The 56,483-nt window shown below is 73.2% G+C and carries 54 protein-coding genes and 1 tRNA gene (1 of these 55 cut by a window edge); 37 read left to right on the forward strand and 18 right to left on the reverse strand.

The genetic code is table 11. The annotated features are described in order from the left end of the window. Nucleotides 1-139 precede the first annotated feature (139 nt). A complete protein-coding gene (locus ACFV8H_RS04725; RefSeq protein WP_380396521.1) occupies nt 140-997 on the reverse strand; it encodes a hypothetical protein in 858 nt (285 codons plus the stop codon). Nucleotides 998-1,660: 663 nt separating this feature from the next. On the opposite strand from ACFV8H_RS04725, the gene ACFV8H_RS04730 reads away from it, so the two are divergent. The 7 genes from ACFV8H_RS04730 (at nt 1,661) to ACFV8H_RS04760 (ending at nt 7,491) form a co-directional block, all read left to right on the forward strand. Then, nucleotides 1,661-2,446 (forward strand): transglycosylase family protein, encoded by a 786-nt coding sequence (locus ACFV8H_RS04730; protein WP_380396522.1) that lies wholly within the window; start codon nt 1,661-1,663, stop codon nt 2,444-2,446. Between the two features lie 269 nt (nt 2,447-2,715). Next, on the forward strand, nt 2,716-3,105 hold the full coding sequence (locus ACFV8H_RS04735; RefSeq protein ID WP_380396523.1) for a transglycosylase family protein: 390 nt from the start codon (nt 2,716-2,718) through the stop codon (nt 3,103-3,105). A gap of 65 nt (nt 3,106-3,170) precedes the next feature. Next, on the forward strand, nt 3,171-3,866 hold the full coding sequence (locus ACFV8H_RS04740) for an alpha-ketoglutarate-dependent dioxygenase AlkB family protein (RefSeq protein WP_380396681.1): 696 nt from the start codon (nt 3,171-3,173) through the stop codon (nt 3,864-3,866). Nucleotides 3,867-3,994: 128 nt separating this feature from the next. Then, nucleotides 3,995-4,855, forward strand: coding sequence for an acyl-CoA thioesterase (locus tag ACFV8H_RS04745; RefSeq protein ID WP_375887124.1), 861 nt, complete (start codon nt 3,995-3,997; stop codon nt 4,853-4,855). Nucleotides 4,856-5,067: 212 nt separating this feature from the next. After that, nucleotides 5,068-5,856 carry a DUF1684 domain-containing protein gene (locus ACFV8H_RS04750; protein ID WP_380396524.1) on the forward strand — a complete coding sequence of 263 codons (789 nt, stop codon included), beginning with the start codon at nt 5,068-5,070 and terminating at the stop codon, nt 5,854-5,856. Between the two features lie 65 nt (nt 5,857-5,921). Then, nucleotides 5,922-7,268 (forward strand): MFS transporter, encoded by a 1,347-nt coding sequence (locus ACFV8H_RS04755; protein WP_380396525.1) that lies wholly within the window; start codon nt 5,922-5,924, stop codon nt 7,266-7,268. Nucleotides 7,269-7,417: 149 nt separating this feature from the next. Then, nucleotides 7,418-7,491, forward strand: a tRNA-Pro gene (locus ACFV8H_RS04760). 64 nt (nt 7,492-7,555) lie between these two features. Here the strand turns inward: ACFV8H_RS04760 and ACFV8H_RS04765 are convergent. Then, nucleotides 7,556-7,828 carry a hypothetical protein gene (locus tag ACFV8H_RS04765; protein ID WP_380396526.1) on the reverse strand — a complete coding sequence of 91 codons (273 nt, stop codon included), beginning with the start codon at nt 7,826-7,828 and terminating at the stop codon, nt 7,556-7,558. Between the two features lie 1,496 nt (nt 7,829-9,324). Between ACFV8H_RS04765 and ACFV8H_RS04770 the strand changes: the two genes are divergently transcribed. Then, on the forward strand, nt 9,325-9,606 hold the full coding sequence (locus tag ACFV8H_RS04770) for a MerR family transcriptional regulator (protein ID WP_380396683.1): 282 nt from the start codon (nt 9,325-9,327) through the stop codon (nt 9,604-9,606). Nucleotides 9,607-9,918: 312 nt separating this feature from the next. Here ACFV8H_RS04770 and ACFV8H_RS04775 read toward each other — a convergent pair whose 3' ends face one another. The 3 genes from ACFV8H_RS04775 to ACFV8H_RS04785 all read right to left on the reverse strand — a co-directional run bounded on the left by ACFV8H_RS04775 (nt 9,919) and on the right by ACFV8H_RS04785 (nt 12,525). Further along, nucleotides 9,919-10,299: a CBS domain-containing protein gene (locus tag ACFV8H_RS04775; RefSeq protein WP_380396527.1), complete on the reverse strand. Its 381-nt coding sequence runs from the start codon at nt 10,297-10,299 to the stop codon at nt 9,919-9,921. A 110-nt stretch (nt 10,300-10,409) separates the two neighbouring features. Next, a complete protein-coding gene (locus ACFV8H_RS04780; protein WP_380396528.1) occupies nt 10,410-11,951 on the reverse strand; it encodes a DEAD/DEAH box helicase in 1,542 nt (513 codons plus the stop codon). Nucleotides 11,952-12,321: 370 nt separating this feature from the next. Then, complete coding sequence (locus ACFV8H_RS04785) at nt 12,322-12,525, reverse strand: cold-shock protein (RefSeq protein WP_099897249.1); 204 nt, start codon at nt 12,523-12,525, stop codon at nt 12,322-12,324. 518 nt (nt 12,526-13,043) lie between these two features. Between ACFV8H_RS04785 and ACFV8H_RS04790 the strand changes: the two genes are divergently transcribed. The 3 genes from ACFV8H_RS04790 (at nt 13,044) to ACFV8H_RS04800 (ending at nt 14,248) form a co-directional block, all read left to right on the forward strand. Then, on the forward strand, nt 13,044-13,271 hold the full coding sequence (locus tag ACFV8H_RS04790) for a hypothetical protein (RefSeq protein ID WP_380396529.1): 228 nt from the start codon (nt 13,044-13,046) through the stop codon (nt 13,269-13,271). A gap of 262 nt (nt 13,272-13,533) precedes the next feature. Then, entirely contained in the window at nt 13,534-13,791 is a 258-nt protein-coding gene (locus ACFV8H_RS04795; RefSeq protein WP_380396530.1) for a hypothetical protein, read from the forward strand. A 94-nt stretch (nt 13,792-13,885) separates the two neighbouring features. Next, on the forward strand, nt 13,886-14,248 hold the full coding sequence (locus ACFV8H_RS04800) for a hypothetical protein (RefSeq protein ID WP_380396531.1): 363 nt from the start codon (nt 13,886-13,888) through the stop codon (nt 14,246-14,248). A 390-nt stretch (nt 14,249-14,638) separates the two neighbouring features. On the opposite strand, the gene ACFV8H_RS04805 is transcribed toward ACFV8H_RS04800, so the two are convergent. The 5 genes from ACFV8H_RS04805 to ACFV8H_RS04825 form a co-directional block, all read right to left on the reverse strand. After that, entirely contained in the window at nt 14,639-14,920 is a 282-nt protein-coding gene (locus tag ACFV8H_RS04805; protein WP_380396685.1) for a MerR family transcriptional regulator, read from the reverse strand. A 639-nt stretch (nt 14,921-15,559) separates the two neighbouring features. After that, nucleotides 15,560-15,958: a DUF2267 domain-containing protein gene (locus ACFV8H_RS04810; RefSeq protein WP_359913418.1), complete on the reverse strand. Its 399-nt coding sequence runs from the start codon at nt 15,956-15,958 to the stop codon at nt 15,560-15,562. 62 nt (nt 15,959-16,020) lie between these two features. Continuing rightward, nucleotides 16,021-16,425 (reverse strand): DUF2267 domain-containing protein, encoded by a 405-nt coding sequence (locus ACFV8H_RS04815; RefSeq protein WP_380396532.1) that lies wholly within the window; start codon nt 16,423-16,425, stop codon nt 16,021-16,023. 50 nt (nt 16,426-16,475) lie between these two features. Then, a complete protein-coding gene (locus ACFV8H_RS04820) occupies nt 16,476-16,772 on the reverse strand; it encodes an STAS domain-containing protein (protein WP_380396533.1) in 297 nt (98 codons plus the stop codon). Nucleotides 16,773-16,908: 136 nt separating this feature from the next. Next, nucleotides 16,909-17,343 (reverse strand): Hsp20/alpha crystallin family protein, encoded by a 435-nt coding sequence (locus ACFV8H_RS04825; protein WP_380396534.1) that lies wholly within the window; start codon nt 17,341-17,343, stop codon nt 16,909-16,911. Nucleotides 17,344-17,452: 109 nt separating this feature from the next. On the opposite strand from ACFV8H_RS04825, the gene ACFV8H_RS04830 reads away from it, so the two are divergent. Continuing rightward, a complete protein-coding gene (locus ACFV8H_RS04830) occupies nt 17,453-18,148 on the forward strand; it encodes a type III effector protein (protein ID WP_380396535.1) in 696 nt (231 codons plus the stop codon). Then, nucleotides 18,123-18,482: a hypothetical protein gene (locus ACFV8H_RS04835; RefSeq protein WP_380396536.1), complete on the forward strand. Its 360-nt coding sequence runs from the start codon at nt 18,123-18,125 to the stop codon at nt 18,480-18,482. Before ACFV8H_RS04830 ends, ACFV8H_RS04835 begins: the two co-directional genes overlap by 26 nt. A 324-nt stretch (nt 18,483-18,806) precedes the next feature. On the opposite strand, the gene ACFV8H_RS04840 is transcribed toward ACFV8H_RS04835, so the two are convergent. The 3 genes from ACFV8H_RS04840 to ACFV8H_RS04850 all read right to left on the reverse strand — a co-directional run bounded on the left by ACFV8H_RS04840 (nt 18,807) and on the right by ACFV8H_RS04850 (nt 22,092). Next, on the reverse strand, nt 18,807-19,919 hold the full coding sequence (locus ACFV8H_RS04840; RefSeq protein ID WP_380396687.1) for a serine hydrolase domain-containing protein: 1,113 nt from the start codon (nt 19,917-19,919) through the stop codon (nt 18,807-18,809). 123 nt (nt 19,920-20,042) lie between these two features. Beyond that, nucleotides 20,043-21,146: a serine hydrolase domain-containing protein gene (locus ACFV8H_RS04845; protein WP_380396689.1), complete on the reverse strand. Its 1,104-nt coding sequence runs from the start codon at nt 21,144-21,146 to the stop codon at nt 20,043-20,045. A 319-nt stretch (nt 21,147-21,465) separates the two neighbouring features. Next, a complete protein-coding gene (locus tag ACFV8H_RS04850) occupies nt 21,466-22,092 on the reverse strand; it encodes a TetR/AcrR family transcriptional regulator (protein ID WP_380396537.1) in 627 nt (208 codons plus the stop codon). Nucleotides 22,093-22,389: 297 nt separating this feature from the next. Here ACFV8H_RS04850 and ACFV8H_RS04855 point away from each other — a divergent pair, with 297 nt between their 5' ends. Then, complete coding sequence (locus ACFV8H_RS04855; RefSeq protein ID WP_380396538.1) at nt 22,390-22,890, forward strand: PaaI family thioesterase; 501 nt, start codon at nt 22,390-22,392, stop codon at nt 22,888-22,890. Between the two features lie 168 nt (nt 22,891-23,058). Here ACFV8H_RS04855 and ACFV8H_RS04860 read toward each other — a convergent pair whose 3' ends face one another. Next, nucleotides 23,059-23,640 (reverse strand): TetR/AcrR family transcriptional regulator, encoded by a 582-nt coding sequence (locus ACFV8H_RS04860; protein ID WP_380396539.1) that lies wholly within the window; start codon nt 23,638-23,640, stop codon nt 23,059-23,061. 185 nt (nt 23,641-23,825) lie between these two features. Next, a complete protein-coding gene (locus tag ACFV8H_RS04865) occupies nt 23,826-27,653 on the reverse strand; it encodes a type I polyketide synthase (RefSeq protein WP_380396540.1) in 3,828 nt (1,275 codons plus the stop codon). 290 nt (nt 27,654-27,943) lie between these two features. Here ACFV8H_RS04865 and ACFV8H_RS04870 point away from each other — a divergent pair, with 290 nt between their 5' ends. The 23 genes from ACFV8H_RS04870 (at nt 27,944) to ACFV8H_RS04980 (ending at nt 52,951) form a co-directional block, all read left to right on the forward strand. After that, entirely contained in the window at nt 27,944-28,759 is an 816-nt protein-coding gene (locus tag ACFV8H_RS04870) for an alpha/beta fold hydrolase (protein ID WP_380396541.1), read from the forward strand. 64 nt (nt 28,760-28,823) lie between these two features. Next, nucleotides 28,824-29,648, forward strand: a complete 825-nt coding sequence (locus ACFV8H_RS04875; RefSeq protein ID WP_380396542.1) for an oxidoreductase — start codon at nt 28,824-28,826, stop codon at nt 29,646-29,648. Nucleotides 29,649-29,677: 29 nt separating this feature from the next. Next, entirely contained in the window at nt 29,678-30,916 is a 1,239-nt protein-coding gene (locus tag ACFV8H_RS04880) for an MFS transporter (protein WP_380396543.1), read from the forward strand. Nucleotides 30,917-31,084: 168 nt separating this feature from the next. Next, on the forward strand, nt 31,085-31,561 hold the full coding sequence (locus tag ACFV8H_RS04885) for a PPOX class F420-dependent oxidoreductase (protein WP_380396544.1): 477 nt from the start codon (nt 31,085-31,087) through the stop codon (nt 31,559-31,561). A gap of 34 nt (nt 31,562-31,595) precedes the next feature. Continuing rightward, complete coding sequence (locus tag ACFV8H_RS04890; protein WP_380396545.1) at nt 31,596-32,741, forward strand: FAD-dependent monooxygenase; 1,146 nt, start codon at nt 31,596-31,598, stop codon at nt 32,739-32,741. 28 nt (nt 32,742-32,769) lie between these two features. Continuing rightward, nucleotides 32,770-33,867, forward strand: a complete 1,098-nt coding sequence (locus tag ACFV8H_RS04895) for a phenazine biosynthesis protein (protein WP_380396546.1) — start codon at nt 32,770-32,772, stop codon at nt 33,865-33,867. After that, nucleotides 33,868-35,220 carry an aldehyde dehydrogenase family protein gene (locus tag ACFV8H_RS04900; protein ID WP_380396547.1) on the forward strand — a complete coding sequence of 451 codons (1,353 nt, stop codon included), beginning with the start codon at nt 33,868-33,870 and terminating at the stop codon, nt 35,218-35,220. A 41-nt stretch (nt 35,221-35,261) separates the two neighbouring features. Then, a complete protein-coding gene (locus ACFV8H_RS04905) occupies nt 35,262-36,473 on the forward strand; it encodes an acyltransferase family protein (protein ID WP_380396548.1) in 1,212 nt (403 codons plus the stop codon). Nucleotides 36,474-36,625: 152 nt separating this feature from the next. Continuing rightward, complete coding sequence (locus ACFV8H_RS04910) at nt 36,626-37,141, forward strand: hypothetical protein (RefSeq protein WP_375887183.1); 516 nt, start codon at nt 36,626-36,628, stop codon at nt 37,139-37,141. A gap of 50 nt (nt 37,142-37,191) precedes the next feature. After that, the gene (locus ACFV8H_RS04915; RefSeq protein ID WP_380396549.1) at nt 37,192-38,424 is read left to right on the forward strand and encodes a 3-deoxy-7-phosphoheptulonate synthase; all 1,233 of its coding nucleotides are present in this window, start codon (nt 37,192-37,194) and stop codon (nt 38,422-38,424) included. A gap of 131 nt (nt 38,425-38,555) precedes the next feature. Further along, nucleotides 38,556-39,086: a hypothetical protein gene (locus tag ACFV8H_RS04920; protein ID WP_380396550.1), complete on the forward strand. Its 531-nt coding sequence runs from the start codon at nt 38,556-38,558 to the stop codon at nt 39,084-39,086. Next, nucleotides 39,073-40,776, forward strand: coding sequence for a GH3 auxin-responsive promoter family protein (locus ACFV8H_RS04925; RefSeq protein ID WP_380396551.1), 1,704 nt, complete (start codon nt 39,073-39,075; stop codon nt 40,774-40,776). The genes ACFV8H_RS04920 and ACFV8H_RS04925 overlap by 14 nt, the downstream gene beginning before the upstream one ends. 51 nt (nt 40,777-40,827) lie before the next feature. After that, nucleotides 40,828-41,685 (forward strand): class I SAM-dependent methyltransferase, encoded by an 858-nt coding sequence (locus tag ACFV8H_RS04930; protein WP_380396552.1) that lies wholly within the window; start codon nt 40,828-40,830, stop codon nt 41,683-41,685. A gap of 1 nt (nt 41,686) precedes the next feature. Beyond that, nucleotides 41,687-43,132, forward strand: a complete 1,446-nt coding sequence (locus tag ACFV8H_RS04935) for an FAD-dependent oxidoreductase (RefSeq protein ID WP_380396553.1) — start codon at nt 41,687-41,689, stop codon at nt 43,130-43,132. Continuing rightward, nucleotides 43,129-44,286, forward strand: a complete 1,158-nt coding sequence (locus ACFV8H_RS04940) for a hypothetical protein (protein ID WP_380396554.1) — start codon at nt 43,129-43,131, stop codon at nt 44,284-44,286. The genes ACFV8H_RS04935 and ACFV8H_RS04940 overlap by 4 nt, the downstream gene beginning before the upstream one ends. Nucleotides 44,287-44,318: 32 nt before the next feature. Then, nucleotides 44,319-45,038 carry a DUF6182 family protein gene (locus ACFV8H_RS04945; RefSeq protein ID WP_380396555.1) on the forward strand — a complete coding sequence of 240 codons (720 nt, stop codon included), beginning with the start codon at nt 44,319-44,321 and terminating at the stop codon, nt 45,036-45,038. Then, nucleotides 45,031-45,687, forward strand: a complete 657-nt coding sequence (locus ACFV8H_RS04950; protein ID WP_380396556.1) for a LysR substrate-binding domain-containing protein — start codon at nt 45,031-45,033, stop codon at nt 45,685-45,687. Before ACFV8H_RS04945 ends, ACFV8H_RS04950 begins: the two co-directional genes overlap by 8 nt. After that, nucleotides 45,684-46,514, forward strand: coding sequence for an alpha/beta fold hydrolase (locus tag ACFV8H_RS04955; RefSeq protein WP_380396557.1), 831 nt, complete (start codon nt 45,684-45,686; stop codon nt 46,512-46,514). Before ACFV8H_RS04950 ends, ACFV8H_RS04955 begins: the two co-directional genes overlap by 4 nt. Next, nucleotides 46,508-47,362, forward strand: coding sequence for a class I SAM-dependent methyltransferase (locus ACFV8H_RS04960; protein WP_380396558.1), 855 nt, complete (start codon nt 46,508-46,510; stop codon nt 47,360-47,362). The genes ACFV8H_RS04955 and ACFV8H_RS04960 overlap by 7 nt, the downstream gene beginning before the upstream one ends. Before the next feature lie 44 nt (nt 47,363-47,406). After that, the gene (locus ACFV8H_RS04965) at nt 47,407-48,759 is read left to right on the forward strand and encodes a cytochrome P450 (RefSeq protein WP_380396559.1); all 1,353 of its coding nucleotides are present in this window, start codon (nt 47,407-47,409) and stop codon (nt 48,757-48,759) included. Nucleotides 48,760-48,794: 35 nt separating this feature from the next. Beyond that, nucleotides 48,795-50,621: an AMP-dependent synthetase/ligase gene (locus ACFV8H_RS04970; RefSeq protein WP_380396560.1), complete on the forward strand. Its 1,827-nt coding sequence runs from the start codon at nt 48,795-48,797 to the stop codon at nt 50,619-50,621. Between the two features lie 128 nt (nt 50,622-50,749). Next, nucleotides 50,750-52,204, forward strand: coding sequence for an MFS transporter (locus tag ACFV8H_RS04975; RefSeq protein WP_380396561.1), 1,455 nt, complete (start codon nt 50,750-50,752; stop codon nt 52,202-52,204). 87 nt (nt 52,205-52,291) lie between these two features. Continuing rightward, nucleotides 52,292-52,951, forward strand: a complete 660-nt coding sequence (locus tag ACFV8H_RS04980; protein ID WP_375887218.1) for a LuxR C-terminal-related transcriptional regulator — start codon at nt 52,292-52,294, stop codon at nt 52,949-52,951. On the opposite strand, the gene ACFV8H_RS04985 is transcribed toward ACFV8H_RS04980, so the two are convergent. The 3 genes from ACFV8H_RS04985 to ACFV8H_RS04995 all read right to left on the reverse strand — a co-directional run. Further along, nucleotides 52,905-54,461 (reverse strand): long-chain fatty acid--CoA ligase, encoded by a 1,557-nt coding sequence (locus ACFV8H_RS04985; protein WP_380396562.1) that lies wholly within the window; start codon nt 54,459-54,461, stop codon nt 52,905-52,907. The two genes, ACFV8H_RS04980 and ACFV8H_RS04985, sit on opposite strands and share 47 nt — an antisense overlap. Next, the gene (gene hemA, locus ACFV8H_RS04990; protein ID WP_375887223.1) at nt 54,458-55,705 is read right to left on the reverse strand and encodes a 5-aminolevulinate synthase; all 1,248 of its coding nucleotides are present in this window, start codon (nt 55,703-55,705) and stop codon (nt 54,458-54,460) included. Before hemA ends, ACFV8H_RS04985 begins: the two co-directional genes overlap by 4 nt. A 134-nt stretch (nt 55,706-55,839) precedes the next feature. Continuing rightward, on the reverse strand, nt 55,840-56,483 hold the 3' end of the coding sequence (locus ACFV8H_RS04995) for a class I adenylate-forming enzyme family protein (protein WP_380396563.1). It continues 940 nt past the right edge of the window; only the last 644 of its 1,584 coding nucleotides appear in the window; the start codon falls outside the window, past its right edge; it ends in the stop codon at nt 55,840-55,842.

Genomic DNA, 56,483 nt, shown 5'->3' on the forward strand with positions numbered 1-56,483 from the left:
GCGGGGGGGGGGGGGGCCGGGGGGGGGGGGGGGGGGGCCGGGGGGGGTGGGCCGCCGGGGCCGCGGGGGGGGGGGGGGGCGCGGGGGGCGGGCGGCCCCGCCGCCCTTCCGCCGCACCCGGTGGGCCGGAGCGGCGGGATCAGGTGCCGGCGAGCGGGAGGGAGGCGGCGACCACCTGGCCCAGCGCGACCGCCCGCTCCAGCGCCTGGCGCAGCAGGTCCTCGCGGGGCTGGCGGCCGACCATCCCGGCCGGGACGGCGTACATGGTCACCTCGGAGAGCTGGCTGGCGGCCATCCGCCAGGCGTCGGTGACCTGGAGCGGCTGGTGGGCCTGCCACCAGCCGGTGCTGCCGCCGGCCGCGGCGGGCTGGAGGATCGCGTGCAGCTTGCCCATGGCGACCAGGACCGACCAGCCGGGCAGCTGCTCCGGGGTCTCGTCGAGGTCGGTGACCGGCTGGAAGCCCGCGTCCTGGAGCAGGTCGAGGAACTCGTCCTCGCCGGTGGTGCTGCCGGGTCGGCCGACCGGGCCGGTGGGCTCGACCACGAGGGAGGCGTGGCCGACCTTGCCGTGCAGGACGAGCCCGCAGGTGATGCCGAGGATGGCGGCCTGGCCGGGGGCGGGCGGCTGGGGGGCGGGGGCGGCCGGCGCGGGGAGGGTGAGGTCCGGGGAGGGCAGGGCGAGGTCCGGGGCCGGGACGGTGAGGCCGGGTGCGGCGGGCTGCGACTGGTTGATGCTGCGGACGGCGCCGACCAGCTGCTCCTCGGCGACCGGCACCACCTGGGAGGGGATGCACCGGGCGTGGGCGAAGGCCAGGACCGCCGTCTCGTCGCCGACGAACAGCACGGTGCTGGTGGGCTCCACGTGGGTGTCGCCGGGGGTGCGGCAGGAGGTGCATTCGTAGCTGTCGGGGGCGCGGTCGCCGCCGAGCAGGCGGTCGGCCTCGTCGTCGCCGATCTCGGACCGGACCTCGTCGCTGACGTCGAGCATGCGCGGCACGGGTTCTCCTCGGATGGGTGCGGGTGGGGTCAGGGGCGGGCACGGGGGGCGGGCCCGGGGCGGGGCAGGGGGCGGTCATGGGGCGGGCACGGGAGCGGGCATGGGGGCGGGCATGGGGAGGTCGCCATGCCCAACGGGCCCTTGTGTCAGGCGTCACGGGTGCCCGGCGAGGCTGACGGGAATTGCCCCGGATCCGACCGCGCCGCGTGTTCTCGTGGTCGCAATCTGTCGATGTCGGTGCCAGGACTGCCGGAATGAAACGGTGAGGTGAGTCACGCCGACTTGATGTTTGATCTAGGAATCGATGGCCAAAGCGGACATTTCGGGCAAGAATGTGTGGCCATTACCGCCGGTAACCCTTTGCTGAGCTGGGAAGACCGGTGGTGTTTTGGTTTCCCCGCCGACCGACCCCTAGCTTTCTTGGCGGCGCAACGAGCGCCACCCGGGTTCACCCCCGACGCACCGCTCCCCGGCTCCGGCCGGGCGCGGCAGGTGCCCGCCGACGCGATCGCTCGAACAGGTCGCCGGCGAGCGGCTGGGTGGCCAGGGCGGCAGAGGCACGTCCGACACGTGCACGGCCGTCCGACGGACGCGGCAAGCGAAACGCGACCCTCCCCAGGGTCTGGTTCCGCATGCCCGCCCGGGGCTGTCGAGAGGAACCCCATGACCTTCCGTAACGAGAACGCCGCTGCCACCACCACCGCCGCCACCAAGCGCAACCGCGTTCGGATGGCCGTCGTGGCGGGCGCCGCTGTCGCGGCCCTGCCGGTGGCCGGCCTCGTCACGGCCACCTCGGCCTCCGCCGCCCCCGTCTCCACTTGGGACTCCGTCGCCCAGTGCGAGAGCGGCGGCAACTGGGCCATCAACACCGGCAACGGCTTCTACGGCGGTCTGCAGTTCACCTCCAGCACCTGGGCCGCCTTCGGCGGCACCGCCTACGCCGCGCAGGCCAACCAGGCCAGCAAGGCGCAGCAGATCTCCGTCGCCGAGAAGGTCCTCGCCTCGCAGGGCCCCGGCGCCTGGCCGGTGTGCTCCGTCAAGGCGGGCCTCACCAAGGGCGGCGCCCCGGCCGCCGTCGACACCTCGGCCGGCACCTCCGCCGCCAAGCCGGCGCAGACCCCCGCGCCGAAGACGGCCACCCCGAAGGCCGCGGCCGCGCCGAAGGCCGACGTGGCCCCGAAGGCCGCCGCGCCGAAGGCTGACGCCGCGCCGAAGGCCGACGCCGCGCCGAAGAAGGACGCCGCGAAGTCCTCGAACGGTGCCAAGTCCTGGAACACCTCCAACGACGCCAAGCCGGCCAAGGGCAACTACACCGTCAAGTCCGGTGACACCCTGAGCTCCATCGCCGCCGCGCAGGGCCTGGACTGGCACGACCTGTACAAGAACAACGCCAAGGTCGTCGGTGGCAACCCCGACCTGATCTTCCCGGGTCAGACCCTGAGCATCTGAGGTTCTGAGGCATGCTGAGCTGACCTCTGGTCGCCTCTGGGTGCTCGGTTGTTCGTCACGGCCGCTCCTCCGCCACGCGGGGGAGCGGCCGTCGGCGTTCCCGGCGTGGCGGGGTGGGGTGAGGTCCGGGCTCCCTAGGGTCGGCTGCTGTGCCGCATTCGTCTGACGTGTCGTGCGGGGGTGCCGTGTCGTGCGGGTGCGGGTGCGGGTGCGGGGGTGGACGGGGGCAGGGGTGGTCGGGGCGGTGTGATGGTCGGACAGCCCGGGTCGTGATCCGGGCGGGCGCCGCCGTGGCGGTGGTGCTGGCCGTGGTCGCGGGCGACGTACGGGCCGGTGCGGCGACGCGGGTCGCGGACCTCGTCTGGGACGAGCTCGCCGACTGCGAGAGCGGCGGCGACTGGCACGCGGACACCGGCAACGGCTTCTACGGCGGTCTGCAGATCCGGCCGACCACCTGGGCGGAGGCGGGCGGGCTGCGCCTCGCCGACCGGCCCGACCACGGGAGCCGGCGGGAACAGACCACCGTCGGGGAGGAGATCCTGCGGCAGCAGGGGTGGGAGGCGTGGCCGACCTGTGCGCGGGAGCTGGGGATGATCGGGCCGGGAGAGGGGGCGGGTCCGACATCGGGGCCGGGGTCGACATCGGAGCCGGAGCCGTAGTCGGAGTCCGGTGGCCGGGGGAGCGGCTCGTGCCGGGGTGGGGGCTGCGGGAGGATGGTGCGGTGATCCAGGGTGAGCTGTTCGGGGAGCCGTCCGGCGAGCAGGCCGTCCGGGAGCGGTCCGAACCGGCTCCCGGCGCCGTGCTGCTGCCCGGTTGGCTGGACCGTGCCGCGCAGCAGCGGCTGGTCGCCGCCTGTCGGGAGTGGGCCCGCCCGCCGGCCGGCCTGCACAGCGTGCGGATGCCCACCGGCGGGCTCATGTCGGTGCGGATGGTGAGCCTCGGCTGGCACTGGTACCCCTACGGGTACGCGCGGACCGCCGAGGACGGCACCCCCGTCAAGCCGTTCCCGCCCCTGCTGGGGGACCTCGCCCGGCGGGCGGTGGCGGACGCGTACGGCGGAGCGGTCGGCGGGATCACGGGCGCGGCGGACTACGAGCCCGACACCGCGATCGTCAACCACTACCCCCACGGCGCGAAGATGGGCCTCCACCAGGACCGCGACGAGCGCGCGGACGCGCCGGTGGTCTCGCTCTCGCTCGGCGACACCTGCGTCTTCCGGCTCGGCAACACGGAGACCCGGACCAGGCCCTGGACGGACCTGGAGCTACGCAGCGGGGACCTGCTGGTGTTCGGCGGGCCGGCCCGGTTCGCGTACCACGGGGTGGTGCGGACGCTGCCCGGGACGGCGGATCCGGGCTCGGGGCTGGAGCTGGCCGGGCGGCTGAACATCACGGTGCGGCAGTCGGGGCTGGCGACGTAGCCCGGGCGGTTCGCTTACTCGTTCGAGTGAATCGGTGGGTGGGGGTCGGTGAGCGGGAATGCCCCGGGTCGCCGGAGAATTCGAGTGAGCTGGAGAACCGGAACACCATCACGAGAGGGAGCGCGCGCATGGGTACCCCCGTCGACGACCTCGTCGATCTGCTCGACCTGGAGCAGATCGAACTGAACATCTTCCGCGGGCGCAGCCCCGAGGAGGCCCTGCAGCGCACCTTCGGCGGCCAGGTCGCCGGGCAGGCGCTGGTCGCAGCGGGGCGCACGATCGACGACGCGCGCCCCGTCCACTCGCTGCACGCGTACTTCCTGCGCCCCGGGGTGCCCGGCGTGCCGATCGTGTACCAGGTCGACCGGATCCGCGACGGCCGCTCGTTCAGCACCCGCCGGGTGCTCGCCATCCAGGGTGGCCGGTCGATCTTCTCGCTCACCGCCGACTTCCACAGACCGGAGGAGGGCAGCATCGAGCACCAGTACCCGATGCCGGAGGTCCCGGCCCCCGAGGGCCTGCCCAGCGCCCTGGACGAGGTCGGCTCCCGGCTCGGCGAGCTCCCCCCGTTCATCAGCCGCCGCCAGCCCTTCGACATCCGCTACGTCGAGCGGCTGCGCTGGAACAAGGAGGACCTGGTCGACGTCGAGGCGCGCAGCGGTGTGTGGCTGCGCACCAACGGTCCGCTGCCGGACGATCCGCTGATCCACGTCTGCGCCCTCACCTACGCCAGCGACATGACGCTGCTGGACGCCGTCCGCGCCCCCGTCGAGCCGCTCTGGGGCACCCGGCACTTCGACATGGCCTCGCTCGACCACGCGATGTGGTTCCACCGGCCGTTCCGGACCGACGACTGGCTGCTCTACCAGCAGGAGTCCCCGATCGCCCACGGCGCGCGCGGCCTGGCCCGCGGGCAGATCTACGACCGGAGCGGGCAGCTGGTGGTGTCGGTGGTGCAGGAGGGGCTGTTCCGGCCGTTGAAGGGCTGACCGCGGGTGCCGACGGTGGTGGTGGTGACGGTCGTTGGAGGATCGGGCTCCCGACCGCCCTCTGTTGCCGCGGTATTGCAGTCTCCTTACGGGTCCGGCGGCTTGCCGGGAGCCGGGAATGATCCGCACCGGCGAGCGGTGTTGTGCAGGATGACCGATACGGACGGCCCGAACAGCGGGCCGTCCGCGGACCGGACCGGGAGGGTTGACCGATGACGGCGACGGCCGCGGAGGACTGGAAGCACTGGAGTGACGGGCGGGCGGCGTCGGTGAGCGCGCTGCACGGCCAGCTCGCACTCACCGGCACGCACTGGCTGGAGCCCGAGCCGGTCGAGGTCCCGGGCCTGCCCGGCCTCTGGTGGGCCGACACCGAGGGCGTCCGGGTGCGGGCCGCCGCCGGCGACGGCATCACCGTCGACGGTGCCGACGGGCCGATCGACGGCGAGGTACTGCTCCGCCCGGACACCGACCCGGCCGCCGCCACCGCCACCCTGGGCGACCTGCTGCTCGTCCCGATCGAGCGGGAGGGCGAGCTCGCCCTGCGGGTCTTCGACCCGGCCGCGCCGACCCGCACCGGCTTCGCGGGCATCGCCGCCTACCCGTACGCGCCCGAGTGGGCCGTCCCCGCCGTCTACACCCCGTTCGAGGAGGAGGGGCAGACGGTGCTCGTCCCGAACGCGGACGGCAAGGACCGGCCGCTGGCGGTCACAGGGCGGATCGAGTTCACCGTCGCCGGCGAGCACAGCACCCTGACCGTCGGCCGCTCGGGCCGCAACCTCACCGGCGTCATCGCCGACGCCACCAGCGGCATCGACACCTACCGCTTCCGCTTCATCACCCTGCCGGCGCCGGACGACGAGGGCCGGACGGTCCTCGACCTCAACCGGGCCTACCTGCCGCCCTGCGCCTTCGCCGACCACTTCATCTGCCCGTTCCCGCCGCCGGGCAACCGGCTGGACTTCGCGGTGGAGGCGGGGGAGAAGCAGGTGCTCACCAGGTAGCGCGGGCGGGCGTACAGGGGCCCCGGTGTCGGCTGCGGCGGAGGCCGGGGCAACCATGGACTGTTGTGACCGCCAACCAACCCCCTGATACCCCGACCGCCGACGCCCCCGCCGACGCCGTTCCTGCCACCGCCGCTGCTCCGGCCACCACCGCTGTTCCGGCCGTACCGGTGCAGGTGCCCTGGTACCGGCGGGCCTTCGCCGACCTCAGCCCCCTGCGGGAGAACGCCGACTACCGCCGGGTCTGGTCCGGGCAGGCCGTGTCCTCCATAGGCCAGCAGATGACCGCGGTGGCCGTCTCCGTCCAGGTCTACGACCTGACCGGCTCCGCCTTCGCCACCGGCCTGGTGGGCCTGTTCTCGCTCGTCCCGCTGGTCGCCTTCGGCCTGTACGGCGGCGCGATCGCCGACACCGTCGACCGCCGCAAGCTGGGCCTGATCGGCTCGGCCGGCCTGGCCACCGTCTCCGCCCTGCTCGCCGCCCAGGCCCTGGCGGGCTTCAACCTGGTGGCCGTCCTCTACGCCGCCGTCGCCCTCCAGGCCGGGTTCTTCGCGATCAGCTCGCCCGCCCGCTCGGCGATGATCCCCCGGCTCGTCCCCGCCCACCAGCTCCCGGCCGCGAACGCGCTGAACACCGTCAGCATGAACCTCGGCCTCACCGTCGGCCCGATGCTCGGCGGCGTCCTGATCGGCGCCTTCGGCGCCCAGGGCGCCTACCTCGTCGACACCGTCGCCTTCGCCGGCACCCTGTACGCCGTGTGGCGCCTGCCCGCCATGCGGCCGGAGGGCGAACGCAAGGGCCGCGCCTCCGTCCTCGACGGCCTGCGCTTCCTGCGCGACCAGCCCAACCTGCGCACCAGCTTCCTCGCCGACCTCGCCGCGATGATCTTCGGCATGCCCCGCGCCCTCTTCCCGGCGATCGCCGTCACCTTCTACGCCGGCGACGCCCGCACCGTCGGCCTGCTCGTCTCCGCCCCGGCCGTCGGCGCCCTGATCGGCGCCCTCTTCTCCGGCTGGGTCGGCCGGGTCCACCGCCAGGGCGTCGCGATCCTCGCCGCCGTCTCCGCCTGGGGCCTCGCCATCGCCGCCTTCGGCGCCCTCCACAACCTCTGGCTCGGCCTCCTCCTGCTCGCCGTGGCCGGCTGCGCGGACACCGTCAGCATGATCTTCCGCAACACGATGATGCAGGTCGCCGCCCCCGACGAGATGCGCGGCCGCCTCCAGGGCATCTTCATCGTCGTCGTGGCCGGCGGCCCCCGCCTCGGCGACTTCGAATCCGGCGCCGTCTCCGCCCTCAGCAACCCCGCCACCTCCGTCATCACCGGCGGCCTCGCCTGCGTCGCCTGCGTCCTCCTCCTCGCCGCCCGCCGCCCCGCCTTCCTCACCTACGACGCCCGCCACCCCACCCCCTGACCCCCTCCCCGCCCCACCCCCGAAACCTGGCAGCGAGCACCCCCCGACGTGCTGTATTGTTTTCCACGTCGCCGGGACAACAACCGGAGACAAGGTCGAGAAGCCAACCGGCAAGGCCCCCCAGGCCCCACCGCAAGGCACCGAGACCACGGGACGTGGCGCAGCTTGGTAGCGCACTTGACTGGGGGTCAAGGGGTCGCAGGTTCAAATCCTGTCGTCCCGACTGTGAAGTCGGTTGTGAGAACCGGTACTTGGGAAACCGAGTGCCGGTTCTTTTTGCTTGTGTGTCAGTTGGTGGTCGCACGGTGGTCACCGGGCCACATCGGCCAGGGCGCGGTTGGTTCCTCTTTCCGCGCCTGATGGTAGGCGGGCAGTTGCCGGTGCAGGCGCGGGCGCTGGCGCCAGGGGCGCTGGGCGGGGCAGACGGGGTGTCCGAGTTCGGCGTGGTCGGCGTAGATGTTCGCGGTCGTCGACAGGGTGCGGTGGCGCAGGGTCTTGGAGATGACGGGCAGGGGGACGCCTGCGGCCGTGGCGGTTGCGTAGGTGCGGTAGCGGGCCATGGTGGTGGGCTTGAGCCGCAGCTCCTTCTCCTCCAGCCAGTCCCGCAGGTATTCGGCGGTGCGCTGGCGGGGGTCGGGTGCGCCGGGTCCACGCCGCTCTCTCGGACCCGGATGCCCCCGGTGGCCCGGGGCCTTCGACCGAGTGCGGAATGGACACCGGTGCGATGGTGGTCGAGCGATGGAGCCCGGAACGGCCGGGGCAGGGGTGGCATCCGCCGCGTTGGGCCGGATGCGTCTGCCTGACCTGTGATGCCGCTGTCCGCGCCTTCTGATTCAGGAGTGCGGCGGGCCGGCTGGGCCTATCGGGCCCGCGGCGGACTGTCATCGTCGTGGGGGGTGTCGATGGCGTCGCGCAGGGCGGGCAGGTCCGTGATGGCGGCCTGTTCGGCGAAGCGGGCCAGAAGCCTACGGAGGCCCCGCTCGTCCCGGTCTCGGACTGCTTCGCCTATGGCCGCCGCCAGCGACGCCTGGGTATGGGGGTCGGGGGTGCGCACCTGCCGCGCGGCCTGCGGCCCTTCCACCGCTCGCCTCCCGTTCACTTGTGGTCCTGGCCGCTGGGCGCGGCGTCTTCCGTCCTTGCGCGGCTGCGGCGACCGGCCGCCCCACCCGTGCGGGGCGAAGACTACCTCCCTAACCGGCACCGAAAAATCTATGCCCGCTGGAGTAGACATTGCCGCGCGCCGTGGTTAATGTTTCTCTCGTAGACGAGGTCAGCGGTACCCGCCAGACACGAACTGGCGGGCAGCAGTACAGAAGTTCGCAGGTAGGAACGGTTGCAGGGTCCTGAAGCCAGGGATGGTGCAGTAAGGCGACATGACCGGTGACCGGGCCGGGCGCCCGCAGGTATCAGGGGTCGCCACCGAGCGGTACCGCAGTTCGGTAAGCGCAGTACCAGCAGTGTGAAGTCGAGTTGGGCAGTACCAGCAGTCGAAGTACGCGGTATCCCGGTGAAGGCGCCCAGACTGCGGGCGCGCGTGCTGGGAGTCCGGCAGTGGGGTTCCAAGCCGAGTGGTCAGCAGGACGGGCGACGGGGCTGGCTGCCGGACCCGGTGGACCGCAAGGACCGCCACAGCAGTACCGAGTGGTTGGCACTACCACGCAGTTCGAAGTACGAGCAGTTCCGCAGTACCAAGCAGTTCGCAGTACCAGGCCAGTACAGAGGATGAATGGAGGGGACAGAGCGCCATCAGGATCGCCCGGCCCGTGAGGAAGTCGCCCGGGCGGAATCCGAGGACCCCAAGGCAAGGACGGTGGTTTCCGGTCACGCATACGCGATCCCCGCACACCCCCTCCCCCGGGGCAGTGCGGATACAAGGAAGCCGGCCACAAGGCCGGCAGATGGTGTAAAACCCTTCGGGGCCCCGGGAGCCGAAATGGCCCCGGGGCCCCTCGACGCGTCCCCGGACACAACAACAAGAAGAGGTGCAGTGACCACGGCAACCATTCGACCGCATACCCCCGACTCCCTCGACGACGACGACTACCCCGCCTACACCATGGGCCGCGCCGCCGAGATGACCGGCACCACCCCCGGCTTCCTGCGGGCCCTCGGCGAACAGGGCCTCATCACCCCCCTGCGTTCCGACGGCGGCCACCGCCGCTACTCCCGCTACCAACTACGCATCGCCATGCGCGCCCGCGACCTCGTCGACCAGGGCACCGCCATCGAGGCCGCCTGCCGCATCGTCATCCTCGAAGACCAACTCGAAGAAGCCCTGCGCATCAACGAAGAGCTCCGCCGTTCCCCGCGCGGCCAGGAGTCCGCCGCCGACACCTGACCCGCCTGCCAGGCTGACGAGACCGGTCCGCGGTGAGCGACGGGCGCTCATCGCAGGCCGCCCCGGGGCGCGACTACCCCTCAGTCCCCGATCGCCGGCCGACCGTTCTCCAACGGCCAGGCTGCCGGGCCCCCTGTCTCACTGGCGCGGACCGGTTCCAGGCCGCCCGGTATGACGGCACGCCGCCCGTTGAAGTGCACGCCAGGGGTTCATCCACCACCGTTCTGCCCGGGTCATGACGCGTGCCCCGCAGCGTGGGCCCCGGCCCGCCCGAGGCCGGGGCCGCGAGGAGTAGGCGCCGGCAGAGCCGGCCTAGAAGCTGAGCAGGCCGATGGCGTGGCCGTCGGGGTCGACCACCGGCCACGTGTCCAGGCCGCGGGCGCGCATGGCGGCGGCTGCGGTGTCGGCGGGCATGTCGGCGGTGGCGAACGGGGCCTGGTCGAGGACGATGTCGCGCACGGGGGTGCGCTCGGTGGCCCGGGTGCGGGTCTGGAACGGGGCGAGGTGCATGCGGGTCAGCAGACCCGCGCAGCGGCCGTCGTCGTCGCGGACCAGGAGGTGGTCGGCGCCGGAGCTCTGCAGGATGTCGATCGCCATGTCGACCATGACGTCGTCGCTGATCTGCAGCTCGGGGTGTCTCATGAGGTCGCCGACCGTGGCGGTGGTCGCGGGGTGTTCGAGGGTGAGGGTCATGGGCGGACTCCTTGGTGTCGGTTCCGCCGGAGCGGGCCGGGACTCGTGTTTCGCGCTGGTGAGTCGTGTGGGCCTGGACCGCGGCGGCGGTCCAGGCCCACACCTGCCGACTAGGCGGCGAGGGCGACGCGCCTCGGTGCCCGGCGGCGGCCGGAGGAGCCCTGGTTGTCGCGGCCCGCGACGGTCGCGCGGGTGTCACCGGTCGCGCGGGCGGGGCGTCCTCGACGGTTGCGGCTGGTGGAGGTGCTGCGGCGGGGGCGTTCGACGACGGGGGCGGCGATCACGGTGGGGATGCCGGTGGGTACGCGGGCGCCGGTGATGCGGGCGAGGTCCTCGTCTCCGGCGCTGACCCTGGTGGTGACGGGGGTGATGGCGGCCGTCGTCATCATGCGGGCCATCTCGCGGCGCTGGTTGGGCAGGACGAGGGTGACGACGGTGCCGGACTCGCCGGCCCGGGCGGTGCGGCCGCCGCGGTGGAGGTAGTCCTTGTGGTCGCTCGGCGGGTCGAGGTTGACGACGAGGTCGAGGCCGTCGACGTGGATGCCGCGGGCGGCGACGTTGGTGGCGATCAGGGCCGTGACCTGGCCGGTGCGGAACTGCTCCAGGGTGCGGGTGCGTTGCGGCTGGGACTTGCCGCCGTGCAGGGCGGCGGCCTTCACGCCGTTGGCGAGCAGGTCGTCCACCAGGCGGTCGGCGCCGTGCTTGGTGTCGATGAACATGATCACCCGGCCGTCGCGGGAGGCGATGTGGGCGATCGTGGCGTTCTTGTCGTAGTTCTGCACGTGCAGCACGTGGTGTTCCATGGTGCTGACCGCTCCCGCGGACGGGTCCACCGAGTGGGTGACCGGGTCCTTGAGGAAGCGCCGCACCAGGCGGTCGACATTGCGGTCCAGGGTGGCGGAGAACAGCATGGTCTGGCCGCCTTCGGCGACCTGCTCCAGGAGCTCGGTGACCTGCGGCAGGAAGCCCATGTCGGCCATCTGGTCGGCCTCGTCGAGCACCGTGATGCCGACTCCGTCCAGCTGGCAGTCGCCGCGCTGGATGAGGTCCTTGAGTCGGCCGGGGGTGGCCACCACGACCTCCGCCCCCTGGTTCAGGGCGTGGGCCTGGCGGCCGATCGACATCCCGCCCACCACGGCCGCCATCCGCAGCCGCACCGCGTGGGCGAACGGGGTGAGGGCCTCGGTGACCTGCTGCGCGAGCTCGCGGGTGGGGACCAGCACCAGGGCCAGCGGGCGGCGCGGCTCGGCGCGCCGGCCGGCGGTGCGGGCCAGCACGGCGAGGCCGAACGCGATGGTCTTGCCGGAGCCGGTCCGGCCCCGTCCGAGGACGTCGCGTCCGGCCAGCGAGTTCGGCAGCGTCGCGGCCTGGATCGGGAACGGCTCGGTGACGCCCTGACGGGTCAGGGTGGAGAGCAGGGCCTTGGGCATGTCCAGTGCGTCGAACGTCTCGACGGCCGGCAGCGCCGGGGTGGTGCTCACCGGCATCGCGAACTCGCCCTGCGGAGAAGAACCCTGGCGGCCGCTACGGCCGCGGGCGGGCCGGTCGCCGTAGAAGGAGCTGCCGCCGGAGCGGGAGGAGGACGAGGAGCGGGAGGAGGACGAGGAGCGGGAGTTGGCGTTCTGGTACGGGGAGCGGCTGGAGCGGTTCATGTGAGACCTTCCTGGGGCGGCACGTCGCGAGGAAGCTCCGCAGCGCGGGGCGCCGGCAGGAGGCCGCAAGGAACGGGCCGAAGTGTGGAGTGCGGGGCGTGGACGGTGGAACCGTGCGGCACGTCACCTTGAGGTCGGCGCTCGCCGCGGAGGGCGGGAGCGGAGAACCTCGAACCGCGGGGTGTCACGGCAGGGCGGCGATCCGGACGCGGCGCTGTGCGTCTCGCGTGGGGACGGCCGCCGGTGGCGGAGCCAGGGGGCCGGAATCAGCCGGGGAAGCGCGTCGTGGCGCAATGCCGAGGGGCCCGCACCGGGCATCATGTACGCGGTGCGGGCCCCTCGCTACCAGGCGGGTGCCGTGGCAGAAAAACTACAGCGGACGAATGTTCTCGGCCTGCGGGCCCTTCTGGCCCTGCGTGACGTCGAACTCGACCTTCTGGCCCTCGAGCAGCTCACGGAAGCCGTTGGCGTTGATGTTCGAGTAGTGGGCGAAGACGTCAGCGCCGCCACCGTCCTGCTCGATGAAGCCGAAGCCCTTTTCCGCGTTGAACCACTTCACAGTGCCATTAGCCATAAAGAAATCTCCTTCAAGGGGCTGTCCGAAGCCCGCACGGCGCGCGCTTCGAGTCGCCGCGATGAGCACCCACCCGGGGAAGAGCCGGGAAACAAAAAGGCGCCTGCGAAACATCAGCAGGCGCACACAAAGTTCATGGGAACCACTACTGCAACTAAGGCGACTCTAGCAGGCCCGGGCCCGTCGCGGGTGGATATTTCACCCCCACTTCTCCGGGAGCCTTCCCCGGGGCCGTCGGCCGTGAGGCGACAGGGCCATCAACACACATGGAGGGCGGCCTGGTTGAGCGATCACCCGTACTCCTTCGGCGCCGACCACTCGCCTTCCCCGGGGAAGGCGAGTCGCGCGGGTGCGGAGCGCCTGCCCTGGCCGCGCCAGACCCGTGAGAGCGACGCACCACGCCCACCGGCGCCATCCGGGGGCGCGCTGGACGGCTTGCGCGAAATTCCTGTCGTAGCTCCGAAATCGAGTGCGTCGAGAAGTCCCGCTCCCGCGACTTTCGGCGCATACTGCAGGGAATGACGAAATCTGCAGCAGTCCGCCGTGTCCTGCCCACCAGTCCCTTCAAGGCCCGGATCGAAGCGCCGCGCAAGCACTTCGCCGTCGGCGACCGCGTCACCCACGACACGTACGGCCTCGGCCGGGCCATCGGCGTCGAGGGCGACAGCGACATCGCGGTACTCGTCGACTTCGGATCGCGGCGGGTACGCATCACCCAGCCCTACGCCGCGATGTTCAAACTCTGACCCAGGGTGCACTCGGCTCTCCGCCGAGTGCGCCGTGTGTGTGGACCCCTGCGGTACGCCCCTGGCTCGCCGTGTCGGCACGCCGTCCAGGGGACGCGCACCCCGATCGGGTCGAGCGGGAATCCGCTGCTCCGACCCCGTGGTCTCACTGGCCATAGCTGGAACTGCATGTGACGAACCGTCAGGGCCGGCCGGCTGCGGGCTGGGCAGGCGATGAACTCTGCGTGTGGATGACAAACATCTGTTTGAGTCCGTCTGTGCAGTGCTCTCCCTCCGAGGGTTCGAGCCGGCGCCGCCCCAGGCGACCGGGCGCACCGAGTTCCGCGGCATCCGCGGCGCGCTGATGCTGGCCCTGGCGGAGGTCCTCGGCTCCGAGGGCTTCACCGTCACCGCCCGCGGAGCCGACCTGCTCGTCACCGCCGGCCCGTACGATCCGGGCGATGCCCCGACCCTCACGGCTGCTTTCAACTGCCCCGCACCACGGCGCAACCGACCGGCGTGTCAGGTCGCCGCCATGTAGCGCCGTGCCGTGCAGTGGGCGCAAGGCCTGTGGTCGCCATGGCCGCTGCCCCGGCCCGTGGGCGCCGCGGCGGCCGTGTCCTATTCTGGTGGGCATGTCGAACCCTGACGGGCTGCTCGTCGACATCGCCGCGATGGTCGAGTCCGAGCACAGCAATCAAATGTCCCTGACCGTTGTGGTCCCAGGCGCGGTGATCACCGGCAGGCTCGCGCCGGTGACCCTGTGGTTGGATCGGGTGGCGGAGGTCCTCCAGGCCTCGGAGCACCTGAAGCCGTTCGCCGCTCTCTTCGCCCCGCCCGCCGACGGCCCGGCCGCACGGCCCACCCATCTGCATCTCCACCGGGCGAAGATCCTGCAGGGCGACTTCGGGCTGCCCCACACGGGCGGCATGTACCGCATCGCCATCGAGGACGTCAGCAGCTGGACGGTCGGGGACCTCAGCTACTCGGATTCCTGAGGACCGCGGCAGGCCGAGCGGCCGCCCGGCTCGACGCCCCACGTCCCCGCTGCGAGGAGTCGCTGAGCCTCGCGTGGGGTGCCGTGACCGCTGGCCCGGGTGTCGGGGTGGAGCCGCTGGCGGCCCCGGCCGGAGACACGAAGGGCACAGCGGGCAGGCGGAGGGCGCCGGCGCCCCGGGCGGTGCCGTCCATCTCCGAGCGGACCATCCCGAGGAGGCGCCCGGCGGCGTCCAGCCCGGCCGCGCCCTCCAGCCGCCACGTCTTGTGCCGCGCTGCGGTGTTGCCGTCCGGGGCGACGGCCAGAGCGTGCAGCGCGAGGCCGTCCCCGATCTGGCCCCTGCGGCGTGGCCGTGCGGCTGGAGGGAGCTGTGGCCGGGTTGCCGGTCCGGTCAGGTGTCGGTGGTGGGTTCCTGGTGGTGTTGGGTGCGGCGGAGTTGTTCGTTGATGCGGAGGGCTTCTTCGAGTTGGTCTTCGAGGATGACGATGCGGCAGGCGGCTTCGATGGGGGTGCCCTGGTCGACGAGGTCGCGGGCGCGCATGGCGATGCGTAGTTGGTAGCGGGAGTAGCGGCGGTGGCCGCCGTCGGAGCGTAGGGGGGTGATGAGGCGGTGTTCGCCGAGGGCCCGCAGGAAGCCGGGGGTGGTGCCGGTCATCTCGGCGGCGCGGCCCATGGTGTAGGCGGGGTAGTCGTCGTCGTCGAGTTTGTCGGGTGTGTCGGGGGTGGCCGTTGTCGTCACTGCACCTCTCTGGTTCTCGGGGAGAGCGCGTCGAGGGGCCCCGGGGCCGTGTCGGCTCCGGGGCCCCGAAGGGGAACAACACCATCTACCGGCCTGGGCCGGTCCTTCTACTTCCGCACTGCCCCTGGGAGGGGGTGCGGGGATCGCGAATGCGTGACCGGAAACCACCGTCCTTGCGTTGGGGTCTGCGGTGTCCGCCCGGGCGAGTGTTCACGGGCCGGGCGATCCTGATGGCGCTTGCGCCCTCCGTTCATCCTCTGTACTGAACTGTCACTTTCGTACTGCCGGTACTGCCGGTACTGCCGGTACTGCGCCTGCTCAACTGCGTCCTGCTGGTCGGTGGCCGTGACGGCCCACCCGGTCCGGCAGCCAGTCCCGTCGCCGTCCTGCACCTGCCCGAGGTCGATGTCGCGGCGCACCGCCGTGGCGCCGGACTCGAACCGGGCGCCCGGCGGGGGCGGTCGGTCTCTCGTCGCCGGTCAGCGATTGAAGGCCGACGCCGACCGGATTGAACGGCCCGGCGCCGGCCACCCGGCCACGTTGTGTGGCCGGCGCCGGTAGTGCCGCCCCGGGTCAAGCCGCGATCGTGAGGTCGGCGCGGCCGAACAGGAGCGCGTAGCCGCGGGGAAGGCCGGCGAGGAGGCGGTCGGTGAGGTGGTCGCCGGCGAGGTCGTTGAGGGCGGCCAGGACGGAGGACGCGTCCCAGCGGGCGCTGGTGAGGCTGGTGTTCAGGGCGCGGGCGACGGCTTCGACGAAGGCGGGCGCTGCGACCGGCTGGGGCAGGGGGATCTGGGCGGCGAAGACGGCGCGGGCCCGGTCGGGGAGGCTGGCGGCGACGTCGCAGCGCTCCTCGCCGGTGAGCTGGGAGCCGAGGACGGCCAGGACAGCGTGCAGGACGCGTTCGGCCTCCTCGTCGGAGGTGTAGCGGCCGAGGGTGCGGACCTGCTGGAGAAGGAGACGGTACCGGGTCATGGCGGTGGTGGCCTTCCAGGGGTGGGCCGCCGCCGTCGGTGCGGGCGGCGCGAAGGTAGTGGTCAGGGCCGGTGGCCGGGCTGGGGGCGGCCGAACAGGAGGTCGTAGCCGGGCGGCAGCTGGAGCAGGACACGCTCGACGAGGTCGTCGTCGGCCGCGTCGGCCGCGGTGCTGAGGACGGCGCCGATGTCCCACAGGGCGGTGGTCTCGGTGGCGCCCTCGATCCAGGCCGCCGTCGCGCGCACGAACCTCTCCGGGCTGAGCGGCTCGACCGCCCGCAGCGGGTTGAGCAGGATCAGGGCCATGGTCTCCGGCAGGCGGGCGGCCAGTTCGGCGCGCACACCGCCCGCCAGGTGGGCGCCGAGCAGGGCCAGAACGACACGCGCCGCCCGCTCGGCCTCCTGGGGTGTGTCGTACTCACCGCGTTCCCGGATCTCCTCCAGGAACGCCTCCCATCGAAGAGTCACCACAGTTCTCCCTCCGTCCCAAGGCGGGCGCGAACGCCGTCGGCGCCCGGTCAGGGTTCGATGATCAGGCGCCCGTTCAGACCGGTGAGCTCGAGCAGCCGGACCACGCAGCCTCCGGCGCCGCTCAGGGCCAGGCGCCCGCCGCACCGGTCGGCCTGGTTGTGGGCCTGGACCAGGACGCCCAGGCCCGCGCAATCCATGAACGTCACCGCCGACAGGTCGAGGACCACCTCCCGATGTGACTTGAGCGCGGCGGTCAGGGCACGGCGCAGCGAGGGGGCGGTGTCGAGGTCGATCTCGCCGTCCGCCCGGACCACGAAGGGTTCGTGTTCCTGCTCGTCGCGCATGGTGGTCTCCCGCTGCCGGCCTGGCCCGGAGACCGTGGTGTGCCCGGGGTCACTGGGCCAGGGCGGGGCGTCCGGCCCGGGGCCGTCCCGCAGGGCCCGGGGGATCGGCGGTGCGGGACGGCGGTCCGGGGGCCGGTCAGGCCTGGATCTGCTTGCGGCTTCCGCTGTGGCTGATCTCGATCTTGCGGGGCTTGGCCTTCTCGGCGACAGGGATCTTCAAGGTCAGTACGCCGGCGTCGTAGTCGGCGCTGATCCCCGCGGGGTCGAGGGTGTCGGAGAGCATGACCTGGCGGGAGAACACGCCGAGCGGTCGCTCGGACAGCTCCCACTTCACCTTGTCGCCCTCGTGGCGGGGGCGGCGTTCGGCCTTGACCGTCAGCATGTTCCGTTCGACGTCGATGTCGATCGCCTGCGGGTCCACCCCGGGCAGGTCGAAGCAGATCACGTACTCGTCGCCGACACGGCAGGCGTCCAGCGGCATCGGGGCCGGCCGGGACCAGGTGCCGTTCGTGCCCAGGAACTGCTGGGTCAGACGGTCCAGCTCGCGGAACGGGTCAGTGCGCATCAGCATCGCGAAACACCTCCACTGATTGATGGGAGCCAGTGCGCTTCACCTGAATCTGTTCTAGCATGTCATCCATCCGATGACAATCTCCTCAGTCGCCAAAGGAGTGACACCTATGGGAAAGCGGCCCGACCCGCCCGCCACCGGCGGCAGCCCACCCACAGGACCGGCGTCCTTCCTCGCCGCAGCCGCCGCACTCGCCGCCATCGACGACGCCGTCCGCACCGCCCGGAACACCAGCCCGGCCACCCGGCCCGGCGCCGGTGCACCGGACGAGGGACCGAGGCCGGCCCTGGCCGCACTGGTGCTGCTGCGCGAACTGCGCACCGAGCTCGCCGGCTGGGAGGCGGGCCTGGTGGAGAGCGCCCGCGCCGGTGGCGCCACCTGGGCCGACCTCGCCCACCCCATGGGCGTCGCCAGCCGCCAGGCCGCCGAGAACCGCTACCTGCGCCTGCGTCCCGCCGGCAGCAGACCCGAAGAGGACGCGACCGGGGCGGAGCGCGTCAAAGCTGTGCGCGACCGCCGGGCCGCCGACCGTGCCGTCACCACCTGGGCCCGCGACAACGCCGCAGACCTGCGCGTCCTCGCCGCCCAGATCACTGCCGCGCCCGGCCTCACACCGCGGGCCCGCCCTGCGCTGGCCGAGCTCACAACCGCCCTCGGCGCCCCCGACCCGGCCGACCTGATAGCACCCCTCGCCGACATGCGACCCCACCTCGCCGCCGCCCACCCGGACCTCGCTGCCCGCCTCGACGACCTCACCAACCGCACCGACCGCCTCCGCCATGACAGCGACCAACGACGAACCTGACCCCCTCATCACCGAAGACCGCTGGCAGCACATCGAGGACCGGCTCGCCGCCATCGAGCGCCGCATCCGCGAGCACAGCAGCGACGCCATTGCCACCGTCGATGCCTGCCTGGCCAGACTCGACGCCCTCCGCCACGACCTGGCCCACGGGCCCTGGCTCCCGCAGGCCTTCCCCGCGCCCGCGGACCCTCCGGCCGTCCCGCCGCTACCGGCGCGAGCCCGCACCGAGAGCCCGCCCACAACGGCCGGCCACCGGCACGCACCAACCGTCCCGAACGCACCGAAACACGGCCCGGTAGGCGGTGTACAGGCAGCCGTCCGGGTGCCCGCATGACAGGGAAGGTACGGAGAACTGCCATCCCAGATGGCCCAGGCGATACACCGTGATCGGATGTCACGGTCGAGCGGAACCGCGCCGACTCCGTCCTTGTCCTGCTTGGCCGGACACCCTTCGGTGGTAACCGTTTGTGGTTCAGGCGAGGAGGATGCGGTGTCGTGGTCAGGAAGTGGCCTTGGGGCGCGGGTTCACATCCTCTCGTCCCGACAGTGATGTCAGAGCCCCGCTGACTGGACGAAAGTCCAGGCCAGCGGGGCTTCTGCCGTTTCCGGTGTGCTGGGGGTCGTGGCGGCGCAGGTGCTCGTAGCCGAGGGGGGTGGGTCAGTGGCAGAGGGCTGTGTCCAGGGCGGTGGACATGTGGTGGGCGGCGGCGTCGGAGGGGATGGTGGTGACGGTGATGTTGGCGGCGCGGCCGTCGTCGGTGACGGCGCCGCGGGAGCGGTAGCCGACGATGGTGCCGCCGTGGCCCCAGGCCAGGGTGCCGCAGGAGAGGGGCCTGCTCTGGAGGCCGAGGCCGTAGCGGACGCCCGGGCCGAGGGGGTCGGCGGGGACGGTGGTGCGCATCTGGGCGAGTTGGGCCGGGGGGAGGAGGCGGCCGGCGAGGAGGGCGGTGAAGAAGGTGTTGAGGTCGGTGTTGGTGGAGACGACGGCCCCGGCCGCCCAGGCCATGGAGGTGTCCATGTCGGTGTAGTCGACCGGGGGCGCGTCCGGCAGGCTGAGGTAGCCGTGGGGGTGGGCCTCGTGGACGGTGGTGTCGCCGGGGGTGGGGAAGTAGGTGTGGCGCAGGCCGATGCGGTCGATGACGCGCTTGGTGATCTCCTCGCCGACGGGTCGTCCGGTGACCTTCTGGACGAGGAGCCCGGCGACCAGGTAGTTGGTGTTGTTGTACTCGAAGCTGGTGCCCGGAGCGAAGTGGGCCTTCTGGGCGAGGGCGCCGTCGAGGAGCTCGCGGGGCTCGAAGTAGCGGAACTGGATGGGGATGAAGTCCGCGAGGGCCGGGGCGGCCATGTACTCGGGCAGGCCGCTGGTGTGCTGGAGCAACTGCCGGACGGTGATGGTGTGTCCGTCGATGCCGTCGCCGCGGAGCAGGCCCGGGAGGTAGGTCTCGACGGGCTCGTCGAGGCCGATCTTTCCCTCGGCGACGAGTTGGAGGACGACGACGGCGGTGAAGGTCTTGGTGTTGCTGCCGGCCCGGATCTGGCCGTCGACGGGGGGCTTGGCCCCGGTGGTGAGGTTGCCGGTGCCGGCGGTGTAGGTGCGGGTGCGGCCGTCGCGACCCTTGACGGAGGCGAGTGCGGCAGGCAGGCCGTCGTCCTTGACCAGGGCGTCCAGGCTCTGCTGGACGGTGTCCGGCTTGCCGCTCGCGAAGGCCGCGCTGGGTGCCAGCGTGCCGGCCGCCAGGGCGCCGGCGGCCACGGCGGTCACGACCGCGATCGTCCGGTGCCGGCCGGGTCGGTGTCGGCCGGGTCGACGGGAACGTGGGGCGGGGCTGTGCTGGATGTGCTCGTTCACTGGGGAACTCCTCTGCCGAAGGGGGGAATTGCCGGGCGTGCGAGGTCAGCGGCAGAGGGCCGCGTCCACCGTGGCCTCGATGTGCTTCCCGGCCTCGTCGCCCGGGATCGCCGTCACCGCGATGTTGAAGGCGCGGCCGTCGTCGGTGACGCCCCCGGAGGTCCGGTAGCCGGGGATGGTGCCGCCGTGGCCCCAGACGAGGCCGCCGCAGGGGAGCGGCTTGCTCTGGAGGCCCAGGCCGTAGCGCACGCCCGGGCCCAGGAGTTCGGCGGGGACGGTGGTGCGCATCTGGGCGAGCTGGGCCGCGGGCAGGAGGCGGCCGCCGAGGAGCGCGGAGAAGAACGAGTTGAGGTCGGTGTTGGTGGAGACGATCGCCCCGGCCGCCCAACCCCAGGACGGGTCCAGCTCCGTGTAGTCGCGGAGCGAGCCGTCGGCTTCCCGGTTGTAGCCCTGGGGGTGGGCCTCGTGGACGGTGGTGTCGCCGGGGGTGGGGAAGTAGGTGTGGCGCAGGCCGATGCGGTCGATGACGCGCTTGGTGACCTCCTCGCCGAGCGGCCGCCCGGTGACCTTCTGGATGATCAGGCCGGCCAGCAGGTAGTTGGTGTTGCAGTACTCCCAGCTGGAGCCCGGGGCGAAGTGGGCCTTCTGGGCCAGGGCCGCGTCGAGGAGCTCGCGCGGTTCGTAGTACCGCTTCGGGCTGGTGAGGATGGCGCCCTTGTCCACGTACTCGGGCAGGCCGCTGGTGTGCTGGAGCAGCTGGCGGACGGTGATGGTGTGTCCGTCGATGCCGTCGCCGCGCACCAGGCCCGGGAGGTAGGTCTCGACGGGCTCGTCGAGGCCGATCTTTCCCTCGGCGACGAGTTGGAGGACGACGACGGCGGTGAAGGTCTTGGTGTTGCTGGCGGCGCGCACTTGGCCGTCGACGGGGGGCTTGGCGCCGGTGGTGAGGTTTCCGACGCCGGCGGTGTAGGTGCGGGTGCGGCCGTCGCGGCCCTTGACGGAGGCGAGTGCGGCGGGCAGGCCGTCGTCCTTCACCAGGGTGTTGAGGCTCTGCTGGATGCTGTCCGGCTTGCCGCCGGCGAAGGCCGTGGTCGGTGCCAGTGCGCCGGCCACCACGAAGGCGGAGGCCACGGCGGTCACGGCCGCGATCGCTCGGTGCCGGCCGTGGCGGTTCCGGCGGGGACGCTGGACGCGGCTGTGCGGTGTGTGCTCGTACACGGAGAACCCCTCTGAACGGACCGTGCCGGTGATTTCCGGCCTGGGTCAAGAGGACCATTCAGAGGTGGGGGAGTTCGTCCGCGCCCAGGACGAGACCGAACCCGGGAGTCGGCTCCGGGAGGCGCCCCCGGGCAGGACCGTGCTCCTGGCCCGGGGCGGGGACCGGACCACCCGCCGCGATCGGCGGGGGTGGGCCAGCGGCGGTGGATCAGCGGCGGTGGATCGGCGGGGGCGGATCAGCCGGGACGGATCAGTGGGCGTCGGTGAGGATGCTGGGGAGGACCGTGTCCAGGACGCGCTGGAGTTCGAGCCTCAGGTCCATGCCCTTGAGGTCGTCGCGGCGCAGCCGGAACAGGGCGCCGAGGTAGGCGTCGCGCAGGAGGTGGCCGACCTGGAGGGGGTCGGTGCCGGGGCGGATCCGGCCCTTCGCGAGGCCGGCCCGGATCACGTCCGCGAACACCTCGGCGGTGTAGGGGTGTTCGGTGATCGGCAGGCCCGCCCGGACCCAGCACATCAGCATGACCTGGTTGAGTTCGGCCGGCTCCTCGTCGTTGATGTCGACGAGGGCCGTCATGCACCGTCCGAGGGCTCTGCTGACGTCCACTTCCGCGAGCGCCTCCTGCTGGAGCTTGTCCTCCAGCCGCTCTCTGCGGCGGTTGCTCCAGGTGGTGATGAGCTCTTCCTTGTGCTGGAAGTGGTTGAAGAAGGTGCCCCGGGCGACGTCGGCGCGTTCGGTGATGTCGTCGATCGTGGTCTGCTCGAACCCCTTCTCGGCGAAGAGGCTCAGGGCGGCCGAGAAGATACGTTCCCTCATCCGCTGCTTGTTGCGCTCCCGGCGGCCCGTCGGGACAAGTGCGACGGAGGCTTCGTCGGCCATGCGTACTCCTGTGGGGTGAGGGTGTCAGTTCCTGAGGTCCTGCTCCACGGGTGGGGAGCTCCTCGGTCACCGGTACGGCATCCGAACGAGCCCGCGGAGGGCTGGGTCGGCCCTTGCATAACTTATACTAGGATTTAAGTTTAGAGTCACATGCCAGGTTCATGTCGGTCGGGGCCGCGGCGCTGCACACTTTCTGACGGGGAGACGTCAATCACAGTGCAGCGATGGACAGATGGGGCAAACTACAGTCCTACGAGCGACCCTTTCCCGACCCCATCGCCGATCGGAGCCGCACCCATGGGTGAGCAGACCCAGACGCAGACCATGCCGCGCACGGTGGCGATCCCGCCTGAGGTCCTCAGCCGTTTCGCCGACGGCGGTGTGGACCTGGAGGCGATGTTCGCCTCCGGACACCTCGGCAACCGCATGGGCATCGTGCTGGTCGAGGCCACCGCCGACCGGGTGGTGGCCACCATGCCGGTCGAGGGCAACACCCAGCCCTACGGCCTGCTGCACGGCGGCGCCTCGGCCGTCCTGGCGGAGCACGTGGGCTCGATCGGTGCGACCCTCCACGCCGGCCCCGAGCGGGTGGCGGTCGGGGTGGAGCTGAGCTGCACCCACCACCGGGGGATGCGCGAGGGGGTGGTCACCGGCACGGCGACGCCCGTCCACCGCGGCCGCAGCACGGCGACCTACGAGGTCGTCATCACCGACGACCAGGGCCGCCGGGTCTGCACCTCGCGCCTGACCTGCCTGATCCGGGACGTGGCCCCGCGCGGGACGGGAGCGTCGGACTGACGGTCCGTCACCTCGGATCCACCGACTTCGAAGGCGCCGCCCGGCGATCGGGCGGCGCCTTCGGCGTCGTGGGCGGGTCCGCGTGTGCGAGGGAACCGTCAACTCATGGGTACGGCACGGGACTCGGTGGGTCGCGCGGCGACGTCTGCTTCGCTCGGCCGCCGACGGCTACTTCGTGCGGCCGGCGACGGGGCTGTCGTGGACGATGCTGGGCAGCAGGAAGTCCACGATGCGCTGCAGCTCCGCGGCCAGGCCGTCGCCCTTCAAGTCGCCGCGGCACCACCGGAACAGCGCGCCCAGGTAGGCGTCCCGCAGGAGGTACCCCACCTGCATCGGGTCCACGCCGGACCTGATCCTGCCCTCCGCCAGTCCGGCCCGGATCACGTTGGCGAACACCTCGGCCGTGCGCGGCGGTTCGGTGATCGGCAGGCCCGCCCGCACCCACGAGGTGAGCATGACCCGGTTGAACTCCGGCTCCTCCTCCTCGTTGATCTCGACGAGTGCCGTCATGCACCGCCCGAGGGCGACGCACAGCTCGTCGTTCGAGGGCGTCCTCTGGCGCATCTTCTCCTCGAATCGCGATTGGCGCTGGCTGCTCCAGGTGGTGACGAGCTCTTCCTTGTGCTGGAAGTGGTTGAAGAACGTGCCGCGCGCGACGTCGGCGCGCTCCGTGATGTCGTCGACCTTCGTCTGCTCGAAGCCCTTCTCGGCGAAGAGGCTCAGGGCAGCGGAGAAGATTCGTTCCCTCATCCGCTGCTTGTTGCGTTCGCGGCGGCCCGTGGCAACGGGCGCAAGAGGGGGTTCAGCAGCATACATACGTTCTCCAGCGACAAGGGAGTGGACCTTGTAACCATCTGTAGCGCGGCCCGTACGGCCGGGCCCGGTCCTCCTCTGCGGAGTTATACCAGAAGTTAACTTTGATGCGTAGTATTCGTTTAAACCTCAGTCGATTCCAGCAGTCGACCGATGGTCTCCTGACCGAGCAGGCGCCCCACGGGCAGGTCGATGCCCATGGCGGTCCGGATGCGCTGGCGCAGCCGGACGGCGGTGATGGAGTCGAGGCCCAGCTCGCGCAACGGCCGTCGGCGGTCGATGCGTTCGGGGGTGGTGCCGAGCAGCGCCGCGGCGTGCGTCAGCACGGCCGCCTCGCGGTCGGCGGCCGGCGCGGGGGCGGGGGTGGTGGCGAGGACGGAGGCGGCCTCAGGCGCCGGTACGGCCGCGGGCGCGTGCCCGGGCCCGGCCTCCGGTGTCACCGTGCCGGTCAGCCGCAGGAGTTGGACCCCGTGCAGCTCCGCCAGCACGTGGTCCCCGTCGTCCGTGTGCAGCACGACGTCCGCGCGGACGACGGAGTCGCCGGACGCCGTGCCCTCCGCCACCGGCCGGAGCGCGGCCGAGCTCCACACCGGCTTCGCCAGGGCGGTCGCGTCACCGTGCACCGTCACCGCGTCGATGCCGACGGCCAGGTAGCTGTGGCTCGTGCCGTCCGGCCCGCCGCGGGGCAGCACGGCGAGCAGCGGCTGCAGCGGCACCTCCCAGGCCGCGGGGTGCCCGGGGGCCGGCAGGTGCATCCGGGCCACCGCGAGGCCCGGGCGCCGCCAGAGCCGGCGGACGCCCGCGAGTTCGTCGGGGACGTCGTAGCCGTACCCCCGGACCTCGTCGTAGAAGTCCGGCCCGGGCAGGTACTCGCCGCACTGCGCCAGCAGCGCGTCCAGGCTCCGGGGCGTGGCGCCGCCCCCGGGCGGGGAGGAGGTGACGCGGGCCGTCAGGCAGGTCAGGGCCGGTTCGCCGGCCGACCCCGGGCCGACGACCTGGACGGTCGCGAGGTGGTCGGCGCCCTCGGGCCGCAGTCGGACCCGGAGGGTGGCGCCGAGTGCCTGTCTGCGGTCGACCAGCTCCCCGGTCAGGGTGACGTCCACGAGGCGGTGCTGCCCGCCGAGTTCGGAGCGCGCCGCGCTCAGCACGGCGTCGACGTACAGCATCGGCGGGACGACGGCCGTGCCGCGGAAGGACACCCCCAACGCCTCGATGTCCAGCGGCCGTTCGTAGGTGAAGCCGGTAGCCGCCGGGAGGGCGGCCGGGTCCCGCAGGTGCTCGTCGTCCCAGGGGTAGCGGGGCAGCGGCACGGGGCGGACCGCGCCCCGGAACCACCGGGTGAAGTCGAGGCCGGCGCCCGCGGCGTGCAGGCGGCCGGCCGCACGGGCGAGTTCGGCGCCCTCGTGCTCCCTGCGGCGCAGCGAGGCGACGGTGAAGGCCGGGGCGCCGAGCGCCTCCAGGGTCTCCTCCACGGCCGAGGTCAGCAGCGGGTGCGGGCTGATCTCCAGGAAGACGCTCTCGTCCTGCTTCGCCAGCCGCGCCACGGCACCGGCGAACCGCACCGGGCGGCGCAGGTTGTCCATCCAGTACCCGGCGTCGAGGGCCGTCCCGGGGACGGGCTCGGCGCGCACGGTGGAGTACAGCGGCAGCGAGGTGCCGCGCGGGGCGAGGTCGGCGAGGGCGTCGAGCAGTTCGGACCGCAACGGGTCCATGTCGGGGGAGTGGGAGGCCACGCTGACGTTGACGAACCGGGCCAGCCGGCCGCGCTCCGTCAGGCCCTCGGCGAGCCTGGCGAGGCGCTCCGGATCCCCGGCGAGGACGGTGGAGTGCGGTGAGTTCTCCACCGCGACGCACAGCGCGTCGGGGTAGCGGGCGGCGATCCGCTCGGCCTCGTCCGGGGACAGGTCGGTGGCCAGCATCCGCCCCCGGCCGCCGAGTCGGGCCATCAGCCGGCTGCGGCGGCAGATGACGGCGGCGGCGTCGCGCACCGACAGGGCGCCGGTGATCACGGCGGCGGCCGCCTCGCCCATGCTGTGCCCGACGCACGCGGAGGGGCTGACGCCGAGGTCCTGCCAGAGGGCGGCCAGTGAGACCTCCATCGCCCACAGGGCCGGCTGGACGACGTCGATGTCGGTGGGGAACTCCTCCTGCTCGCGGTTCAGCAGCTCGACGACGGACCAGCCCAGTTCGGCCCGGACCGCCGCGTCGCACTCGGCCATGCGCTCGCGGAAGGCGGGGAAGTCCGCCAGCAGCCGGCGTCCCATGCCCGGCCACTGCGCGCCCTGCCCGGGCAGGACGAACACCGTCCGCCGCTGCGGGCCGAAGCCGGCCTCGCCGCGTCCGCCGTCGGCGATCTCCTCGCCGGCCGCCAGTGCCTCCAGCCGGTCGGCGAGCTGCTCGTGGCTGTCGCCGATCGCCCACATCCGGTACGGGTGGTGGTCGCGGCGCAGCGCGGCCGCGGCGCAGACGTCGCGCAGGGGCTCCCGGTGGCCCGCGCCGCCGGGCCGCAGGTGGCGGGCGTAGGCGGTCGCGAGCCGTTCCAGGGACCGCTGCGAGCGGGCGCTGAACACCAGCAGTTCGGGGCGCCCGTCCGTCGCGGTGGCCGCTCCGGTGTCCGTCGTGGTGTCCGCACCGGCGGCCTCGGCGGGGTACGGGCTCAGGACGACATGGGCGTTGGTCCCCGACAGGCCGAAGGAGCTGACCCCCAGGTAGGTGTCGTCGCCGTCCCCGAGGGGTTCGTTCTCGGTGACCACGCGGACCGGGGAGTCCGGGGCGGCGATCAGCGGGTGCGGACTGTTCAGGTGGAGCGAGGCCGGGATGACGCCGTGGCGGGCGATCAGGACGGTCTTGATCAGCCCCGCCATGCCGGCGGCCGCCTCGGCGTGGCCGATGTTGCTCTTCACCGAGCCGGTCCGCAGCGGCCGGCCCGGGGCGCGGTCCGGGCCCGTCGCCGCCGCCAGCGCGGACAGTTCCACCGTGTCGCCGACGGCGGTGCCGGTGCCGTGCGCCTCCACGTAGCCGAGGCGGGCCGGGGATATCCCGGCGCTGCGGCAGGCCTCGCGGACCATCTCGACCTGGCCCGGGACGGAGGGCTTGACCAGCAGTCCGCTGCTGCGCCCGTCGTTGTTCACCGCGCTGCCGGCCAGCACGGCCAGGACCTGGTCGCCGTCGCGCTGGGCGTCCGCGAGGCGCTTGAGCAGCACCACGCCGACGCCGTCGCTGCGCACGAAGCCGTCGGCGTCGGCGTCGCCGAAGGCGCAGTGCCCCTCCGGCGAGAGCATGCCCGCCTGCGAGTAGGCGACGGCGTCCCGGGGGGAGAGGACGATGTTGGCGCCGCCGACGACGGCGAGGTCGCTCTCCCCGGTGAGCAGGCTCTGCCGGGCCATGTGCACCGCGACCAGGGAGGAGGAGCAGGCGGTGTCCAGCACGATGCTGGGGCCGCGCAGGTCCAGCGCGTACGAGATGCGCCCGGAGGCCATCGAGCGCAGCTGGCTGCCGACGGTGCGCCAGATGTCCTGGTCGGTCAGCGGCCGGTGCTCGTCGCCGTACTCGGCGGTGGCCTGGCCGACGAAGACGCCGGTCCGGCTGCCGGCCAGGGCGGAGGGGCGGATGCCGGCGTCCTCCAGCGCCTCCCAGACGACCTGGAGCAGGACGCGGTGCTGGGGGTCGATGGCGCGGGCCTCGGCGGGCGAGATGCCGAAGAAGCCGGGGTCGAAGGCGAAGGGGTCGTCGATGAACCCGCCCTTCGCGGAGATGGACTTGCCCGGGGTGGCCGGGTCGGGGGAGTGGTGGGCGGCCGCGTCGTACCGGTCGCCGGGAATCGCCGTGACGCTGTCGGCATTGCCGATCAGGTGCTCCCAGAACTCGTCGGCGTTCGAGGCGCCGGGGAACCTGCATCCCAGGCCGATGACGGCGATCGAGCGGTCGGACGCTACTTCGGGCTGATCCATGGGGCGTACCTGCCTTCATGTACGAGCGAAGCATCGGTGCTACAGAAGTGATAGTCGTTCAATCATTGATGCAAGGTCAAGATTGAACCCGCGCCGCCTAGTTGCATCGCTGGCCACCGAATGGGCCCCTCACCTGCGCCGCTCCGCCGTCGGGCGGTCGCGCGGCGCCTCCGGGTGTGGTCCAGATCGCTCGCTTACTTGGCTTTCAGTAAAAAGTGATACTTGCATCCAACCTCGACTCATGGTCCCATCTTGTCCGGTAGTCGACCAATCCTGAGGAGGCACCTGACATGCCGAGCACGGGGATACGGATCAGCGGCGGCGACGCCGACGTGGCGTACAGCATCGAAGGCAGCGGGCCGGCCCTGGTCCTGGTGCACGGCACCGGAACCCGCGGAGCCGCCTGGGCCCAGCAGGTCGAGGAGCTGAGGGGGAAGTTCACCGTCGTCACCCCGGACCTGTCCGGTTCCGGTGACACGGTCGACCACGGCGGGCCGCTGACCCTGGGCGACCTGGTCGCGGAGGTGCTGGCGGTGGCCGACCACGCCGGCCTGGACACCTTCCACCTCGCCGGCCACTCCCTCGGCGCCGTGGTGGCGCTGCGCCTCGCGGCCGAGCACCCCGAGCGGGTGCGCTCGGTCGTCGCGCACGCCGGCTGGGCGTACACCGACGAGCGGATGACGGCCGACTTCCGCTACTCGCTCGACCTGCTGCGCACCGACGCGGAGTTGGGCACCGCGCTGGTCCCGCAGATGTTCCCGCTGGCCACCCTCGGCCCCCGCTACTGGGAGGCGACGAACGAGGCGGAGCACGGGAAGCTCGTCCGGCAGATCGCCGACAACTTCCAGCCCGGCACCGCGCGGCAGTTCGAGGTCGGCCTCACCGTCGACCTGCGTCCGCTGCTCGGCGCCGTCGTCGTGCCGGCGCTGGTGTTCGCCAGCGTGCACGACCGCGTCTGCGGAGCCAACCAGCAGCTGCTGCTGCGCGAGGGCATACCCGGTGCCGCCTACGCGGAGATCGAGACCGGCCACAACGCGCTGGCGGAGGACCCCGAGGGGTTCGCCGCGGTGCTCGGCCCGTTCCTCGCGCAGCACACCGGCACCTGAGAACCACACCCGCTGGTCCCGGCCCGTCGGGCCGCCGCAACACACCGATAGTTGGAGGAAGTTCATGTCCGTTTGGCTGATCACCGGCAGCTCCCGTGGCCTCGGCCTGCACATCGCCCGGGAGGCGCTGGCCAGCGGTCACCAGGTCGTCGCGACGGCGCGCGACACGGAGGTCGTGCGTGCGGCGCTCGGCGACGCCGGCGGCGAGGTGCTCTACCTGCCGCTCGACGTGACCGACGAGCAGCAGGCGCAGGAGGTCGCGCGGGCCGCGTACGAGCGCTTCGGCCGGATCGACGTCCTGGTGAACAACGCCGGCCGGGGACTGCTCGGCGCCGTCGAGGAGGCCTCGGACGCCGAGGCGCGCGCGGTCTACGACATCAACGTCTTCGGCCTGCTCGCCGTCACCCGGGCGGTGCTGCCGTACATGCGCCGGGAGCGGTCCGGCCGGATCCTCAACATCAGCTCCGTCGGCGGGTTCACGGCCGGCTCGGGCTGGGGCATCTACAACAGCACCAAGTTCGCCGTCGAGGGCCTCAGCGAGGCCCTGCGGGCCGACCTCGCCCCGCTCGGCATCCACGTCACGATCATCGAGCCCGGGGTCTTCCGCACCGACTTCCTGGACGCCTCCTCGCTGCACAGCACCACCCCGATCGACGACTACGCGCAGACCGTCGGCAAGACCCGTGACTGGGCGGTGGACAACAACCACCAGCAGCCCGGCGACCCGGTCAAGGCCGCCCGCGCGATCGTCACCGTGGCCGCGTCGGACGCGCCCCCGGTGCGCCTGCCGCTCGGCGCGGACTGCGTCGCCCGGGTCGAGAGCAAGCTCGAGACCGTCGCCAAGGAGCTCGACACCTGGCGGGAGCTCGCGCTGGACACCGCCATCTGATCAACCGTCTCCGGAGAAGGAGGACCCCGATGAGCTCGGCGAGTTCGGCGGGGCGGGTGGACCCTCGGGTCTGGCTGCTCGCGCTGGGAACGTTCGCAACCGGTACCGACCTGTTCATCGTCGCCGGCCTGCTGCCGGCGGTGGGGCGGGACCTGCACCTCTCGACGGCACTCGCGGGCCAGACGTCCACCGCGTTCGCCGCCACCTACGCGGTGGGAGCGCCGATCCTGGCCGGGCTCACCGCCAAGTTCCGGCGCAAGCCGCTGCTCATCGGGGTCATGCTCGTCTTCGGCCTCGGCAACCTCCTGTCGGCCGTCTCGGCCAACTTCACCGTGCTGCTGATCAGCCGGGTGATCACCGGCGCGGGCGCCGCCCTGTACTCGGCCAACGCCTCCGCGGTGGCCGCCCGGATCAGCCCGCCCGAGGTGCGCGGCCGGGCGCTGGCCATCGTCTACGCCGGCATGACCAGCGCCATCGCCTTCGGGGTGCCGATCGGCAACTGGATCGGCGAACTCTCCTCCTGGCGCTGGGCGTTCGGCCTGGTCGCGGTGCTCGCGGCCGTGACGGTGGCCGGCATCCAGTTCTTCCTGCCGGACGTGCCCACCGGCCCCGGCGCCACCGTCCGGGAGCGGATGGCCGCGATCCGGATCCCGCAGGCCCCCACGCACCTGCTGGTGACGGCGCTGTGGACCGCGGGCACGTTCACCGTCTACACCTACCTCGGCTCCATCCTGGAGCAGGTCACCGGGCTGTCGGCCGGTCAGCAGTCCTGGGTCCTGCTGCTCTTCGGCGTCGGCAGCTTCGGCGGGGTCTTCGTCGGGGGCCGGCTGGCCGACCGCTTCGGCTCGGTCGTCGGCCTCTCGATCACCATCACCGCGCTGGGCCTGTGGCTGGTGGTGCTCACCCCGACCCTCCAGTGGCCGCTGGTCGCGGCGGTCGCCGTCGGCGTGTGGGGCCTGGTGCACTGGCCCAGCTTCCCGCTGCTGCTGCACCGGGCCCTGGGCATCGGCGGGGACCGCGGCGACATGCTCCTGGCGCTGAACAACAGCGCCGTCTACGTGGGCCAGATGACCGCCGCCGCGGTCGGCGGACTGCTCGCCGACGCGGACCTGCTCCGCTGGAACCCCCTGGCCGGCGCCGGCTTCGAGCTGCTGGCCGGCCTCGCCCTCGTCGTCAGCGTGGGAGCGCTGCGCCGCAACCGCAAGCGCCCGCAGCCGGCGGCCGCGCCCACGGACGCGGAGGAGTCCAGCCCCGCGCTGCGGGGCTGAACCGCGCCGCGCGGCACCGTCCACGGCCGTACCGCCGTACCGCCGTCCATCACCTCCAGTACCTCCAGTACCTCCAGCACCGTCCACCGCCGTACCACCGGCGGCCGGGCACCGACGAAGGAAGCGCGTCCCGAACGAAGGAACCCCCTCCCGCAGGAAGGACACAGCATGTCTTCTCACCAGGAGATGGAAGTCGAGACGGGTCACCGCCTCGCCCCGGAGGTCCGCGCCCTCGCGGACGGACCGAACTTCGCCGCCCTGACCACCCTGATGCGTGACGGAACCCCGCAGACCCAGGTCGTCTGGGTGTCCACCCGGGGTGAGTACCTCGCCCTCAACAGCGAGGTGGGGCGGCAGAAGGTGCGCAACCTGCGCCGCGACCCGCGCGCCACCGTCACCATCTGGCAGCAGGACGACCCGCTGAACTTCGCCGAGATCCGAGGCCGGGTGGTCGAGGAGGTCCTCGGCGCCGAGGCCCGCGACCACATCGACGAGCTGTCCCGCAAGTATCTGGGCGGCCCCTTCGCCGAGGAGTTCATCGCCTCGGACCGCGTGCTGCTCCTCATCGCCCCCGACCGGCAGCTCGTCCGCGACCACGCGCGCTGGGTGGCGGGCCTGCCCCAGCAACAGCAACAGCACCAGTGACCGCTAACCGTCCACCCATGCGTGAGGAGTCACAGTGAAACGCCGCATCCTGATCATCGGAGGGGGCATCGGCGGTCTCGCCGCCGGAGCCGCACTCGGACAGCAGGGCATCGACACCACCGTCGTCGAGATCCAGTCGGAGAACCTCGTCGCCGGCGTCGGCATCAACATCCCGGGCAACGCGCTGCGGGCCCTGAGGCAGCTCGGCCTGCTCGACGAGGTCCTCGGCCACGGCTTCACCTTCGACCGCGTCGACTTCCACGACTCCGCCTCCCGGCTGCTGCTCGCGCTGCGGTCGAAGCTCGGGGTCGACGGCGTGCCCGCCAACTGCGCCATCCAGCGCAAGGACCTGGCCCGGATCCTGGAGAAGGCCTGCGTCGACGTGGGCACGGTGATCCGGTACGGCACCTCGGTGGAGAAGATGCGCACCACCGCCGACGGCGGGGTCGAGACCGTCCTCACCGACGGCAGCACCGAGCACTACGACCTGGTGGTCGCGTTCGACGGGATCCGCTCCTCCTTCCGCAAGGCGGCCCTCGGCATCGAGCCCCGGTTCACCGGCTACTCGGTGTGGCGGGTGGCCCTCGAACGGCACCCCGACGTCACCCGGAACATGTACTTCCAGGGCATGGGCACCAAGGCAGGGCTCTTCCCGCTCAATACGGATGTCATGTACCTGTTGCACGTGACGCCCGAGCCGGGCAACCCGCGCCACGCGCGGGAGGACTTCCACGGCCACCTCACCCAGCGGCTGGCCGGCTACACCGGCCTGATCGGCGAACTGCGCGACCGCATCAAGCCGGACGACGACATCGTGTACGCGCCGATCGAGGAGGTGCTCCTCCCGCTGCCCTGGTACCAGGACGGGCTGCTGCTGCTCGGCGACGCCGCCCACGCCATGGCGCCGCACCGCACCCAGGGCGCGGCCATGGCCATCGAGGACGCCGCCGTGCTCGGCGAGACGCTGGGCCGGGACGGCGACCTGCGCGAGCTGCTGGCCGAGTTCCAGGACCGCCGCTTCGTCCGCGCCAAGATCGCCCAGGACGCCTCCCGCAACATCCTCCTGTCCGAGATGAACACCACCGACCAGGCGTCCCTGGACCGGCAGCTCGACTTCATCCGGAACGGCCTGGAAGCGGTCGCCCACCAGGTGGACGACGCGCTCAACCAGCCGATCTGATGCCGCACCGCTCCGAAGGGACGAACGCGTGACCAGCACCCCCGCCCACCTGCCCGACCCGCACCACCCACCCCTCGGGGCGGCCGACTTCGACGCCCACGTCCGCGCCCTGATGGCCTGGCACTTCGACGACCGCACCGGCTCGCCGTTCTGGCTCGCCCGCCGCGCGGACCTGGGCTTCGACCCGCGCACCGACGTCGCCGGCGCGGCCGACCTGCTCCGCTTCCCCGACGTCAGCCGCGAACTGCGCACCGTCCCGGCGGCCGACCTGATACCCCGGGGAGCCGCACCGGGCCAGGTCTTCCGGGTCTACGAGTCCGGCGGCACCACCGGCGCCCCCAAGCGGATCGTCGACGGCAACTACCGCTCCCGGATGGGGGCCTGGACCAGGCAGCTGCTGACCGACCACGGCGTGCCCGAGACCGGCGACTGGCTGCACCTGGGCCCCACCGGCCCGCACGTGGTGGCCTTCGACACCTCCCGCTACGCCGAGCCCGCCGGCGGCCTGTGCTACACCGTCGACCTCGACCCGCGCTGGGTCAAGCGGCTGCTCGGCTCCGGCCGGCAGCAGGAGGCCGACGACTACATCGACCACCTCCTCGACCAGGCCCGTGAGGTCCTGCTGAGCCAGCCGGTGCGGGTGCTGAGCACCACGCCCCCGCTGATCGAGGCCATCTGCGCCCGGCCGGAGCTGCACGAACTGGTGGCCTCCCGGGTCGGGGCGATCATCTGGGCCGGCACCTCGTTCAGCCCGGAGAGCCTGCGCGTGGTCCGGGAGGACTTCTTCCCCGACGCCCGCCTGGTGGGGATCTACGGGAACAGTCTGATGGGCGTGGCCCCGCAGCGGGTCCGGACGCCCGAGGACGTCCACGCCTGCGTCTTCGAGCCCTTCGCCGAGACCACCCGCCTGGACCTGGTGGACGAGGACGGCGAGCCGGTCGGCTACGGCGAGCGCGGCCGGGTCAGACTGCACCTGGTCAGCGAGGAGATGTTCCTGCCCAACGTGCTGGAACGGGACACCGCCGTGCGGGTCCGGCCGACCTCGGACGGCGGCGTCGACGGCCTCGCGGAGGTGACCAGCGTGGCGACCTTCGAGGACGCCGACGTCGTCGAGGGGGTGTACTGAGTGCTCGTCATCGACCCGCTGGTCGCCGGTGAGAGCCGGCCGAGCGCCGACCGTGCCGTCCTGACCGACGTGCACGGCGAACCGCTCGCGGACGTCGGCCTCGCCCCCCGGCTCGCCGCCCAGGCCGCCGTCAACCGGCTGCGCCGCCACGCCGACGGCCTGCCCCCCGAGCCGGAGGTGTTCCGCACGGCCGCGCGGCTGTTCGCCACCGCCGAACTGGACGGCGAGAGCGCGGACGCGTACGTGCGCCACACCGTGCGCGGCACCGGCCTCGCCTCCACCACCGTCCGGCGCGGCCTGGCGGACATGGCCGCCGAGATCGAGGAGCTGCCCGCCACCACCGCGGCGGAGCTGCCCGCCGCCCGGCTGACGCCGACCCACCGCGTCCACCGGGCACCGGCGGGCCGGCTCTTCACCGCCGTGATGGCCAGCAACCACCCGCTGCCGCACGCCACTTGGGTGCAGCCGCTGCACCACGGCTACAGCGTCGTCGTGCGGCCCGGCAGCCGCGACCCGTTCACCCCGCGCCGGCTGGCCGCCGCCCTGCTGGCGGCCGGGCTGGCGCCGGAGAAGCTGGCCCTGCTGCCCAGCCCGCACGCCGTCGGCTCGTTCCTGCTGAACGCCGCCGACCGCGGCATCATCTACGGCAACGAGCAGGCGGTGGGCGACTGGAGCGACCGCGCCCGGGTCGCCACCCGCGGCCCGGGGCGCTCCCGGGCCCTGCTCGACCTGCCGCTGACCGACGCCCTGCTGGACCACCTGGCCACCAGCGCGGCCTTCGACGGCGGCACCCGCTGCACCAACCTCTCGGCCGTCCTGACCAGCAACGACGTCCACGACACCGCGGCCGCCCTGGCCGGACGACTGGCGCACCTGCCGGTGCTGCCCGCCGCCGACCCGGAGAGCGTGCTGCTCGTCGTCGGGCGCGAGCGCGCCGACGGGCTGCGCCGGCAGATGGCCAAGCTGGCCACCGAACTCACCGACCACAGCACGCCGTTGTACGGTGAGGACTTCCTGGTCGACCTCGGCGACGGCTCCTTCCTGCCGCGTCCCGTGGTCCTCGCCGCCGACCGCGCGGACCACCCGGCCGTCGGCACCGAGCTGGCCTTCCCGTTCGTCGTGGTCGCCCCCTGGAGCCCGGCCGACGGCATCGCCCCGCTGCGGCCCTCGCTGGTGCTCAACCTGCTGACCGAGAACGCCGCGATCACCGGACAGGCGCTGCTCGACCCGGCCGTCCGGAAGATCACCGACGGCGCCGTCCTCCCCTGGGAGCTGGTGCCGGGCATGCCGCACGACGGCAACTACACCGAGTTCCTGCTGGACGCCAAGGGCGTAGTCACACCGGCCGGGTGACCCGGCCGCCGTCCCCCACCCCACCGTCGGGAGTCTTCACCATGTCCAGTCCGACCGGGACACCCGTGCCCGCGTCCGCGCGCTTCTCACGGCTGCCCTCCCTGACCGGCATGCGGTTCTTCGCCGCGTTCATGGTCTTCCTCTTCCACTCGACCCTGCCGCCGTACACGCCGTTCACCGGCGGCACCGCCGTATCCGTCACGCACGCCGTCAGCAAGGCGGGCTGGCTGGGCGTCGGGTTCTTCTTCGTCCTCAGCGGCTTCGTGCTGACCTGGTCGGCCCGCCCGGGGGACAGGCCCCGGCAGTTCTGGCGGCGCCGGTTCATGAAGATCTACCCGAACCACGTGGTGACCTTCTTCATCGCGCTGGCGCTGTTCGCCTACATGAAGGCCACCTGGACGGCGGGGATCTCCAACCTCTTCCTGCTGCACACCTGGATCCCGGACGCCAAGGTCTTCCAGAGCATCAACCCGCCCGCCTGGTCGCTCTCCGTCGAGGCCGTCTTCTACCTGTGCTTCCCGCTGCTGCACCGGGCGATCCAGCGGATCCGGCCGGAGCGGCTGTGGCTGTGGGTGGGCATCCTGGCCGCCGCCGTGGTCGCCGTCCCCGCCGTCGCGTACGCGGTCCTGCCCGACTCCCCGGCCATGCCGCTGAAGTTCGAGGCCTCGGTGTGGCAGTACTGGTTCGTCTGGCAGCTGCCGCCGTTCCGGATCCTGGAGTTCGCGGTGGGCATCCTGATGGCCCGGATCGTCATGACCGGCCGCTGGATCAAGTTCCCGGTCCTGCCGGCGCTGGCGCTGGTCGCCGTCGCCTACGTGGTCGAGCTGAAGTGGGTGCCGTGGCTGTACGCGATGAGCGCGGTGACGCTGATCCCGGTCGCCCTGCTGATCGCCGCGATGGCCAGCACCGACATCGCGGGCCGGCCCTCGTTCCTGCGCAAGCGGGTCTTCGTCTGGCTCGGTGAGGTCTCGTTCGCCTTCTACCTGGTCCACGACATCACCGTGCACGTCTTCGTCGACCGCTTCGGCCTCAGCGCGTCGCACAGCGCCCCGGTCGCGGCCGGGATCCTCGCCAGTGAAGTGCTGATCAGCGTCTTCTTCTCCTGGCTGCTGTTCATCGGCGTCGAGCAGCCGCTGATGAAGCGCTTCGCGCGCAGCCGTCCGTCGCAGCCGAGCGGCGCCGCGGGCGGTTCCGGCGGTGCCGGCAGCGCCGAGCCCGACGGACGGCCGGCCGAAGCGGTGCGGACGCACTGACGCCCGCGCCACCCCCCTGAACCGGGGTGGTCGCGCCACGCCCCCCGGCGCGGCCACCCCCTCCCTTCCCCGCCCTTCCCTTCCCCTCGCACCGGCGCGACCGCAGGACGCTCCCCCCTCCGGCAGACCGACAACAGCCCAGGAGACCGATGATGAGCCCCCTCCAGCCGACCGCCGAACTGAGCGCCAGCACCCGGATGCTGCTGGCCTGCGACGGTTCCACCACCCTGCTCCTGCAAGCCCTCACCGGCCACGACCTGTCGATCCGGGTCGACGCCCAGGGCGACACCCCGGCCGGCCGCCTTCCGGACGGCATCCGCTCCGCGCTCGGACTCGCGGACACCGCCGTCGTCCTGGAGCGCCGCTCCTGCCTGGTGACCCCCGAGCAGGAGGTGGTCAGCATCAACCGGGTGGTGTTCGACGGGGCCGCCCGCAGCCGGATGGGCGTGCCCGACGCGCTGACCCCGATCGGCCTCCAGCTCCGCGACCAGCAGGTGCACCAGCACCGCGAACAGCTGTCCACCGGACTCATGCGCTGGCGGGACAGCCTCACCGAGCAGTGGGTGGACTCCGCCTTCAAGGAGTACGTCATCCACTACGCCGCCGGCGGACAGGCCTACGTGCACGAGCAGTTCAACCCGCACATGGTCCAGCTCACGAACGACTAGGCCAGCACCGTCACCGCCTGATCGTGCTTCACCACAGCGAAGGAACTGTCATGCCCCAGGCTCTCGCGACCGCCGAACAGGCGGCCCGCACCCCGCACTCGCACGCCGGAGACCAGACCGGCTGGCGCTTCTACCGGGCGGCCCAGCAACCGTCCTGGGCCGATCCGGCCCGGCGCGACGAGGTCTGCGCCGACCTCTCCGGCCGTCCGGTGCTCACCCGGCTGCCCGACCTGCTCCAGCTGCGCCGCGAACTGGCCGGCGTCGCGGCCGGCGACGCCCACGTGCTCCAGGCCGGCGACTGCGCGGAGGACTTCGCGGAGTGCACGGCCGAGCACGCGGTCCGCAAGGAGCGCGCCCTCGTGCGCCTCGCCGACACCGTCGCGGTCTCGACCGGGATCCCGGTCGTCCGGATCGGCCGGATCGCGGGCCAGTTCGCCAAGCCCCGGTCCGCGCCCACCGAGGACGTCGACGGCCGCCCGCTGCCGGCCTTCCGGGGCCACATCGTCAACTCCGAGGCCCCGGACGAGGCGGCCCGCAGACACGACCCCGAGCGCATGCTGCGCGCCTACCGGGCCGCCAAGACGGTGGCCGACGCCATCGAGGGGCGGCACGACCGCAGTCCGGCGATCGGACGGCGCACCTGGATCAGCCACGAAGCCCTGGTGATGGACTACGAGACGGCCCTGGTGCGGTTCGACGAGTCCGCGGGCGGCTGGTTCCTGGGCTCCACCCACCTCCCGTGGATCGGCGAGCGCACCCGGCACAGCGAGGGCGCGCACGTGCGCCTGCTGGCCGACGTGATGAACCCGGTGGCCTGCAAGGTGAGCGGCAAGGCCGAGGTGCAGGACCTGCTCGACGTGGTCGGGCGCCTGGACCCCGAGCGCGAGCCCGGCCGGCTGACGCTGATCTCCCGGTTCGGCAAGGACGACGTGCGCACCCACCTGCCGGCCCTCGCCCAGGCCGTCAAGAACGCCGGCCACCCCGTCGTCTGGCTCTGCGACCCGATGCACGGCAACACCTACAAGGCCTCGAACGGCATCAAGACCCGGCGCCTGGACGACGTCTGCGACGAGATCCGCGGCTTCGTCTCCGCCCTGCGCAGCGTCGGGATCCGCCCCGGCGGCCTGCACCTGGAGACCGCCGCCGACGACGTCACCGAGTGCGTCGGCGCCGACGTGCCGGACGAGGCGGCCCTGACGGCGCGCTACACCAGCCTCTGCGACCCCCGGCTCAACCCGGTGCAGGCGTCCCTGGCCGTCGACGCCTTCCTGTCGGCCCTGTAGCGAGGAGGACTCCCATCGACTTCGACGGCGGGCACCCGCCCTTCTGCGTACTCCTCGGCCCCGACTACTCGGGCAAGTCCTCGGCCCTCGACCGACTCGCCCGGACCGAGCCCCGGTGGCAGTTCCTCTCCGTGGACGACACCCGCCTCGCCCCCGAGCACGAGCTCATCGGCCGGCTGCGCCGCAACGTCGTCAAGGACGTGGCGCCGCACCCGGGCGTCTGGTCCCCGGACTTCTTCGCCACGCTCGTGCAGACCGCCGTCGTCCACCTGCGCGACCAACTGCTGCGCGCCGACGCCGGGACCCCCGTCGTCGTCGACTCCTACTACTACAAGCTGCTGGCGAAGTGCCGCCTCGCCGGAGCGGGGGACAGCCCCCTGCTCGACTGGTGGCGCACCTTCCCCCGGCCGATCCGGGTGGTCTACCTCGACGTGCCGCCCGGGACGACCTGGGAGCGCAGCCGGCGGGGCGCCGACCTCAACGTCCTGGAGCACTACGGCCCGCAGCCGGACCCGGCCGGCTTCCGGCGGTACCAGAGCGACCTGGCCAAGGTCATGCGGGACGAGATCCAGGACCTGCCGGTCACCGTCATCGAGGAACTGGACCGCCCGGAGCTCACCGCGGCCGCGATCCGGGAGGTGGTCACCTATGAGTTCTGCTGAGGCCTGGTCCGACCCCGTCCGCCTGCGGCGCTACCGCGAGCGCGTCCTCGCCGAACGGCGGGGCCTGCGGGCCGCGTTCACCGACCCGGCCGGAAGCCAGCGGCAGGTGCTGACCGACCTGCTGGAGTTCAACGCGGGCACGGAGTACGGGAAGCGGCACGGCTTCGCCCGCATCCGCACCCTCGACGAGTACCGCGGGGCCGTCCCGGTGCAGACCTACGCCGACCTCGAACCGTGGATCGAACGGGCCGCGGCCGGCGAGCGGAACATCCTGACCGCCGACCACCCCGCCGTGTTCTTCACCAGCAGCGGCAGCACCGGCGCCCACAAGAAGATCCCGGTCACCCCCCGCTTCATGCGCACCACCTTCTTCCCCTTCTACTACGCCGCGTGGGCGCCGCTCATCGAGCACTTCCCGGAGGTCCTGGAGTCCCCCGGGGCGGTGCTGAACCTCAAGCACGACCCCGTCGCGGCCCCGCCCACCACGGCCTCCGGGCGCCCCCACGTCGGCGCCAGCCAGGTCGACTTCGGGACCGCCTTCGGGGAGCCGCTGTCCGCGGAGCCCGGCACCGGCGCCCCCTGGGCGACCCTCCCGGTGCCCGTCGCGGCGGACCGGCACGCGGAGAAGATGTACCTGCGGCTGCGCCTCGCGGTGGAGAGCGACGTCCGCTGCGTCATCGGCATCAACCCGGCGATGGTCGCCGCGCTGCCGTACCAGCTGAACCTGTGGTGGCCCCGGATCGTCCGGGAGGTCCGGGACGGCACGCTCGGCGGCCTGCCGCACCGCGCCCCCGACCCCGCCCGGGCCGCCGAACTGGAGCGCCTCGCCGACCGGCACGGCACCGTGCGCCCGTGCCACGTCTGGCCCCGGATGCGCGCCCTGTTCTGCTGGACCACCGGGGTGGCCTCGCTGTACCTCCCGCGGCTGCGCGAGGAGTACGGCCCCGGCGTGGTGGCCCTGCCCGCCCCCGTGGCCGCCTCCGAGGGCCCGGTGGGCGTCGCCCTCGACCGGCACGGTCGGGCGGGCAGCCTGGTGGCGAACGCCGCGGTGTACGAGTTCGCCGACGCCGACCGGGACCTCGGCCCCGACACCGCCACCCTCCGGCCGCACGAACTGGAGCCGGACCGCGACTACCACGTGGTGTTCAGCCACGTCGGCGGGCTCTACCGGTACGCGGTGGGCGACGTCGTCCGCGTCGTCGACCACCAGGACGGCGTGCCGCGCCTGGAGTACGCCGGCCGGGCGAACCGCTCCGACCACGCCGGTGAGCGGCTGCGCGACGCCCAGGTGATCAGGGCGCTGCACGGCGCGCTGGACGCCACCGGCCTCGAACTGCGCAACGTCGCCTGCCGGGTCGCCGGAGCCCCGCGGCGCTCCCCGGGCTACGAGTTCGCCGTCGCCCCGCGCACCCCGTGGCGCCCGGAGGAGTCCGAGCGCTTCACCGACCTCCTCGACCGGGCCCTCCAGCGGCAGTCGGCCGACTACCGCACGGCGCGCGGCCGGGGCCGGCTGGCCGCCCCGACCCTTCTGCGGCTCGACCCCGACGCCTTCCTGCGCGACTGGCAGGCCCGGGTCGAGAGCGGCATCCGGCCCACCCAGGTCAAGGACCGGCTGTTCAGACAGGACCCGCAGGAGTGGGCCCGGCTGACCGGGCAGGGCCCCGAAGGGCACGGCACAGCAGCCCCCTGAGCCGGCGACGAGCCGCCGCGGGCCTGCGCACCCACCAACCGGAGGACCGACATGACCGCTTCACTGGACGCCGTCGAACGCACCGCGCTCCTCACCGCCGCCCTGCGCGCCGCCGAGAGCAAGCGCCCGGACCGGCTGTACGAGGACCCGCACGCCGCCGCCCTCGCCGGGGACATCGGCCCCGAACTGCTCGCCGAGGTGATCCGCGCGACCTTCCCGCCGGGCCGCGAGCGCACCATCCCGAGCACCCCCGACTACAACGCGATCCGCACCCGGTTCTTCGACGACTACCTCCGGGCGGCGGCCGAGGACCAGGACACCACCCAGATCGTGCTGGCCCCGGCCGGCATGGACTCCCGCGCCTACCGGCTGGACTGGCCCGAGCGGGTGCGCTGGTTCGAGGTCGACCGGCCGGCCGTACTCGCCTACAAGGCCGAGCGGCTCGGGGCGACCGAGCCGCGCACCGACCACCGGACGGTCGCCGTCGACCTCACCGAGCCCGACTGGGAGGCCCGCCTGGAGGCCGCCGGGTACGACCCCGCCGTCCCCTCCACCTGGCTGCTCGAAGGGCTCCTCTACTACGTCCCCGCGCCCGACGCCCACCGCGTCCTGGAGCGGGTGGCCGCGATCTCGGCCCCCGGCAGCCGGATCGCCGCCGACATCGTCAACGCGGCCGCCCTGACCCTGCCCCACATGCGCGGCCTGCTCGACGTGTTCAGCGGCTGGGGCTGCCCCTGGCTGTTCGGCACGGACGAGCCGGAGGAGCTCTTCGACCGGCACGGCTTCGACGTGCGGGCGACCCAGCCCGGCGAGGCGGGCGCCGACTTCGGGCGCTGGCCGGACCCGGTGCCGCCGCGCAGCGAGCGCGACGTGCGGCGGGTCTTCTTCGTCCACGGGCGGCGGCGCTGACATGCCGACCGCAGTGATCGTCGGCGGAAGCGTCGCCGGGCTGGCGAGCGCGCTCGCCCTGTCCGGGACCGGGTACCGCGTGCTGGTCCTGGAGCGCGCCCCGAGACCGCCGCAGTGGTCCACCGCGGATCCCGGCTCCGGGTGGCGGCGCCCGACCGCGCCCCAGGGCCTCCAGTCGCACACCCTCACCTCGCTCGGCGTCCGCGTCCTGCGCGAGCGCGCACCGCGGCTGCTGGCCGACGCCGGGGCCGCGGGTGCGCCCGTCCTCGACCTCACCCGGGCGCTGCCCGCGGACGCCGCCGACAGCGCCCCGGAGCCCGGCGACGGCGACCTGGTCGCGCTCGGCTGCCGCCGCTCCACCCTGGAGCTGCTGCTGCACCGGACGGCCGGCGACACGCCCGACGTCACCGTCCGGCACGACACCACCGTCGTCGGCCTCGAACTCCACCCCGGGCACCGGGGCGTGGCGGCCGTCGTCACCGCTACGGGCGAGCGGCTGCGCGCCGACGTCGTGGTGGACGCGACCGGGCGCCGGGCGCTGTCCCGCCGCTGGCTGCACGACGCAGGTATCCCGGTGGCCGCCGACCGCACCAGCGCGTCCGGGCTGGTCGGCCACACCCGCTTCTACCGGCTGCGGGGCCGCGCCCTGCCGGGGCCGCTCAACCGCGGCCACGGCGTCGGGGACGTCTACGACCACTACGCGGGCGTGCTGCACCCCGGCGACGACGGCACCTTCTCCATCGCCCTGGGCTCCCTGCCGGGCGACCGCGTCCTCCAGGCCGGCCTGCGCACCCGCACCGGGTTCACCGCGGCCGCCCGCGCCACCCCGGGCCTCGCCCCCTGGCTGGAGGAGGGCGTCAGCTCCCCGATCTCGCCGGTACGGGTCATCTCCAGCCCGCCCAACACCCTGCGCGGGGCGGCCGGCCCGCGGCAGGTCCCCGTCCCGGGCCTCTTCCAGGTCGGCGACGCCGCCTGCATCACCAACCCGCTCTTCGGCCGCGGCATGTCGCTCGCCCTCGACCACGCCTTCCGGCTCGCCGACCTGCTGGCCGAGCAGCCCGACGTCGACGCCGCGCAGCGCCTGGCCGTCGCCCGGATGACCCACGAGCTGTTCCTGCCCTGGTACGAGCAGGCCGCCGGGGCCGACCGGCTGCGCAGCGCCCGCTGGCAGGCCGCCGTCGACGGCCGCCCCGCCGTGCCGGCGCCGCCCGCCGGCGGGCTGCCCACCGGCGCGGAGATCGCCGCCGCGGCCCGCACCGACGGCACGGTCTGGCGGGGGCTCACCCGGATGCTGATGACCCTGCGCACGCCCGCGGAGCTGTTCGCCGACGACAAGTTCCTGGCCCGGGTCCGGCAGGCGGCCCCCGCCGGTCCCGCGCCGACCCCGCCGCCCGGCCGGGACGAGCTCCTGCGCCGGGTCACCGCGACAGAAGGGACTCGCGCATGACGACGACCCTCCCGGTGGCGGCCCCCCGCCCGCGACCGGACGCGGTGGACCGCCCCCGGGTGCTCCTCGCGCCCGTCACCATCACCCCGTCCAAGCCGCTCACGCCGAGCCACCTCAAGGGGCTGCTGTGGACGGACGTGATGTACCGGGCCACCCGCCCCCTCGCGGACGTCGCCTACCGCTACAGCCACACCACCTACCACGCCACCGAACAGACCCTGGGCTTCTGGGAGTTCCTCGACCGCAGCCGGGGCGCCACCGACTACGGCGACCTCACCGAGGAGCGGATCGGCGAGCTGTACGTCGCCTTCCGCGCGGCCGAGCGGGCCCCCGCGCAGGCCCTGCTCCCGTACGCCGAGGCGGTCGAACGCGGCTGGGTGCACCCGGTGGGCACCCGCGTCCTCCAGCTGTGGTCCGGGCACTACGCGGCCCTCGGCCTGCACGACCCGGGACTGCTGCGGCACCAGCCGCCCGGCCTGGGCCTGGACGCCGTCCTCGACCGGCTCACCGCGCTCGGCATGTGCCTGGACCAGCGCGAGGTCGGCGGCCCCGTCTACCTGGACCTCACCCGCTTCGGACTGCCGCTGCGCCGGCTGGTCACCGCGGACGGGCGGCCGAACTACCTGGCCTGCGCCCTGCGGGAACTCATCCCGCTCGCCCCGGACTTCGACGAGCTGGTGCTCCTCTACGACCACGAACTCGACTCCGACTACCAGCAGTTGGAGCGGGTGCTGAGCGCGTTCGGCCCGCGCGTGCGGCGGGTGTCGGTCGGCCGGGTGCCCATCGAGGGCCGGATCCGCTCCGCGCGGCAGGGCGGCTGGCGGGGGCTGCACGCCGGGACGCTGATCGACGCCGCCCGCGCCGAGCACCACGAGGACGCCGTACGCCTGGGCATGCGGCTGTACTTCATCGCCGTGCTCGGCCCCGGCTGGCAGCAGTCGTTCCGTTCCGACCTGCTGGCGCAGTGCCTCAGGCGGGCCGAACGCCTGCTGGACGAGGCCGGCCCGGAGGCGGACGCCGCGGCGCTCCGGGAGCAGCTGGCGCAGCACCGGAAGGACCACGTGTACGTCAACCCCTACCGGCTGACCTCCCACCTCCTCGGCAAGCGCCGCGCCGCGCCCGCCGAGGACCTGCTGCGGGCGGTGTTCCTGTGAGCGCCGGGGCCGCCTCCACAACGCAGGATTGTTTGCGTGAACAGGAGGCGATGCGGATCCGCGCGGCCCGTCCCGACCTCGCCGCCCGGCACGACCTGACCTCGTACGACGGCCTGACCGCCGCCCGCGGCGACATCACCGCGGAGGGCGACACGGGCAGTTCGGTCGTGGTGGTGCTCAAGGCCTTCGACCTGGCCCGGTGGGTGCGCGACACCTGCGTCTTCGCGCTCGGCGTCGAACCCCGGCAGGCGGCGGACTGGCGGACCTCCTTCACCCGCACCGTCTTCCTCGCCGGCAACCCGGAGCAGCTGCGCGAGCGGTTCCGCTTCGCGCACACCGCCGCCGACGGCTCCGCGGCCTGGACCGCGCCCGGGCCCGCCGCCCGGACCTCCGCGCTGCGCAGGCTGCTCAAGGCCTTCGACGCGCCCGCCAGGCTGCCGGACCGGCCGGACACCCTGGTCGAGATCCCCGACGGGCCCCACCCGCCGGGTCGGCCGCGGGCCCGCCGAGACCTGTACGTCGCCACCGCGGAGTGCACCATCTCGGAGGCCCTGGTGCACGTCAACCACGTGCTGGCGGAAGCCGTCCTGGACGGCCACATCGCGCCCGGCGACCACCTGGTGGTGCACCAGGTGCCCCGGATCGTCGGGGCCCCCGCGCACCTGGTCACCGTGCGCGTGACCACCGAGAAGCACCTTCCCGGACGGCTCAAGGCGGCCGCCGGACTGACCGAGGAGGCACGCGTTGCCTGAGCAGACCCCCACCCCCGAGCGGATCCCGACGGCCGGGAACCCCCCGACCGTCCGGTTCGGCTACCACGGCTCCACCGAGGTGGTGGACCGCATCGTCCGGCTCGCCGGCCGTGAGCGGGCCGACGTGCGGCTGGTCGAGTACGACATCGCCGACCCGTTCCGCGGCGTCCGGGCGGGCGAACTCGACGTGATGATCGTGAAGTTCGGCATCCACGAACCCGACCTGGTCACCAGCCGGGTGCTCACCGAGGACGCCCGCGCGGTGGTCGTCGGCTCCGGGCACCCCCTGGCCGGCCGGGCGTCGGTCTCCATCGAGGAGCTCGCCGACTACGACGCCTTCGCCCCGCCCGGCGACTTCCCCGCGTACGTGTGGGACGACGTCGTACCGGCGCGCACACCTGCCGGGCGGCCCATCCGCCGGGTGCGCCGGGTGCGCACCGTCCCGGAGATGATGCGCACGGTCGCCGCCGGCGACGCCGTGCACATCTCGCTGGTCTCCCTCGCCGACCTCGCGCCGCCCGGCATCGAGGTGGTGCCGATCCACGACCTGCCGCCCGCCCCGGTCACCCTGGCGTGGGTCCGCGGCGCCGAGGTCCACGACCACGTGCGGGAGTTCATCACCACGGCCGAGGCGGAGGCCTCCCGGTGACCGTGACCGCCACCCGGACACCCGGCGCCCGGACGCCCGGCGCCCGCACGCCCGTCGTCCTGCTGCACGCGCTCTCCCTGCACGCCTCGATGTGGGCGGCCCAGGAGCGCGCCCTGCGCGCCCTGGGGCGAACCGTCCTGGCCGTCGACCAGCGCGGTTTCGGATCGGCCCCGCTCGGCGACGCCCCGCCCTCGCTCGACGTGGTCGCCGACGACCTGGCCCGCACGCTCGACGGGCACGGCCTGGACCGGGTCGTCCTGGCCGGATCGTCCATGGGCGGCTACACGGCGATGGCGTTCCTGCGCCGCCACCCCGACCGGGTCGCCGGGCTCGCCCTGCTCTCCGCCCGCGCCACCGCCGACGGCCCCGAGGACGCCGCCCAGCGGCTCCGCTTCGCGGAACTGGTCCAGGACCCGGCCCACCGGCCCGTGCTGGTGGAGCGGGTCACCCCGCTGCTGCTCGCCGACTCCACCTGCGCCGAGCGCCCCGACCTGCTCGCCCGGGTCCTCGCCGACGCGCGCGCCGCCGACCCCGCCGCGCTGGCCTGGGCCCAGCGGGCGATCGCGGCCCGCCCCGACTCCACCGACGTCCTGCGGGCGGCCCGGGTGCCCGCCCTGGTGATCGCCGGCGCGCAGGACGCCCTGGTCGCCCCGGAGGAGTCCCGGTACGTCGCGGACGCGCTGCCGCAGGGGCGCCTGATCACCCTCACCCGCACGGGCCACCTCCAGCCCCTGGAGGCCCCCGAGGCGGTCACCGACGCCCTCCGCGGCCTGCTGGCCGAGGTCGACGCCACGGCGGACGCCCGGAGCGGGGCCCGGGCATGCTGACCGAGGACCACGAGGCCTGGGGCCACACCTCCTCGACCGGCCTCGGCTTCACCCACCACACCATCGTCGACGCCCACTTCCGCGCCTGCGAGGAGACCTATCTGGACCTGCTCGGCCGGGCCGGCCTGTGCCCCGGACAGCACGTCCTCGACGCGGGCTGCGGCCCCGGCGACTTCCTGCCGCACCTGGCCGCGCTGGTCGGCGCCGGCGGCCGGATCACGGCCGTCGACCTGGCCGAGGAGAACGCCGCGCTCGCCGCCGAGCGCGCGGCCGCCTGGCAGCTGCCCTGCCCCACCGAGGTCCGCACGGCGGACCTGCTGGACCTGCCCTTCCCGGACGACAGCTTCGACTCCGTCTGGTGCGCCAACACCGTCCAGTACCTCGACGACGACGAACTCGCCCGAGCGCTCGCGGAGTCGATCCGGGTCGTCCGCCCCGGCGGCACCGTCGCGGTCAAGGACCTGGACGCCCACCTGATCACCGCCCGGCCCGCCGACCCCTACCTGTTCACCGACTTCTTCCGCGCCGCGGGCGCGCGCCCCGGCTACGCCCGGCAACTCCTGCGCACCCGCGAGCTCCAGCGGCACCTCAGGCGCGCCGGGCTCACCGGGGTGCGCGGGCGGACCGTCCTGATCGAGCACCACGCCCCGCTGGCCCCCGCCGCCCGGGACTTCTACAAGGCCGCGTGCGCGCAACTGGCCGGGCAGGCCCTGGCCCTCGGCCTCGACGACGGGTGGCGGCGGTTCGCCGACCCGGCCGATCCCGCCCACCCGCTGGACGACCCCGACGGCTACGTCAGCGAGGGCAACGTGCTCGCCGTCGGCACCGTGCCCGGCCCTTCCCACTGACCGCGGAACCGCCGCCCAGGCAACGACGAGGAGCCCGTAGCACCATGCCAGCGACCACCACCGCCCCCTGCCCGCCGGCCCCCGGCCGGGTACCCGTCCTGGGCCACGTGCCCGCACTGCTGCGCCGGCCGCTGTCCTTCTTCGAGTCCACCAGGACCGGGGACCCGCTGGTGCGGGTCGGGTTCGGGCCCGTCGGCCTGTACCTGGCCAACGACCCGGCCCTGGTGCACCGCATCCAGGTCGACACCGAGGCCTTCGAACGCGGCCGCTTCTTCGACGTCCTGGCCGGGCACTTCGGGAACCCGCCGATCGCCTCCGACGGCGCGGGCCACCGGCACCAGCGGCGCACCCTCCAGCCCGCGTTCAGCCGCACCAGCGTGCGCGACCACACCCGGGCCGTCGTCGAGGAGGCGCAGCGGCGCTTCGGCGCCTGGCGGCCCGGCACGCCGGTACGGGCGGACGAGGAGATCTCCGACTTCGTCGCCGCAGTGGTGCTGCGCTCCCTGTTCGGCGCGGACCTCGCCTCGGCCGTGGTGCGCGACATCCGGCACACCCTCAGCCTGATCTCGGGCAAGCTGCTCGCCGGGACGGTCTTCCCCGAGGCCCTGACGACCCTGCCCACCCCCGCCAACCGGCGCTTCCAGGCCGCCATGGGCCGCTTCCACGCCGTCATCGACGCGCTGATCCGGGACCGGCGGGCCACCCCCGGCCAGGTGCCCGACGTGCTCGACATCCTGCTGAAGGCGACCCACCCGGACACCGGCCGCCCCTTCACCGACCACGAGATCCGCGGCGAGGCCCTGATCCTGGTCTTCGCCGGGCTGGAGACCACCAGCACCACGCTGACCTGGGCGGTCTTCGAGACGGCCGTCCGGCCCGAGGTCCAGCAGCGGCTGCACGACGAGGCCGCCCGCGTCCTGGACGGGCGGCCGCTCGACTACGACCGGGTCAGGGAGCTCTCGTACACCCGCAAGGTCGTGGACGAGACGCTGCGGCTGCACGCGCCGATGCTCTCCACCCGGCGCGCCCGGCACGACGTCGTCCTCGCCGGAACCCTCGTCCCGGCCGGCGCGGAGGTCGGCTACAGCCCGCGCGCCGTGCACCGCAACCCGGCCGTCTACCCGGACCCGCACCGCTTCGACCCGGAGCGCGCCTCGGCCGACCCCGAGCAGGCCCCGCCGCCCGGCGCCTACGTCCCCTGGGGCGTCGGAGCGCACCGCTGCATCGGGGAGCACCTCGCCGCGACCACGATGACCGTCGCCCTGGCCACCCTCGCCGCCCACTGGCAGCTGCGCATCGCGCCGGGCGCCCGGATCCGGATGGCGACGAGCTCCCTGCCGTACCCGCGCAGCCTCCCCCTGGTGGTGCGCCCGCGCGGCCTCGGCGGTGCCGAGTGAACCCGGAACGACCCTCGCAACCGAAGGAGCCCGCCGTGGCATCGGTGACACCGCCCCAATCGTCTCTCGACACCGGGGACCTGACGATCACCCGGCTGCTGCGCCGCAACGCCCGCGCCTTCCCCGGCCGTCCCGCGCTCACCGGTGGCATCGGCCCCGACGCCACCACCCGGACCTGGTCGCAGCTGCGCGCCGAGACCGCCGCGCTCGCCCACGGCCTGGCCGGGCTCGGCCTGTCCCGCGGCGAGCGGGTGCTGATCGCGATGTCCAAGCGGCCCGAGCACTGGATCACCGACCTCGCCGCCGTCCACCTCGGCGCGCTGGCCTGCACCCCCTACGACACGCTGAGCACCGAACAGCTGCGCTTCGTGGCCCGGCACAGCGCGGCCACGGTGGTGGTCCTGGAGGGCCCGGAGCAACTGAGGCGCTGGCAGCCGGTGCTGACGGAGATGCAGGGGTTGCGCGCGGTCGTGCTGGTGGAGCCGGCGGCCGTCCCCGCGGGTGACCCGCGGTACGTCACGTACGCCGAGCTGACCCGCGAACTGCCCGACGAGCGCGCCTTCGACGAGCTGACCGACACCGCGACGCCCGACACGCCCCTGACCGTCGTCTACACCTCGGGCACCACCGGCGACCCCAAGGGCGTGGTGCTCTCGCACCGCAACGTCATCCACGAGTCGATGATGCAGGACCGCCTCGTCCCCGTGCCCGCGCACCCGCGCACGATCGCCCACCTGCCGCTGGCGCACATCGCCGAGCGGGTGCTGGGCATCTACATGCCGATCTGCAACGCGGGCCACGTCACCATCTGCGACGACCCGGCCCAACTGGCCTCCGCCCTGCGGGCGGTGCGCCCGCACGCGCTCTTCGGCGTGCCGCGGGTGTGGGAGAAGCTGGCGGTCGCGGCGCGCGCCCGGCTCGCGGCGCTGCCGCCCGAGGAGGCCGCGGCCGTCGACGAGGCGCGGGAGACCGCCGTCGAGGTGTACCGGCTGCGGTCGGCCGGGCGGTCGGTCCCGAACGAACTTGCTTCCCAGTATGAAAAGTTGGACGATGTCGTGCTGCAGCCGCTGCGAGCCGCCATCGGGCTCGACGACTGTCACCGCGCCCTCAGCGGCGCGGCGCCCATTCCCACCGCCGTGCTCGAGTTCCTGGCCGGGCTCGGGCTCTCCGTCTACGAGGTGTGGGGGCTCAGCGAAACCACTGGGGCCGCCACCGTCAGTACGCCGGAGGTCTTCGCGCTCGGCGCGGTCGGCCGTCCGGGGCCCGGTATCGAGATCCGGACCGGTGCCGACGGCGAACTGTTCCTGCGCGGCCCCGTGGTGTGCGCGGGCTACCTGCGCGCCGACGGTGGGCTCGACCCCGCCACCGACGCCGACGGCTGGCTGCCCACGGGCGACGTCGGCGCCGTGGACGACCGCGGCCTGGTCACCATCACCGATCGCAAGAAGGAGCTGATCATCACCGCAGGGGGCAAGAACATCGCCCCGACCAGACTGGAATCCCTGCTGCGCGCCCACCCGTTGATCGGCCAGGCCGCCGCCATCGGCGACCGCCGACGGTACGTCACCGCGCTGCTCGTCCTGGACGAGGACGCCCTGCCCACCTGGGCGCGGGCCAACGGGGTCGACGCGGCGGGGCTGGCCGACCCGGCCCGCCACCCGGCCGTCCGGGCCGCCCTCGACCAGGCCGTCGCCGAAGCCAACGCCCTCCTCGCCCGGGTCGAACAGATCAAGAAGTACCGCCTGCTGCCCGGCCCGTGGACGCCGGAGAGCGGTGAGCTGACGCCGAAGCTCAGCCTGCGCCGGACGGCGATAGCCGAGCTGCACGCGGACGCCATCGAGTCGATGTACGGCGCGGACTGACCCGGCTCCGCCGCCAGACCGGCCGAGCACGCGACCGGCCGAGCACCCGAGCACCTGACCACCCGTCCGACCCCGACCCTTCCTTCCCCGCGTCCCAGAACCCCGACTCTCGATAAGGAGCCACCCCTGTGTCCGACGGGATCCGTCCCCACAACAGGGTCGCCCTACTCGCCGTGACCTGCATCGGGCAGTTCATGGTCCTCCTCAACAACACCATCACCAGCGCGGCGCTGCCGGACATGCAGAAGCGCCTGGACACGACCCTGACCGGGCTGCAGTGGATCGTGAACGCCTATGTGCTCGCGGTGGCGATGCTGCTGCTGGCCGGCGGCGTCTTCGCGGACCGCTTCGGCGGCAAGCGCATCTTCCTGGGCGGCATGGCGGTGTTCACGCTCGCCTCGCTGGCGTGCTGCCTGTCCGCCTCGGTCGGCTGGCTGCTGGCCGCCCGCATCCTGCAAGGCATCGGGGCCGCGGCGCTCAGCCCCGCCAGCCTCGCGCTGCTCGCCTCCGGCTACCCCGCACCGGGGGACCGGGTGAAGGCGATCGGCCAGTGGGCCACGTTCAGCGGGATCGGCCTCGCGGTCGGGCCCGCGGCCGGCGGCCTGCTGGTCCAGGCCTTCGACTGGCGTGCCATCTTCCTGATCAACATTCCCATCGGCGTGGTGACGCTGATCGTGGGAGCGCGCATCCTGCCGGACCGGCGCAACCCCGAAGCGCCCCCGCTCGACGTGCCCGGCCAGGTGCTGGCGCTCCTGGTCGTCGGCACGCTGGCCTTCGGACTCACCGAGGCCGGTGACAAGGGCTGGACGGCGCCGCTGATCCTGTCCTGCTTCGCCGCGTCGGTCGTCCTGCTGGTGCTGTTCCTGGTCGTCGAGGCCCGGTCGGCCAGGCCGATGCTGCCGCTGCGCCTGTTCCGGCTGCGGCTGTTCACCGTCTCCAACGCGGCGATGATCGTGGTCGGCTTCGGTCTGATGGGCTCGGGTTTCTTCTTCACCCAGTTCTTCGCCACCGTGCAGGGCCACTCGGTGCTGCGCTCGGCGATGGAGACGCTGCCGTGCACGCTCGCGATGGTGGTGTGCAGCCCGTACGCCGCCCGGATCGCCGCGCGGTTCGGCTTCCGCAGCGTCGTCACCGTGGGCCTGGTCCTGGCCGGGGCCGGGCTGGTGACGATGGCCGCCGTGCACACGGACACGCCGTACCTGAACGTGTGGTGGCGCCTGGCGGTCACCGGTGTCGGCTTCGGCCTCACCATGTCCCCGCTGACCGGGGCGGCCATCTCCTCGGTCAGTGTCCAGGAGGGCGGCCTCGCCTCGGGGATCAGCAGCACCACGCGGCAGATCGGCGCGGTCTTCGGGGTCGCGGTGCTCGGCGCCATCGTGCGCACGCGCCAGGAGCACGGCGCCTCCTACAGCAGCGGTCTGAACACCGCGTTCCTCACCGCCGGGGTCGTCACCCTGGTGAGCGCCGTGTTCACCGGCCTGTGGCTGGTGCGGCAGCAGGCCCCCGCGGCCGTCGCCCCGCAGACCGTCCCGACGGCCGCTCCCCGGCCCGAGGGCGAGCCGGTCCTGACCGACCGGTCCTGACAAAGCAGGAGGGTGGCCGCCCCGTCCGGGGCGGCCACCCTCGCACGACCCGAGGCCCCACCCTCGTACGTACAGGAGAAGGAGATCATGCACCTTCCGACGCTTCCGTCCTCGCCGGGCCTCACCGTGGCCCTGGCGGTCCGCAAGGACATCCACCGCTACGGGCTCGAAGGGATGCTGCACTCCCTGGAGTCGATCGCGAGCATCTTCAGCTACCCGACCGTCGCCGACGCCGCGGAGGCGGCGCCGAAGCTGTCGCCGGACCTCCTGCTCACCTCCGCCGCCGAGCTGGCGGAGGCCCCGGACGCGGCGCCGGCCCGGCGGCTGCGCGACCACGACGTGCGGCTGGTGGTCCTGGTCGGCCCCGAGGAACGGATGACCCCGGCCTGGGCCCCGCACGTGCACGGCTTCGTGGACCGGTCGGCCCTCCACCTCAGCCTGCTGCGGGAGGCGGTCGCCGACGTGTCCGCCGGGCGCTTCCACGTGTCGGCGAGCCTGGCGCGGCGCCTGCTGGTGCCCGCCGACCCCGGCCCCGCGGTCGCGCTGACGGCGCGGGAGACCCAGGTCCTGGAACTGGTCGCGGGCGGCCTGAGCAACAAGCAGGCCGCCCGCGCACTGGGCATCTCGGAGAACGGCGTCAAGCGGCTGATGGGGAACATCCTCGCCAAGCTCAACAGCCCCAACCGCACCCTCGCCGTGGTCAGGGCGATGGAACTCGGCCTGCTGGCGAAGCCAGCAGCAGCGTGACCAGCTCGCGCTTGAGGACCTTGCCGCTGGGGCCGAGCGGCATTCGCTCGACGAACTCCACCCGGCGCGGCCGCTTGTAGCCGGTCAACTCCCGGCGGGCCAACTCATCCAGTCCGTCGACGAGTTCGGGGTCGGTGCCGAAGCCGTCCCGGCGCACCACGACGGCGCAGACCTGCTCGCCGCGGGCCGGATCGGGGACACCCACCACCGCGATCTGCTCGACGCCCGGGTGGCGCAGCAGCACGTCCTCGACCTCGCGCGGGTAGACGTTGTAGCCGCCCTGGATGATCACGTCCTTCTTCCGGTCCACCAGCGTGAGGTAGCCGTCCGGCGCCAGGCGCCCGAGGTCCCCGGACCGGAACCAGCCGTCCACCAGCACCTCGGCGGTGGCCTTCGGCAGGCCGAGGTACCCGGCCATCACGTTGTGGCCCCGGACGACGACCTCGCCCACCTCGCCCACGGGCAGCAGTTCGACGCGGCCCTCCAGGTCGGCGCGGGCGACGGCCACCTCCACACCGGTGACCGGCAGCCCGACGGTGCCGGGCCGCGGCGGCGTCCCCGGGTGGTTGTACGAGACGCAGGGCGAGGTCTCGGTCAGGCCGTACCCCTCGTACACCTCGCAGCCGAGGACGGTCCGCACCTGGTTGAGGACGGGCACGGCCAGGGCGGATCCGCCGCTGTAGGCGCGCCGCAGCCGGTGCGCGGGCGCGCCCGCGGCCACCGCCTCCAGCAGCGCGTGGTACATGGTCGGCACGCCCATGAAGACGGTGCAGCCGTGGCGCGCCATCTCCTGGAGGGCCTGCTCGGCGGCGAACCGGGGCGCCAGGACGAGGGTGGCGCCGGCCAGGAAGCAGGTGCCCATGACGCAGACCTGCCCGAAGGTGTGCGACAGCGGCAGGCACCCGTAGAGCACGTCGTCGTCCTGGACCCCGAACGGGGAGACGGCGGTCACCTCGATGTTGGTGACGACGTTGCGGTGGGTGAGCATCGCGCCCTTGGGGCGGCCCGTGGTGCCCGAGGTGTAGAGGATCGCCGCCAGGTCGTCCGGGGCGACCGCCACGTGCCCGTCGACCGGCTGCCCCGGGTGGGGGGCGTCCAGGTCGATCCCGCCGGAGCGGTCGTCCGCCACGGTGAACAGCGCGATCCCGGCGGCCGAGGCGGCCGGCCCGCCCTGCCCGACGACGGTGCCCTCGCAGACCAGGGCGCGCGCGTCGCAGTCCTTGAGGACGAACTCCACCTCGGCGGTGCGGGACTGCGCGTTCATCGGCACCACGACCGCGCCCAGGGCCAGGACCCCGTAGTACGCGGCCGGGAAGCGGGGGGAGTTGGGCAGGAGCAGGACCACCCGGTCGCCGGGGCCGACGCCGTGGTGGCGCAGCACCGCGGCGTACTGGCGGGCCCGGTCCCACAGCTGCCCGTAGGTGACGACGGTGTCGTCCTGGACCAGGGCCGGACGGTCCGGCCGCCGTGCCGCCGTATCGGCGAGCACGGCGGCCAGGGAGCGGGTCACACAAGCTCCTTCGCGGTGGTGTGCCCGGCCGCGCGGTCGGAGGCGGTGGCGATCCCCAGCTCCTGCCAGATGCCCGCCAGGGCCTCGGCGAACTTCTCCACGTCGGCCTCCGTGTGGGTCGCCGACGGGGCGATCCGCAGGAGCTCCTCGCCGGCCCGGACGCTGGGGGCGTTGATGGCCTGGACGTACAGCTTGTGCCGGTCCAGGAGGAGCGCCGAGGCCTCCTTGCACAGGGCGTCGTCGCCGACCAGCGCCGAGACGATGTGCGAGTCGGGCGACAGGAACGGCACGTCGGCCTCCTGGAGCAGCCGGTGCAGCAACTGGGCGTTGCGGGCCAGGCTCTCCCGCTCGGCGTCGGAGCCGCGCAGGTGGCGCACGGCGGCCAGGGCGCCGGCCGCGGTCGCGGGCGGCAGCGAGGTGGTGAAGACGAACGCCCGCGACATCGTGCGCACCGCGTCGACCAGGTCCTGCGGCCCGGCGATGTAACCGCCGGCGGTGCCGAGGCCCTTGGCGAGGGTGCCCATGATGACGTCGAACCGGTGGGCGATGCCCTCGCGGGCGGCGATGCCCGCGCCCTCGGGGCCGTACATGCCGATGGCGTGCACCTCGTCGAGGAAGGTGGTCGCGCCGTACTGCTCGGCCAGGTCGGCGATCTCGGCGAGCGGCGCCACGTCACCGGACATGGAGTACACCGACTCCAGCACGATCAGCTTGGGCGCCTCCGGGTCGGTCGCCGCGAGGAGTTCGGCCAGGTGCGCGACGTCGTTGTGGCGGAAGATGCGCTTCTGGGCGCCGCTGCGCCGCAGGCCGTCGATCATCGACGCGTGGTTCAGCTCGTCGGAGAAGACGACGGTGCCCTTGGGGTTGCCCGCGATCACCGCGAGCGCGCCGTCGTTGGCGGTGTAGCCGGAGGCGAAGAGCAGCGCCGCGTCCTTGCGGTGCCAGTCCGCGAGTTCGCGCTCCAGCTCCACGTGGCGGTGGTTGGTGCCGCCGATGTTGCGGGAGCCGCCGGAGCCGGCGCCGAACCGGGCCACGGCGTCGTGGACGGCGGCCAGGACGGAGGGGTGCTGTCCCATCCCGAGGTAGTCGTTGCTGCACCAGACGGTGATCTCGTTCTCCTCGTCCGCGGTGCGGGCGATCGCGCTGGGGAAGTTGCCGGCGCGGCGGCCGATCTCCAGGAAGGTGCGGGTGCGGCGCTGCTCCTCGGTGAGCTGCTGGGTGAAGTAGTCGAGGTGCCGGGGCATGGGAGTTCCTCTCGTTCGACACGACGTGAAAGTGGCTTGATCAGTACGGGGCTTGATCAGTACGGGGCTTGATCAGTAAGGGAGTTGACCGGTACGCGAGTTGACCGGTACGGGAGTCGGGCCGGCGCGGTGCCTCAGGCGGTGGCGGCGGCGCTGTACTCGCGCAGCCGCGCCTTGTCGGGCTTGCCGGTCGGGTTCATGGGGAGTTCGTCGAGCACCAGGACCAGCTCGGGGGCCAGGGCCGGGGAGAGGTCGGCGCTGATGTGCTTGCGCACCGCCTCGGGGTCGACGAGCGTGCCGGGGCGGCAGGTCAGGGCGGCGTGGAGGTGCTCGGTGCCGTCGGCGTCGCGCACCCCGTAGACGGCCGCGAGGGCGACGCCGGGGACGGTCAGCAACTCGCGTTCGACCACGGCCGGGTAGATCTTCACCCCGTCGACCTTGACCACGTCGGAGACCCGGTCGAGCAGGTGGAGGTGGCCGCGGTCGTCGCGGTAGCCGATGTCGCCGGTGCGGTACCAGCCGTCGCGCAGCACGCCGGCGTCCAGGGCCGGGTCGAGGTAGCCGTCCATGAGCTGCGGGGAGCGCATCCGGATCTCGCCGACCTGGCCGTCGGCCAGCCGCACCCCGGTGTCCGGGTCCCACACCTCCAGCTCGACCTCGGGGAAGACCCGGCCGACCGTGGCGGCCAGGCCGGCGTCGGCGTGCCCGGCCGGGTCGAGGTAGCTGATCCGGCCGCTCTCCGTGGTGCCGTAGAGCTGGAGCAGGATCGGGCCGAACA

This window comes from Kitasatospora sp. NPDC059827 (genome assembly GCF_042731675.1).
Lineage (GTDB): Bacteria > Actinomycetota > Actinomycetes > Streptomycetales > Streptomycetaceae > Kitasatospora.

Coding starts and splice junctions, on each gene's coding strand:
- ACFV8H_RS04730 (WP_380396522.1), top strand. CDS start 1,661: ATGACCTTCCGTAACGAGAACGCCGCTGCCACCACCACCGCCGCCACC.
- ACFV8H_RS04745 (WP_375887124.1), top strand. CDS start 3,995: ATGGGTACCCCCGTCGACGACCTCGTCGATCTGCTCGACCTGGAGCAG.
- ACFV8H_RS04750 (WP_380396524.1), top strand. CDS start 5,068: ATGACGGCGACGGCCGCGGAGGACTGGAAGCACTGGAGTGACGGGCGG.
- ACFV8H_RS04765 (WP_380396526.1), bottom strand. CDS start 7,828: ATGGCCCGCTACCGCACCTACGCAACCGCCACGGCCGCAGGCGTCCCC.
- ACFV8H_RS04770 (WP_380396683.1), top strand. CDS start 9,325: ATGGGCCGCGCCGCCGAGATGACCGGCACCACCCCCGGCTTCCTGCGG.
- ACFV8H_RS04775 (WP_380396527.1), bottom strand. CDS start 10,299: ATGACCCTCACCCTCGAACACCCCGCGACCACCGCCACGGTCGGCGAC.
- ACFV8H_RS04780 (WP_380396528.1), bottom strand. CDS start 11,951: ATGAACCGCTCCAGCCGCTCCCCGTACCAGAACGCCAACTCCCGCTCC.
- ACFV8H_RS04785 (WP_099897249.1), bottom strand. CDS start 12,525: ATGGCTAATGGCACTGTGAAGTGGTTCAACGCGGAAAAGGGCTTCGGC.
- ACFV8H_RS04790 (WP_380396529.1), top strand. CDS start 13,044: ATGACGAAATCTGCAGCAGTCCGCCGTGTCCTGCCCACCAGTCCCTTC.
- ACFV8H_RS04800 (WP_380396531.1), top strand. CDS start 13,886: ATGTCGAACCCTGACGGGCTGCTCGTCGACATCGCCGCGATGGTCGAG.
- ACFV8H_RS04805 (WP_380396685.1), bottom strand. CDS start 14,920: ATGGGCCGCGCCGCCGAGATGACCGGCACCACCCCCGGCTTCCTGCGG.
- ACFV8H_RS04810 (WP_359913418.1), bottom strand. CDS start 15,958: ATGACCCGGTACCGTCTCCTTCTCCAGCAGGTCCGCACCCTCGGCCGC.
- ACFV8H_RS04820 (WP_380396533.1), bottom strand. CDS start 16,772: ATGCGCGACGAGCAGGAACACGAACCCTTCGTGGTCCGGGCGGACGGC.
- ACFV8H_RS04825 (WP_380396534.1), bottom strand. CDS start 17,343: ATGCTGATGCGCACTGACCCGTTCCGCGAGCTGGACCGTCTGACCCAG.
- ACFV8H_RS04830 (WP_380396535.1), top strand. CDS start 17,453: ATGGGAAAGCGGCCCGACCCGCCCGCCACCGGCGGCAGCCCACCCACA.
- ACFV8H_RS04835 (WP_380396536.1), top strand. CDS start 18,123: ATGACAGCGACCAACGACGAACCTGACCCCCTCATCACCGAAGACCGC.
- ACFV8H_RS04850 (WP_380396537.1), bottom strand. CDS start 22,092: ATGGCCGACGAAGCCTCCGTCGCACTTGTCCCGACGGGCCGCCGGGAG.
- ACFV8H_RS04855 (WP_380396538.1), top strand. CDS start 22,390: ATGGGTGAGCAGACCCAGACGCAGACCATGCCGCGCACGGTGGCGATC.
- ACFV8H_RS04860 (WP_380396539.1), bottom strand. CDS start 23,640: ATGAGGGAACGAATCTTCTCCGCTGCCCTGAGCCTCTTCGCCGAGAAG.
- ACFV8H_RS04865 (WP_380396540.1), bottom strand. CDS start 27,653: ATGGATCAGCCCGAAGTAGCGTCCGACCGCTCGATCGCCGTCATCGGC.
- ACFV8H_RS04870 (WP_380396541.1), top strand. CDS start 27,944: ATGCCGAGCACGGGGATACGGATCAGCGGCGGCGACGCCGACGTGGCG.
- ACFV8H_RS04875 (WP_380396542.1), top strand. CDS start 28,824: ATGTCCGTTTGGCTGATCACCGGCAGCTCCCGTGGCCTCGGCCTGCAC.
- ACFV8H_RS04880 (WP_380396543.1), top strand. CDS start 29,678: ATGAGCTCGGCGAGTTCGGCGGGGCGGGTGGACCCTCGGGTCTGGCTG.
- ACFV8H_RS04885 (WP_380396544.1), top strand. CDS start 31,085: ATGTCTTCTCACCAGGAGATGGAAGTCGAGACGGGTCACCGCCTCGCC.
- ACFV8H_RS04905 (WP_380396548.1), top strand. CDS start 35,262: ATGTCCAGTCCGACCGGGACACCCGTGCCCGCGTCCGCGCGCTTCTCA.
- ACFV8H_RS04910 (WP_375887183.1), top strand. CDS start 36,626: ATGAGCCCCCTCCAGCCGACCGCCGAACTGAGCGCCAGCACCCGGATG.
- ACFV8H_RS04915 (WP_380396549.1), top strand. CDS start 37,192: ATGCCCCAGGCTCTCGCGACCGCCGAACAGGCGGCCCGCACCCCGCAC.
- ACFV8H_RS04925 (WP_380396551.1), top strand. CDS start 39,073: ATGAGTTCTGCTGAGGCCTGGTCCGACCCCGTCCGCCTGCGGCGCTAC.
- ACFV8H_RS04930 (WP_380396552.1), top strand. CDS start 40,828: ATGACCGCTTCACTGGACGCCGTCGAACGCACCGCGCTCCTCACCGCC.
- ACFV8H_RS04935 (WP_380396553.1), top strand. CDS start 41,687: ATGCCGACCGCAGTGATCGTCGGCGGAAGCGTCGCCGGGCTGGCGAGC.
- ACFV8H_RS04940 (WP_380396554.1), top strand. CDS start 43,129: ATGACGACGACCCTCCCGGTGGCGGCCCCCCGCCCGCGACCGGACGCG.
- ACFV8H_RS04960 (WP_380396558.1), top strand. CDS start 46,508: ATGCTGACCGAGGACCACGAGGCCTGGGGCCACACCTCCTCGACCGGC.
- ACFV8H_RS04965 (WP_380396559.1), top strand. CDS start 47,407: ATGCCAGCGACCACCACCGCCCCCTGCCCGCCGGCCCCCGGCCGGGTA.
- ACFV8H_RS04980 (WP_375887218.1), top strand. CDS start 52,292: ATGCACCTTCCGACGCTTCCGTCCTCGCCGGGCCTCACCGTGGCCCTG.
- hemA (WP_375887223.1), bottom strand. CDS start 55,705: ATGCCCCGGCACCTCGACTACTTCACCCAGCAGCTCACCGAGGAGCAG.